This is a genomic window from Sulfitobacter pontiacus, from assembly GCF_040790665.1.
Lineage (GTDB): Bacteria > Pseudomonadota > Alphaproteobacteria > Rhodobacterales > Rhodobacteraceae > Sulfitobacter > Sulfitobacter pontiacus.
Genome location: NZ_CP160849.1, coordinates 1,327,501 through 1,384,223 on the forward strand (window position 1 = coordinate 1,327,501; position 56,723 = coordinate 1,384,223).

Sequence of the window (56,723 nt, forward strand, 5' to 3'; positions counted from 1 at the left end):
GAGAGAGTGGGCGGGTAAAAGTATGCTTTTGATCTGGAATAAGGGAAGACAGTTTCTTACCAGCTTCTGTCTCCCGCGTTGGACTGACGTCCTGCACTCTACCGGCCGTTTGAGGGTCTAAATTGTCCTCAAGTAGCCGAATAGGCGGTAGGACATTAAATCAGTCTTTCTTTTTCTGGATCAAATCAAGCGCGAAAAGGGCGTTTGGTGAATGCCTTGGCAGTAAGAGGCGATGAAAGACGTGATACTCTGCGATAAGCCATGGGGAGCTGAGAATAAGCTTTGATCCATGGATTTCTGAATGGGGCAACCCACCTGATTGTTTATTGTTGTCCTACCGCTTTGCTACTTGAGGACGTAAGTTCGCAAGGTGCAGACGGTGGGTTCATCAGTAAGCAGAACCAGGTATTTATAGACTGAATACATAGGTTTATAAAAGCAAACCCGGGGAACTGAAACATCTAAGTACCCGGAGGAAAGGAAATCAATTGATACTCCCCTAGTAGCGGCGAGCGAACGGGGACCAGCCGAGCCATGAGTGTGGTTAGAATGCGTTGGAATGCGCAACCAAAGTGGGTGATAGTCCCGTATAAGAAGCATGATTGGACGTATTAAGTAGGGCGGAACACGTGAAATTCTGTCTGAAGATCGGAGGACCACCTTCGAAGGCTAAGTACTCCTTACTGACCGATAGTGAACCAGTACCGTGAGGGAAAGGTGAAAAGCACCCCGACGAGGGGAGTGAAACAGTACCTGAAACCGAACGCCTACAATCAGTTGGAGGGTCTTTACGGCCTGACAGCGTACCTTTTGTATAATGGGTCATCGACTTGGTCTCACAAGCAAGCTTAAGCCGTTAGGTGTAGGCGTAGCGAAAGCGAGTCTTAATAGGGCGTTGAGTTTGTGGGATCAGACCCGAAACCGAGTGATCTAGGCATGGCCAGGTTGAAGATAAGGTAACACTTATTGGAGGACCGAACCCACATCCGTTGAAAAGGATCGGGATGAGCTGTGCCTAGGGGTGAAAGGCCAATCAAACTCGGAGATAGCTGGTTCTCTGCGAAATCTATTTAGGTAGAGCGTCATCCGAATACCCTCGGGGGTAGAGCACTGGATGGGTAATGGGGCCCCACAGGCTTACTGATCCTAACCAAACTCCGAATACCGAGGAGTACTAGATGGCAGACACACAGCGGATGCTAACGTCCGTTGTGAAGAGGGAAACAACCCTGACCTACAGCTAAGGCCCCTAATTCATGGCTAAGTGGGAAAGCAGGTGAGACGACCAAAACAACCAGGAGGTTGGCTTAGAAGCAGCCATCCTTTAAAGATAGCGTAACAGCTCACTGGTCTAAATAAGTTGTCTTGCGGCGAAGATGTAACGGGGCTCAAGCCATGAGCCGAAGCTTAGGATGCATTAATTGCATGGTAGCAGAGCGTAGTGTGACATAAGACTTATCTTTATTATCGCTTAACGTCTGTTTGGTACGTGTAAACGTGCTCAAGTAGCCGTAGGCGGTAGCACAAGATAAAGTCTTTTCTGTGAAGCCGGCGCGTGAGCGATCCGGTGGAGAGATCACTAGTGAGAATGATGACATGAGTAGCGACAAAGAGTGTGAGAGACACTCTCGCCGAAAATCCAAGGGTTCCTGCTTAAAGCTAATCTGAGCAGGGTAAGCCGACCCCTAAGGCGAGGCCGAAAGGCGTAGTCGATGGGAACCAGGTTAATATTCCTGGGCCAGATGGAAGTGACGGATCTCGAGGGTAGTTCATCCTTATCGGATTGAATGGGCTGCTTAGAGGTCCCTGGAAATAGCTCCATCGCTAGATCGTACCCTAAACCGACACAGGTGGATAGGTAGAGAATACCAAGGCGCTTGAGAGAACTATGTTGAAGGAACTCGGCAAAATACCTCCGTAAGTTCGCGAGAAGGAGGCCCGGTTCCTAGGCAACTAGGGGCTGGGGGCACAAACCAGGGGGTGGCGACTGTTTATTAAAAACACAGGGCTCTGCGAAGTCGTAAGACGACGTATAGGGTCTGACGCCTGCCCGGTGCCTGAAGGTTAAAAGGAGGAGTGAGAGCTCTGAATTGAAGCCCAGGTAAACGGCGGCCGTAACTATAACGGTCCTAAGGTAGCGAAATTCCTTGTCGGGTAAGTTCCGACCTGCACGAATGGCGTAACGACTTCCCCGCTGTCTCCAACATAGACTCAGCGAAATTGAATTACCGGTCAAGATGCCGGTTACCCGCGGTTAGACGGAAAGACCCCGTGCACCTTTACTACAACTTCACACTGGCATTAGGCCGAACATGTGCAGGATAGGTGGTGGGCTTTGAAGCGTGGACGCCAGTCTGCGTGGAGCCTCCCTTGAGATACCACCCTTGTTCTGCTTGATGTCTAACCGCGGTCCGTTATCCGGATCCGGGACCCTGTGTGGTGGGTAGTTTGACTGGGGCGGTCGCCTCCTAAATCGTAACGGAGGCGCGCGAAGGTTGGCTCAGAGCGGTCGGAAATCGCTCGTTGAGTGCAATGGCAGAAGCCAGCCTGACTGCGAGACTGACAAGTCGAGCAGAGTCGAAAGACGGCCATAGTGATCCGGTGGTCCCAAGTGGGAGGGCCATCGCTCAACGGATAAAAGGTACGCCGGGGATAACAGGCTGATACTGCCCAAGAGTCCATATCGACGGCAGTGTTTGGCACCTCGATGTCGGCTCATCTCATCCTGGGGCTGGAGCAGGTCCCAAGGGTACGGCTGTTCGCCGTTTAAAGAGGTACGTGAGCTGGGTTTAGAACGTCGTGAGACAGTTCGGTCCCTATCTTCCGTGGGTGTAGGATACTTGAGAGGAGTTGCCCCTAGTACGAGAGGACCGGGGTGAACGATCCACTGGTGGACCAGTTGTTATGCCAATAGCAGTGCTGGGTAGCTATGATCGGACAGGATAACCGCTGAAGGCATCTAAGCGGGAAGCCCCCCTCAAAACAAGGTATCCCTGAGAGCCGAGATAGACCATCTCGTCGATAGGCCAGAGATGTAAGCGTAGTAATACGTTCAGTTGACTGGTACTAATTGCTCGATAGGCTTGATTTGATCCAGTAGAAGAAAGACTTCTTACTAGGACAAAAGCATACACATACAATCAGTTGTACTGACTTGGACAAATCCTCACCCAAAAAGGTGGGGGGCGGGAACGCGCATCCTTCGGATACGCTCTCTCCCGCTTGTTGCTCTTTTGCCAATGGCAAAAGGAACAACATAGAGGTTTTACTCGGTTTGGTGGTCATAGCGTAAGCAAAACACCCGATCCCATCCCGAACTCGGCAGTTAAGTGCTACTGCGCCAATGGTACTGCGTCTTAAGACGTGGGAGAGTAGGTCACCGCCAAACCTAGCAAAACCTCTACGTATCTCTCAAACGATGACAATTAATAAGCCAATACAAAAACATTGGCACCCGGCGCGGGATGGAGCAGCCCGGTAGCTCGTCAGGCTCATAACCTGAAGGTCGTAGGTTCAAATCCTACTCCCGCAACCAACTTTAAAGAACTTTAACTAGCACCAACCGCTCGCATCGCCTGCGGGCCTTGTGGCGTTTTGAGCCAACGTGATGGCGCGAGGGGTGACCTGATAGGAACGCAGGTCCCGCTACCTATAGCTGAATTTACGGAAGTGGGATGCTTCGTAAACACAAAGATTCGCACATAGACACCTCAGCGAGAGCGCAAACTGTTAGCCCTCCACTCAAACAACCTGAACGCGCCCTAGAGCCGCAGCAGGCGTGCCTCATGGCGTTTCAGCGTGTTACGCGCGGCGTTTATTGCTTTATGCCGCATTGCTCTGAAAGCGCGGGGAACAGCGCCAGGATCTCGTCGCGTTGCGCTTGGCCGATGCTTTGGAGTGTCTCTACTCCCGGCTGAAAGCTTTCTGTCCATGCCCCGTCCGACAGCACAAGCTGATGGCTTTCGAACATCAGGTGCACGTATTGAACAGAAGGAGGCGTGAACGTCCGGATCGTGTCACCATTCACCAAGTGCTTCGCGGCGACGAGGACCTCGTCCTGACCAAAATGTAGCATCGATCGCGCATCGGAAAGAAATATTCGGTGGTTGGGCGAAACGATAAGGTCGCGTTCTGGCGTTCCAGCGCCGAGAGCACCCGCCGTGATCAAAACGGGGCGCAGGTGTGGATAGACGACCAACTCCGCCGCTGTCAGCTGACGTGCGCCGACCCAAGAGACCTTCTGCATTCCGTGGTCGCGTGTGATGACAGCGTCACCGGCTTTCAAGTGCTCTACAGGGGTTTCGCCTTTTGCAGTGGCGATCAGGCTGCCCGCGGTGAAACATGGTACGGTGTTCCCGACATAGAACTTGCCGTTGCCATCCTCCAACGTACCGGATGCGATGGAGCCGTCGCCGTCAAAATCCTGATCCGTATTGCGGTCAATCTTGAGTGTGCCGATATTGTCGCCCGCATTGGTACCTGGTGCCACCAGTAGATTCCCAAATGTGGGTGCGCTTGGGTCGTTGGCACCGCTTTCAGTGCGGGGCACCAGAACGTTGGCGTTGAACCGCACGTAGGTGTCGCCAAGTGCGCTGACATCGCTTTGGTTATTCGCCGATTGGCCGGGGTTCATCGGAACCTAATTATATTGGACGATGCCGGCGTTATAGTCGGCAGCACTTGCATAGACCTTGATCCCGATGAAGGACGAGCCCCCGTCAAGTTCACCGTCTGCCGTTTCATTCTGTGTGATGAATTCGATGATGGCATCGTCAGCGAAGGGCTGGCTGCCACCGGAAAGTGTCATCTGACCAGCGCCGTCTTGGCCTGCGCTGGAGTTTGTGGACACGGCGGGATTGTTGATAACATCGATACAAACGCAAAAAAGCTCGCCATGTCTTTATCCTCTGGTGGCCTGTGGGTCGGTCAAATGATCCGGACCGGCCTAGTTTATAGTAATTTCTGCAATTTCATTAGCGATAAGTGGCGACAAATCGACTTAACTTTTGACATATCACATGGATGTGAAGCGGGCCTGACGCCAGTGGGGCGTCTTTGATGGCGCTGTCGATGGTGGCTGGTATGCCGCAGATGCGATGCTGATTTAAAAGGGCAGTTCGACGGGCAGGGACAACGATCGCTAAGGCAGCACTAAGTAACAGTGAAATGAAAAAGCGACTTATCGGGGATAAGTGGTGCCCAGGAGAGGACTCGAACCTCCACACCGTTGCCAGTACTAGCACCTGAAGCTAGCGCGTCTACCATTCCGCCACCTGGGCACAGGGGGGTTGTGAGGGAGCGTTTATTGTTGTGGGGCGGGGGTGTCAATTGGATTCTCGCAACAAAATGAAACGGCGTGAAAATAAATCCGGAAAACCGAGGTTTGGTGCGGTGGGACGGGCTTTCGAGGCGATCTCTGCCGGAATTGCTGCTTGTTCCCGAGGGGGGCTGGATGTATCTGTAGCGCTAGATTTTCTGGTCAGGGGTATCATCATGGCAAAGCTGGTCACGGTTTACGGCGGCTCCGGGTTTGTGGGGCGGTATATCGTTCGTCGCATGGCGTTGGCGGGATGGCGGGTGCGCGTCGCGGTGCGTCGCCCGAACGAGGCGCTGTTTGTGCGCACCTACGGCACTGTCGGCCAGGTCGAACCGGTCTTTTGCAACATCCGTGATGACGCGTCGGTGCGCGATGCGCTGCAGGGCGCTGATGTGGTGGTGAACTGCGTCGGTATTCTGGCCGAGGCGGGGAAAAACACCTTTGACGCCATTCAGGCCGACGGCGCAGAACGCATTGCGCGCTTGGCCGCCGCCGAAGGGATCGCGCGTTTGGTGCAAATCTCTGCCATCGGGGCGGATGCCGAAGCGGATAGCGAATATGCCCAGACCAAGGCGATGGGGGAGGCCGGTGTGCTCAAGCATATGCCGCAGGCTGTTATCCTGCGCCCCTCGATCGTGTTCGGCCCCGAGGATGACTTCTTTAACCGTTTCGCCGGTATGACGCGGATCAGCCCCGCGATCCCTGCTGTGGGGGCGGATACGCTGTTCCAGCCCGTCTACGTAGATGACGTGGCCCACGCGGCGGAGCTTGCGGTGACAGGCAAGGCCCCATCCGGTATTTATGAATTGGGTGGCCCCGAGGTCGAAAGCTTTCGCGGCCTGATGCAACGTATGCTTGATGTGGTGAACCGTCGCCGCATGGTTGTCGCCTTGCCGACTTTCGTGGCAAAGGTGATCGCCTTTGGCCTTGATGTGTTGCAGTCGGTGACGCTCGGCCTGGTCAAGAACAACACGCTGACCCGTGATCAGGTCAAGAACCTGGCGCATGATAATGTTGTGGGCGAGGGGGCGCAGGGCTTTGATGCTTTGGGGATCAGCCCCGTGTCCATGGGCTCCGTCCTGCCCGAGTACCTGTGGCGGTTCCGCCCCTCGGGCCAGTATGACGAGATCAAGCAATCCGCGAAGAACCTGCGGACCTAACGATTTCGATGTCGAATTTGGAAAGGCCCTGCCGGCGACGGCGGGGCCTTTTGCGTTAGCTGTAGGCGTATACCAAAAGCGCTGCTCCCAGCAGGATGCGATAGATGACGTAGGGGGTGAAATTCACGCTGCGCAGCAGGCGCATCATCAGGAACAGTGCCAACAGTGCGGCGACGAAGGCGAAGCCCGCCGCGATCGACGCGTCGCGCGCGAGCTGCGCGTCGGCTTGCCCGATCACATCCAGTGACAAAAGCGCGCCAGAGGCGAGGATCGTGGGAATCGACATCAGCATAGACAGTGTGGCAGCGCTGGCGCGGTCATAGCCCAGTTTGCGGGCTGCGGTGATGGTGATGCCCGACCGCGATGTGCCGGGGATCAGCGCAAGCGCCTGCGCCAGACCCATCCAGACGGCACCTTTGACATCCCAGTCGCCAGTATCCCGATCGCTGCGCCCCGTGCGATCCGCCCAATAAAGCACAATACCGAACAGCAGCATGGTCCAGCCGATCACCGCGACAGAGCGGAGCATTTCGTCAATCCCCAGCAGCTTGAACGTCAGCCCGACGACCAGCACCGGAATTGTTGCAAGGATCAGCAGGGCGGCGAGCCTTGCGCCGGGGGTGTCCATCTTGCCGCGCAGCAGGCGACCAAGCCCGATTGTGGCTTCTGCGACCTCGGACCGGAAGTAGAGCACGACCGCAAGGAGGGTGCCCACATGCACCGCGACATCAATCGCAAGCCCCTGATCCGGCCCGCCGGTCAGCGTGGGCAGCAGGATCAAATGACCCGAGGAAGAGACAGGCAGAAACTCTGTCAGACCCTGAATGATTGCGACAAGCAGCAGTTGGAACAGGGTCATAAGGGGGGTGGCCTTTGGGTCATTGGCGATGGCATAGGCATATAACTTTGGCGGGCTGGAAGGGAAGTCCGTTGTTGGGTCCGAATCGGACATAAATATATGGTAAATTTGCGAGAATATCGGGGTTGATATGAAATAAACCGCATATAGGTCAGCAAAGCTGCCTTTATAATCGTTTGGCCCCTGTGTATGAGGGGGCAGCAACGTGTTTCAGGCGGAGAGATCCAAGATGGCAAAGCAGCCAATGCTCAAGTTTACAACGGTATCCCGGGATATGCCCGAAAAACGGATGCCGAATCTGCGTCGTGAAGACTTTAAAGAGATTTATGCGGAATACGCGGATGAGAAAGCGCAGGAGCAGTCCAGCCGCTGTAGCCAATGTGGCGTTCCCTATTGCCAGACCCATTGCCCGCTGCACAACAATATTCCCGACTGGCTGCGCCTGACCGCCGAAGGGCGTCTGCAAGAGGCCTATGAGGTCAGCCAGGCCACCAACACCTTCCCCGAAATCTGCGGTCGCATCTGCCCGCAGGACCGTCTGTGCGAAGGCAACTGTGTGATCGAACAATCCGGCCACGGCACTGTGACCATCGGCTCGGTCGAGAAATACATCACTGATACCGCGTGGGAAAATGGCTGGGTGCAGCCGATCAAGCCCAAGACCGAACGCGCCGAATCCGTTGGCATCATCGGCGCGGGCCCCGGTGGTCTGGCCGCAGCCGACGTGCTGCGCCGCGCGGGTGTGCAGGTCACCATCTATGACCGCTATGACCGCGCGGGTGGTTTGCTGACCTACGGCATCCCCGGTTTCAAGCTGGAAAAAGATGTGGTCATGCGCCGCAACGACCAGCTGGCCGAAGGTGGCGTTAACTTTGAATTGAACTGCGATGTGGGCGTCGACATCAGCTTTGCCGATATCCGCGCCAAGCATGACGCCGTGATCATCGCGACTGGCGTCTATAAAACACGTGACATCCAGGCCCCCGGCGTGGGCGGCGTTGGTCTTGAGCGCGCGATTGATTTCCTGACCGTGAGCAACCGCAAAAGCTTTGGCGACAAGGTAGAGGAATTCGATTCCGGCCGTTTCAATGCCGAAGGGAAGCGCGTTGTCGTGATCGGCGGTGGGGATACCGCGATGGACTGTGTACGGACCTCGATCCGTCAGGGGGCCACCTCGGTCAAATGTCTGTACCGCCGTGACCGCGCCAACATGCCCGGCTCGCAACGCGAAGTGCAAAACGCCGAGGAAGAAGGCGTGGTCTTCGAATGGTTGTCCGCACCCAAAGGGTTCGTCGGTGATCCGGTGACCGGCGTCGTCGTGCAAAAGATGCGCCTTGGCGCGCCGGATGTCTCGGGTCGTCAGGCCCCCGAGGTGATCGAGGGTGCCGATTATGTCGAAGAGGCGGATCTTGTGATCATGGCGCTTGGCTTTGAACCCGAAGACCTGCCCACGCTGTGGAACACGCCCGAGCTGCCGGTCAACCGTTGGGGCACGGTCAAGGCCGACTATATCACCGGCGCGACCGAGCTGGATGGCGTCTATGCCGTGGGCGATATCGTGCGCGGTGCGTCGCTGGTGGTCTGGGCCATCAAGGACGGGCGCGACTGTGCGCAAGCGATCCTTGAAAAGATGGGGGCCAGCGTGGCCATCGCGGCCGAATAAGCGCCCCTTTCAACTGATATTTCGCGCCTCGGGCGCGCCCGATTTAGGAGATTCCAAATGACCAAGTATGATGACGCCTGGGTAGCACGCGAAGAAGCAAAACGCGCCTTCATGGCAGAAAACGGTCTGTATTCCGAAGAAGAAGAGCATTCATCCTGCGGGGTGGGTCTTGTTGTGAACATCGACGGCTCCAGCAGCCGCGCGGTTGTCGAAAACGGGATCAAGGCGCTCAAGGCGATCTGGCACCGTGGTGCGGTGGATGCCGATGGCAAGACCGGCGACGGCGCGGGCATCCACGTGCAGATCCCCGTCAACTTTTTCTACGATCAGGTGCGTCGCACCGGTCACAGCCCCCGCGAAGGCGAATTGATCGCCATCGGTCAGGTCTTTCTGCCGCGCACCAACTTTGCCGCGCAGGAAACCTGCCGGACCATCGTTGAAACCGAAGTGCTGCGCATGGGCTACTATATCTACGGCTGGCGCCACGTGCCCGTGGACACCTCTGTTCTGGGGGAAAAGGCCAATGCGACCCGTCCCGAGATCGAACAGATCCTGATTTCCAACGCCAAGGGCGTGGACGAGGAAACATTCGAGCGCGAGCTTTACGTCATCCGTCGCCGCATCGAGAAAGCCGCGCTGGCCGCTCAGGTGCCGACGCTTTACATCGCGTCGATGTCCTGCCGGTCGATCATCTACAAGGGCATGATGCTGGCGCAGGATGTTGCCAACTTCTACCCCGACCTGATGGATGAACGCTTTGAGTCCGCGTTTGCGATCTATCACCAGCGCTATTCCACCAACACCTTCCCGCAGTGGTGGCTGGCGCAGCCCTTCCGCATGCTGGCCCATAACGGCGAGATCAACACGCTCAAGGGTAACGTCAACTGGATGAAAAGCCACGAGATTCGCATGGCCTCGGGCACCTTTGGCGACATGGCCGAAGATATCAAACCGATCGTCGCCGCGGGGTCTTCCGATTCTGCCGCGCTGGATTCGGTGTTCGAAGTCCTGGTGCGCGCGGGTCGTTCGGCCCCGATGGCGAAAACCATGCTGGTGCCTGAAAGCTGGTCCAAGCAGGCGGTCGAACTGCCCCAGGCATGGCGCGACATGTATTCCTACTGCAACTCGGTGATGGAGCCTTGGGATGGTCCCGCAGCGCTGGCCATGACCGATGGCCGCTGGGTCTGCGCCGGTCTTGACCGGAACGGCCTGCGCCCCATGCGTTTCGTCGTCACCGGTGACGGCATGCTGATCGCGGGTTCCGAGGCGGGGATGGTCCCGCAGGACGAGGCGAATGTCGTGCGCAAAGGCGCGCTTGGCCCCGGTCAGCTGCTGGCGGTCGACATCGAAGAAGGCAAGATGTTCGGCGACACCGAGATCAAGGACAAGCTCGCCGCGTCGCGCCCCTTTGGTGAATGGGTCGGCAAGATCAACGAGCTGGACAAAGCGCTTGGCGATGTCGAGGAAAAGGCCCTGTTCTCGGGCGATGAGCTGCGCCGCCGTCAGGTGGCAGCGGGCTATACCATCGAAGACCTCGAGCAGATCCTCGCACCGATGGCCGAAGACGCGAAAGAGCCCTTGGCGTCCATGGGCGATGACACCCCGTCGGCGGTTCTGTCGAACCAGTACCGCCCGCTCAGCCATTTCTTCCGCCAGAACTTCAGCCAGGTCACCAACCCACCCATCGACAGCCTGCGCGAATTCCGCGTCATGAGCCTGAAAACGCGGTTCGGGAACCTCAAGAACGTGTTGGATGAATCCAGCGCCCAGACCGAGATCCTCGTGCTCGACAGCCCGTTCCTCGCGAACGCGCAGTTCGATCAGTTGATGACCGAATTCAACGCGAATTCCGTCACCATCGACTGTACGTTTGAGCCGGGGGGCAACAACCTGAGCGAAAACCTGCGCCGCATCCGGGACGAGGCAGAAGACGCCGTGCGCTCGGGCGCTGGTCACATCGTGCTGACCGACCAGTTCAGCGATGCGACCCGCGTGGCGATGCCGATGATCCTTGCGACATCTGCCGTGCACAGCCAGCTGACCCGCAAGGGCCTGCGGACCTTTACGTCGCTCAATGTGCGCTCGGCCGAATGTGTGGACCCGCATTACTTTGCCGTGCTGATCGGCTGTGGTGCCACCGTGGTGAACGCCTACCTAGCCGAGGATTCGCTGGCGGATCGTATCGGGCGTGGTCTGCTGGACATGACCCTGACCACCGCAATGGCCCGCTACCGCGAGGCGATTGATCAGGGCCTGCTGAAAATCATGGCGAAGATGGGCATCAGCGTCATGTCCTCCTACCGCGGCGGCCTGAACTTCGAAGCCGTAGGGCTGAGCCGTGCGATGTGCGCGGAATACTTCCCCGGCATGACCAGCCGTATCAGCGGGATCGGTGTGACCGGTATCCAACGCAAGGCCGAAGCGGTCCACGACCGTGGTTGGCAGGGTGATGGCGTCGTCATGCCCATCGGCGGCTTCTACAAGGCGCGCAAATCCGGCGAGACCCACGCGTGGGAAGCATCGTCGATGCACATGCTGCAAATGGCCTGCAACAAAGCATCCTACCAGATGTGGAAGCAATATAGCGCCAAGATGCAAAGCAACCCGCCGATCCATCTGCGCGACCTGCTGGACATCAAGCCGCTGGGGGCCCCAGTGCCCATCGAAGAGGTCGAATCCATCACCTCTATCCGCAAGCGGTTCGTGACGCCGGGCATGTCCCTTGGCGCGCTGTCGCCCGAGGCACATAAGACCCTGAACGTCGCGATGAACCGCATCGGGGCCAAGTCAGACTCTGGCGAGGGTGGCGAAGATCCGGCGCACTTCGTGCCCGAGGCCAACGGTGATAACCCGTCGGCCAAGATCAAGCAGGTGGCGTCGGGCCGTTTCGGTGTGACAGCCGAATACCTGAACCAGTGTGAAGAGCTTGAAATCAAGGTCGCTCAAGGGGCCAAGCCCGGCGAGGGTGGTCAGCTTCCGGGCATGAAGGTCACCGACCTGATCGCCCGTCTGCGCCATTCGACCAAGGGCGTGACCCTGATCTCGCCCCCGCCGCACCACGATATCTATTCCATCGAAGACCTTGCGCAGCTGATCTATGACCTCAAGCAGATCAACCCGCGCTGTAAGGTGACCGTGAAGCTGGTGGCGTCCTCGGGCGTTGGCACGATTGCGGCCGGTGTGGCAAAGGCCAAAGCGGATATCATTCTGATCTCGGGCCACAATGGCGGCACGGGCGCATCGCCTGCGACCTCGATCAAATATGCGGGTCTGCCGTGGGAGATGGGCCTGACCGAAGCGCATCAGGTTCTGGCGATGAACAACCTGCGCGACCGCGTCACCCTGCGGACCGATGGTGGTTTGCGCACAGGCCGCGACATCGTGATGGCCGCGATGATGGGAGCCGAGGAATACGGCATCGGCACCGCCGCGCTGATCGCGATGGGCTGTATCATGGTGCGTCAGTGCCAGTCGAACACCTGCCCCGTCGGCGTCTGTACCCAAGACGAAGCGCTGCGTGGGAAGTTCACCGGCAACGCGGATAAGGTCGTGAACCTGATCACCTTCTACGCCACCGAAGTGCGCGAATTGCTCGCCTCTATCGGGGCGCGTAGCCTGGATGACGTGATTGGCCGTGCTGATTTGCTGGCACAGGTCAGCCGTGGGTCTGCGCATCTTGACGATCTGGATCTCAACCCGCTGCTGATCACCGTCGATGGCGCGGCAGAGATCGTTTATGACCGCAACAAGCCACGCAACGCTGTGCTGGACACGCTGGACTCTGAAATCGTGCGCGACGCCGCGCGTTTCCTTGAAGATGGCGAGAAGATGCAGCTGAGCTATGCGGTGCAGAACACGCACCGTACCGTGGGCACCCGCGTCTCAAGCCACATCATCCGCAACTTCGGCATGAACAACCAGCTGCAGCCCGATCACCTGACGGTCAAGCTGACCGGTTCGGCAGGGCAGTCGCTGGGGGCCTTCGCGGCACCGGGGCTCAAGCTTGAAGTGTCCGGCGATGCGAATGACTATGTCGGCAAGGGCCTGTCGGGCGGCACCATCGTCGTGCGTCCGTCCATGGCCAGCACCATCGTCGCCGCTGACAACACCATCATCGGCAACACCGTGCTTTATGGTGCGACCAAGGGCTTTTTGTTCGCAGCGGGCCGTGCCGGTGAACGTTTCGGCGTTCGGAACTCGGGCGCGCATGTGGTGATCGAAGGCTGCGGCAGCAACGGGTGCGAATACATGACCGGCGGTGTGGCCGTGATCCTGGGCGAGATCGGCGCGAACTTTGGCGCGGGTATGACGGGCGGTATGGCCTATCTCTACAACCCCGATGGCAAGGCCGACAAAATGCTGAACCGCGAAACGCTGGTGACCTGCCCTGTCACGGTCGAGCATTGGGAAAACCAGCTGAAGGGCCTGATTGAACGGCACCTGCAGGAAACCAACAGCCGCAAGGCCGAAGACATCCTGCAGCACTGGGACATTGAAAAGGATAACTTCCTGCAGATCTGCCCCAAAGAGATGCTGGTCCATCTGCCCGCCCCGCTGAGCGTCGAAGAACACGCGATCCCGGCGGAGTAAGCAAAACGGATAGATCGGGCGCGGGGGAAACCTCGCGCCCGATTTCTTTTGTGCGTCGCCCACGCTTTACCGGGGCCGCAACCGGCCTATAGTTACGGGATGATCAAAACACTTACCTCTCGCGTCCGGCTGATGGCGCTTTTGCTGGTGGGGCTCGCGCTTGCGGCCTGTACCGATGCTGCGCCCAAGGGCGGCGGCGATATTCTGGTGATTGGCGATTCCGTCATGGCGTGGAACGGATCAAGCGATCAGGCGATCCCCGATGCGATGGCAGCCAGCCTTGGCCGCAATGTGGTCAGCAAGGCCGTCCCCGGGGCGCAGTTCAGCAATGACAGCACGCTCTTGTCCGCTGTCGGTTTCGACATTCAGGATCAGTACCCCGGCGGGCGGTGGAACTGGATCGTGGTGAACGGCGGGGCCAATGATCTGGGGTTCAACGACTGCAAATGCGCGGCCTGCACGCCTGTGGTCGACACGCTGATCGCTGCGGATGCCGCTACTGGGGAAATCCCCGCCTTCCTGTCGCGATTGCGCAGCACGGGCGCGCAGGTGATGTGGATGGGCTATTACGCCGGCAATGGCAAAGGGTCATTCGAGGGCTGTCGCGATGATCTGGTGCTGCTGGAACGCCGTATCGCGCGGTTTGCGGCACAAACCCCGGGGGTGACATTCCTTGATTCCGAAACCGTCATCGACCGTCAGGATCCCAGCCTGTTTGCCAGCGATAACACCCACCCGTCGCCCAAGGCCTCTGCGCTGATCGGGGCCTATCTTGCAAAAGGGATTTCCGCCCGCAGTGCCCGTTCACAATAAGCCATTGCCACGATATAGCTGATGGCTATGGCAAAACGCGCATCCTCCAAATCCAAGGGCAAAGCCAAGTCCAAGACCCCGTCCCCTGCGGCGCAGCTGCGGTCGCTCAAGCGGCGTGTGGTTCGGGGCGCGTTCAAGCTGGTGCTCGCCGTGCTTGGCCTGTTGATCGCCCTGGTGTTGCTGTTTGCGGTGATCAACCCGCCGACGACCCCCTATATGTTCAGCGAAGGCCGCAGGCTGGGGGGCGTGGACCAGCAATGGGTCGCGCTGGAAGACGTGGCCCCCGTCATGGCGCGGTCTGTCGTGGCGGCGGAAGATGCGAATTTCTGCCAGCACTGGGGCTTTGATCTGGCCGCGATCAAACGCGCCATCGCCGAAGGATCGAACCGCGGGGCATCCACCCTGTCGCAGCAGACGGTCAAGAACGTCTATCTCTGGCATGGCCGCACATGGTTGCGCAAAGCGCTCGAGGCCGGGATCACGCCGCTGGTTGAAACCGTCTGGACCAAGCGGCGCATCATCGAAGTCTATCTGAACGTGGCCGAGTTCGACGAAGGCATCTTTGGTGTCGACGCCGCGGCGCAACATTACTTTGGGGTGATTCCCGCCAAGCTGACCGCAACCCAAGCGGCGCGGCTGGCCGCGATCCTGCCGTCGCCGAAAACCCGTTCGGCCGCGCGCCCCTCTGCCGCGGTGCGCAAGCGCAGCGCCCAGATCCGCGATGGTGCGGCGACAATCAGCAAGGACGGACGGGCAGCCTGTTTCGAGAGTTGAAAAACCCAACCAAGACGGGCATGAGGATGAAACCCCTGTTTGTTAGTACCGGAACCCCTTATGGCTCGCCTGTTTCACGTCCCGCTTTCGCCGTTCTGCCGCAAAGTCCGGCTGAGCCTCGCTGAAAAGAAGATCGAGGTTGAACGCGTCGAAGAGCGGTATTGGGAGCAAGACCCAGATTTTATGCGTCGCAATCCGGCGGGCAAGGTGCCTGTATTGCAGCTTGATGGCATCATCATGTCCGAAAGTGCCGCGATCTGCGAGTATATCGAAGAGACCCGCCCCGAACCGTCGCTGATGCCCTCTGATCCGGTCCAGCGGCTTGAAGTGCGTCGTCTGGTCAGCTGGTTCGACGACAAGTTCCACGACGAGGTCACCTCGAAGCTGCTCTACGAACGGGTCAACAAAAAGGTGATGAAGCAGGGGTTTCCCGACAGCCGCAATGTCAAGGACGGGGCCAAGGCGATCAAGTATCACATCGACTATATGGCATGGCTGCTGGACCACCGGCGCTGGCTGGCGGGCGATGTGATGACGCTGGCCGATTTCGCGGCGGCGGCGCATCTGTCCTCGCTTGATTATATCTCGGATGTGGACTGGAACCGGTCCGACGTGGTCAAGGACTGGTACGCCAAGATCAAGTCCCGCCCTGCGTTCCGGTCGTTGCTGGCCGATCAGGTGCCGGGCTTCCCGCCGCCGAAGCATTACAATGACCTTGATTTCTGATCCACGCTGCGCCCGATGTCTGTGACATCGGCTGCCGATACGGACGCCCTGCGGGGCCGGTTGGTGGCGCAGGCGCTGGACGAAGGCTTTGTCTCTTGCCGGATTTGCCGCCCCGACGCGGTGCCTGATGTGCCCGAACGGCTGCAGGCGTTTGTTGATGCAGGCTATCACGGGCAGATGGCGTGGATGGCGGACCGTATGGCGTGGCGCGGCAACCCTGCCGCCCTTTGGCCCGAGGCGCGGTCGGTGATCATGCTGGCCGAAAGCTACACCCCCGAATACGACCCGACCGAGGTGCTGAACCACCCCGAAAAGGCGGGCGTGTCGGTCTATGCGCAGGGGCGAGATTACCACGACATCGTCAAGAAACGGCTCAAGCGGGTGGCGCGATGGCTGGTGGCGCAGGAACCCTGCGAGGTGAAAGTCTTTGTCGACACGGCCCCCGTGCCGGAAAAGGCGCTTGGGCAGGCGGCGGGGCTGGGCTGGCAGGGCAAGCACACCAATCTGCTAAGCCGCGACTGGGGGAACTGGGCCTTTCTGGGCGCGATTTTCACCACGTTGGATTTCACCCCCGACACGGCAGAGGTGGATCACTGCGGGTCGTGCCGGTCCTGCCTCAGGGCGTGCCCGACCAATGCCTTCCCCGCGCCCTATCAGCTGGATGCGCGGCGCTGCATTTCCTATCTGACGATTGAACACAACGGGCCGGTCGATCTTGAGCTGCGCAGCAAGATGGGCAACCGCATCTACGGCTGTGACGATTGCCTTGCCGCCTGCCCGTGGAACAAATTCGCCGTCGCGGCGAGCGATTTGCGCTATCACGGCGGTGTCGGAGCCCCCGATCTGGCAGAGCTGGCGACGCTGGATGATGCGGCCTTTCGTCTGCGGTTCAGCGGCTCGCCGATCAAGCGGATCGGGCGCAACCGGTTCATTCGCAATGTGCTTTATGCCATCGGTAACTCCGGTCAGGCGCGTCTGACCCCCGTGGCGCAGGGCCTGTTGGACGATCCGGACGCGACTGTCGCCGACGCGGCGCAATGGGCCGTGGCCCGTCTGTGCGAAAACCAAGACTGACAGGGCTGGACCGCTGCGCCGGAACAGGTAAACCCTAGGAAAACGGTGCAAGGATAGTTGAATGGCGCTTTTGCTTGGGGTCGATACGGGCGGCACCTATACGGATGCGGTGCTGATCCGCGATGAAACCACGGTGATCGCATCGGCCAAGGCGCTGACCACCCGCGCCGATCTGGCCATTGGTGTGGGGCAGGCCGTGCGCCGCGTGCTGGCGGCGGCCGATGTTTCAGCGGGTCAGGTTGCGATGGCGTCGCTGTCGACCACGCTGGCAACCAATGCGCTGGTCGAAGGGCAGGGCGGGCGCGTCGCGTTGATCTATGTCGGCTTCAAGGAACGGGATCTTGAGGCGCACGGGCTGGCAGGGGCGCTGAACGGTGACCCTTATCTGATCCTTGGCGGTGGTCATGACCACGCAGGCGCAGAGCGTGCCCCGCTGGACGAAGCCGCGCTGATCTCCTTTTTGACCGAGCAGCGTGAACAGGTCAGCGGTTTTGCCGTCGCCAGCCAGTTCGCCACGCGCAACCCCGCCCATGAACAACGCGTCGCCGACTTGGTGACGCAGGTGACGGTGCGGCCCGTGTCGGCCTCGCATCAGCTGTCGGCCAAGCTCAACGGGCCGAAACGGGCGCTGACGGCGGTGCTGAACGCGCGGCTGATCGGGATGATCGACCGGTTGATCGGGCGGGCCGAGGATGTGTTGACCGACCTTGGCATCACGGCCCCGCTGATGGTGGTGCGGGGGGACGGGGCGCTGATCTCTGCCGCGCAGGCACGGGAACGGCCGATTGAAACGATCCTCAGCGGGCCTGCGGCCTCGATCGTGGGGGCGCGGTGGATGACCGGTGCGGCGCGTGCGTTGGTCAGCGATATCGGCGGCACCACCACCGATGTAGCTCTGTTGCGCGATGGCCGGCCCGCGATCGACCCCGCAGGGGCCCGCGTCGGCAGCTACCGCACGATGGTAGAGGCCGTTGCCATGCGCACCACCGGTCTGGGGGGCGACAGCGAGGTGCATTTCCTGACCGAAGGCTTGCAGGGGGGGGTGACGCTGGGGCCCAAGCGGGTCTTGCCCATTGCCCTCATCGCGGCAGAGGCACCCGAGGTTGTCCATGCTGCGCTTGATGCGCAACTGCGCAGCACCACCCCCGGCGAATATGACGGGCGCTTTGTGCGTGCCGTGGCAGGTCAACCGCGCGAGGGGATCTCGGCGCGTGAACAAATGCTGCTGGACCGTATTGGTGACGGGCTGCACCCGATGGCCGACATCCTGCGCGCCCGCATAGAGACAGGCGCGCTGAAACGTCTGGTAGAGCGTGGCTTGGTCCAGCTGGCCGGCGTTACCCCATCGGACGCAAGCCATGTGCTGGGACGGGTCGCGGCCTGGGATGCCGAGGCCGCAGGCAAGGCGCTGCGGTTGTTTGGGCGGCGACGCACAGGCGCGGGGCAGATGCTGGCCCCTGATCCCGCCGCTATGGCGCAGATCATCGTGGATCAACTGACCGAACAGACCGCGCTGGCCATGCTGGAAGCGGCGCTGGCGGAAGAAGAGCCCGCCTTTGATACAGAACCCGAAACGCTGGCCCGCCACGAGCTGTTGCAGCGCGGGTTGCGCGGGCACGCGGGGCTTGTGCGGATCGAGGCGGCGTTGAACCTGCCGGTGATCGGGCTGGGAGCCTCTGCCGCGGCCTATTATCCGGCGGTGGGGGAACGGCTGGGCACGCAGATGATCCTGCCCGAACACGCCGCAGTGGCCAATGCCATTGGCGCTGTCGTCGGGCGGGTGACCATGCGGGAAAGCGGCACGGTGACCTCGCCCGCAGAGGGGCGGTTCAGGGTGTATCTGGCCGGCGGGCCGCAGGATTTCACGGATCAGACACAGGCGCTGAGCACGCTTGAGGCAACCCTGCGCGACAAGGCAGAGGCGGCGGCACGGGCGGCGGGGGTGGTCGATGTGCAGATCGACGTGCAACGCGACATCCGCCATGCAGAGGTCGAAAGCCGCAAGGTCTTTATCGAAGCGCTGCTGACGGTCGAGGCGACAGGCAGGCCAAGGGTCGCATCGGCCTGACGCTGCACAAAAGAAAACGGCGCAAACCCGAGGGGCTGCGCCGTTTTGCGTTTATTCTGCTGCCGCGCGTTTGGGCAGGACCCAATCGGGGCGCGGGAAGTGGCAGGTATAGCCGTTTGGAATACGCTCCAGATAATCCTGATGCTCGGGCTCTGCTTCCCAGAAATCGCTCACGGGTTCTACCTCTGTCACGACTTTGCCCGGCCAGATGCCCGATGCTTCGACATCGGCAATGGTGTCCAGCGCCGTGGCTTTCTGGTCCTCGTCGACATAGTAGATCGCCGAACGATAGCTCAGCCCGCGGTCATTGCCCTGACGGTTCAGCGTTGTCGGGTCGTGGATCTGGAAAAACAGTTCCAGCAGATCACGATAGCTGATCACGTCGTCGTCAAACATCACCTCGATCGCCTCGGCATGGGTGCCGTGGTCGCGGTAGGTGGCATTGGGCACATCGCCGCCCGAATAGCCCACGCGGGTCGATAGAACCCCCTCGCGTTTGCGGATCAGGTCCTGCATGCCCCAAAAGCATCCTCCGGCCAGTACTGCGCGTTGTTCGCTCATGCTACATCCTCCACTTGGTTGATATAATCGCCATAGCCTGCGTCTTGCATGTCGTCACGATGAATAAAGCGCAACGAGGCGGAATTGATGCAATAGCGCAGCCCGCCACGATCCGCGGGACCGTCGGGGAAAACGTGGCCCAGATGGCTGTCCCCATGGGCGCTGCGCACCTCGGTGCGGATCATCCCCAGCGACGCGTCACGCAGTTCGGCGACATGGGCCGGTTCGATGGGTTTGGTAAAGCTCGGCCAGCCGCAGCCGGAGTCGTATTTGTCCGAGGACGCGAACAGCGGCTCGCCAGAGACGATGTCTACGTAGATGCCCGGCTCTTTGTTATCGAGCAGCTTGCCCGTGCCCGGCCGTTCGGTGCCGTTCTGCTGGGTGACACGGAATTCTTCGGGGGACAGAGCGTTAATGGCGGCGTCGGTCTTTTCATAGGTCGGCATGCGAGGCTCCTTTGCGGTTTGATACATTAAATGGGGCCTGCGCGGGTTTTTCAAAGGGGTAATGCACCGACGCACCGATCTGTGACCGCCCGCCTATCGCCCAACCCCTTGGCTTGCAGGTCAGGCCCGGCGCTGCCGCGAGACCTGAACCGCGAGAATACCCAGGGCAATCACGGCGACGCCGATGATATCCTGAACCCCCAGCGGTTCGCCCAGCAAAAGCCAGGCAATCGCCACTCCGAAAAACGGATTGAGGAAATGGAAGGTCGCGGCGCGGGTGGCTCCGATACGGTTGACCAGCCAGAACCAGACCACCGTCGCCAGCAGCCCCGGCACCAGACAGGTATACAGGAACGCCAGCGCCAGCGGCCAGCTTGGGCTGATGTGCGGCGTCTCGAACAGCAAGGTCGCAATCGACAGCGCCACACAGCCGACAAGCATCTGCAAGCCCACCACCATCAGGAAGTTCCCGCCAGAGGTCGCACCGCGCACCAGCAGGGTCGCCGCTGATAGCGCGACCACACCGACGCCGCATAGCAGCAGCCCTGTCAGATCGACGCCGCCGCTGATCCGTGCCCCCATAATGATGGCCACGCCGATCACACCGGCGATCAGCCCTGCAATGCCCAACGGCTTGAGCTTTTCCCCCAGAAACAGCCATGTCGCCAGACCGACCAGCAACGGCATGGTCGAGGCGATGATCGCCGCCAGTGACGCCTGTACGGTCTGCATCGCGACAAAGTTCATCCCCAGATAGACCGCGTTTTGCAGCACGCCGAAAATGATCGTTGCCCGCCATTGCGCGCGCGTCAGCCGCCACGTCTGACCAAGCGCCAGCGCGATCCCCACGCCGATCAGGCCAGAGATCAGATACCGCGCCGACAAAGCCATCAAGGGGGACGCGTCCGCGACGATAATCCGCGCCGACGTAAAGGCAGAGGACCACATGACGGCGAAGGCCAGCCCCATGAGAATTGCACGTATATCCATGAGGGGACCTTTCAGGTTTTCCAGTGGGCGGAGACTTCCGCAGTTGTCCGACAGGGGCAAGCGCATTCAGCGCAACGCAGACCTGCGCCAAACGCAAAGGGCCGCCCGTGGGCGACCCTTTGTCAGAACAGACTGTGATCAGTCTTATTCGTTAACGCTGTCTTTCAGCGCTTTCGCGATGGTCATCTTAACAACCTTGTCCGCGTCTTTCTTGAACTGTTCGCCGGTGGCAGGGTTGCGCACCATACGCTCGGGGCGTTCGCGGCAGTAGATTTTGCCAATGCCGGGAAGTGTCACAGCGCCACCGCCGGAGACTTCTTTGGTGATCAACGCGCAAACCGCGTCCAGTGCCGCGCTTGCTGTTTTCTTGTCTTCGCCCATTTCCTCAGCCAAAGCCGCGACGAGCTGGGTTTTTGTCATTGGTTTAGTTGCCATCTTGTTTTTCTCCTTCGTCCGCCCGGATTAGGGCCTCACGCGCAGAATGTAACGGTATGTTGTGGCTGAACACAACGAATAGGTCGCAAGAAACCGCGAAAACATGCTATTTTCAGCCGATTTCGGCCTTCAGAGAAAGGCAGTTTCGTCAAACGAGCGCAATTTTCGGCTATGCAACCGCTCTAGCGGCATATCGCGCAGCTGTTCCATCGCGCGAATACCTATCATCAAGTGTCGTGCGACCTGCGTTTTGTAGAAATCAGACGCCATACCGGGCAGCTTCAATTCACCATGCAGGGGTTTGTCCGAGACGCATAGAAGCGTGCCGTAGGGCACCCGGAAGCGGTAGCCGTTGGCCGCAATCGTTGCGCTTTCCATATCCAGCGCCACGGCGCGCGACTGGCTGAGCCGTTGCACCGGACCGGATTGATCGCGCAATTCCCAGTTGCGGTTGTCGATGGTGGCAACGGTGCCCGTGCGCATGATCCGCTTCAACTCGTAGCCCTCAAGCTGGGTGACCTGTTCAACGGCGTCCTCCAGCGCGATCTGGATCTCGGCCAGCGCGGGGATCGGAACCCAGACCGGCAGGTCGTCGTCCAGCACGTGATCCTCGCGCAGATAGCCATGCGCCAGCACGAAATCCCCAAGCGCCTGTGTGTTGCGCAAACCGGCACAGTGCCCGACCATCAGCCACGCATGGGGCCGCAGCACGGCGATGTGGTCGGTCGCGGTTTTCGCGTTGGATGGGCCGACGCCGATGTTGACCAGCGTGATCCCGGACCCGTTCGCGCGCTTGAGGTGGTAGGTCGGCATCTGCGGAGTCTTGACCGACGCAGGCAGCGGCGCGTCGCCGTCCGAAATCTCGACATTGCCGGTAGAGACGAAGGACGTGTAGCCGCTATCGGGGTCGCGCAACATAGCGCGGGCGTATTCCTCGAACTCGGTGACGTAGAACTGGTAGTTGGTGAACAGCACGTGACTTTGGAAATGTTCGGGATCGGTTGCGGTGTAATGCGTCAGCCGTGCCAGCGAATAATCGACGCGCTGCGCGGTGAAGGGGGCCAGCGGGCGCACGTTGTCCAGCGGCAGATAGGTGCCGTTGACGATGTCGTCATTGGTTGTGCTCAGGTCCGGCACGTCAAACACATCGCGCAGGGTGAAATCCGCGGCACCTTCCTGCGGGATGGTCACGCTGTCGTCGTTGCTGACCGCGAAATGCACGGGGATTGGCGTGTCGGATACCGCGATGGTCACGGGCTGGCCGTGGTTTTCGATCAGCAGACGGATTTGTTGTGTCAGGTAATGTTTGAACAATTCTGGCCGCGTGATCGTGGCCGAGAAGGTGCCGGGGGACGACACATGGCCGAACGACAGCCGTGAATCCACCTGCGCATAGCTGGAGGTGGTAAACCGGATCTCGGGGTAGAAGGCCCTGATCCGCGTTTCCGGTGCGGCGCTGTCCATCGCCTTCTGGAAATGCGCGCTCAGGAAGCCTGTCGCTTGGCTGTATAGCTCGATCAGCCGTGCAACGGCGGCAGCAGCATCGGTGAACTGTTCGGCGGGGCGGGCGTCTGGGGTCAGGATTCTGGTCATGAAACAGGCTCTAACAAAGGAATAAATTCAAAACTGCGCACATCGACCAAGCCGAGGTCAGAGATGCGCAATTCGGGAATGACAACAAGCGCCAAAAGCGAATGCTGCATATAGGCGTTGTTCAGCGTGCAGCCACAGTCGCGCATTGCCTGCATCATCGCCTCGGTCTTGGCGGCGACGTCGGAGGCGGGGTTGTCGGACATCAGGCCGGCGATCGGCAGCTCGACCATGGCCAGCTCTGCCCCGTCCTTGAAGATGGTGATCCCGCCGCCAACCTCGGGCAGACGGTTCGCGGCCATCGCCATATGCTCGGTATCGGTGCCCACCACGATCATGTGGTGACTGTCATGCGCCACGGTGGACGCCATCGCCATCGGCCCCTGATAGCCAAAGCCCGAGACCAGCGCGTTGACGACAGTGCCGGTGCCGCGGTGCCGTTCGACCAGCGCGATCTGGCACACTTCTCCCGTGGACTGCACGCGGTCTTCGGTCACCGGCAGCTCGAATTTCAGCGCGCGGGTGGGGGCCTGATTCTCGACCACGCCGATCACATTCGCGGTGACGGCATTGGCCCCCGCAGGTGCGGTGATCTGGAAATCATCCGCGCCAAGGGCTTTGCCCATGTTGACGGTCTGCCGCGCGTGGGGCGGCCAGTCGTAATGCGGGCAGTCTACCAGACACGCGCCATCCTCGGCCACGATCTGTCCCCGCGCGATCACCGTCTCGATGGGGAGTGTCTTGAGGTCAGAGGTCAGGATCACATCTGCACGTCGTCCGGGCGTCAGCGATCCGATCTCGCGTTCCAGCCCAAAGTGGGTCGCGGTGTTGATCGTCGCCATTTGCAGCGCGACCAAAGGATCGCAGCCGCAGTCGATGGCATGGCGCACCACGCGGTTCATATGACCGTCATTCACCAAGGTGCCGGAATGGCAGTCATCGGTGCACAGGATCATGTTGCGCGAATCCAGGCCTTTTTCGGTGATCGCGGTGATCTGTGTTTCAACGTCATACCACGCGGACCCCAGCCGGATCATCGACCGCATCCCCTGACGCATCCGCGCAATGGCATCCGCCTCGCAGGTGCCCTCGTGATCATCCGCAGGGCCGCCCGCCACATAGGCCGCAAAGGCGGGCCCCAGATCGGGGGAGGCATAGTGCCCGCCCACAGTCTTGCCCGCGCGTTGCGTCGCGGCGATCTCGGCCAACATCTTGGGGTCGCCCGCGGTCACTCCGGGGAAGTTCATCATCTCGCCCAGACCGATGATACCGGGCCAGTGCATGGCCTCGGCGACATCCTCTGCCGTGATTTCAAAGCCGGTGGTTTCCAGACCGGGGGCAGAGGGCGCACAGGACGGCATCTGGGTGAAGATGTTCACCGGCTGCATCAGGGCTTCGTCATGCATCATGCGCACGCCTTCCAGCCCCAGCACATTGGCGATCTCATGCGGGTCGGTGAACATCGACGTGGTGCCATGGGGGATCACAGCGCGGGCGAATTCCGCCGGCGTCAGCATACCGCTTTCGATGTGCATATGCCCGTCACACAGGCCGGGGATCATATAGCGGCCCTTTGCCTCGATCACCTTGGTCGTGTCGCCTTTGCAGTGGCTGGCGTCCGGCCCGACAAAGGCAATGCGCCCCGCCTTGATCGCGATATCATGGTCCGGCAGGGTTTCGCGCGTGTGCACGTTGACCCAGCTACCGCCGGTGATAATCGTATCCGCAGCGCTGCGTCCTGCCGCAACAGCGACCAGTTGATCGGCCACATCGGGCCACGAGGGGAATGTGTGTTCTTTCATACCTGACGTTGACACGAAGATCGCCCGAGGTTCAAGCCAGAGCCGTCCAGCGCCGTGGCGTTTGCACTGTCCGTGCCGACTGGGCTAACTGTCTGCAACCGACAGGACATAAGGCGACCCCATGAAGATCATGTTTGTGCACCAGAATATGCCCGGCCAATACCGCGAGCTGGTGCAATGGCTGGCCGATCAACGCACACACCAGATCTATTTCCTGACCCAACGCAAAAATCCGCCCCGTTTTGATGGCGTCGAGACACGGGTCTACAAGGCGCATCACAGACCGGCAGAGAATGCCTATGGGCTGTCGAAGAACTGGGAGGAATCTACCGGCAACGGCTTGGGGGCCGCCCGCGCGGCCAAACAGATCGAGACCCGCGAAGGGTTCAAGCCCGATATCGTGGTGGGGCATGTGGGCTGGGGGGAGCTGACGTTTTTCAAGCAGATCTGGCCCGATGTCCCGATCATCGGCTTCTTCGAGTATTACTACAGCGACACCGGCGGCCCTGTTGGGTTCGACCCCGAAGACCCCGTGACCGAGAATACCCCCTTTCTGTTGCACGCGCGCAATGCCGTGCCGCTGGCCAATATCGAAACCGTCGATGTCGGGCTCAGCCCGACCTACTGGCAGCGCGACCGTTTTCCGCAAAGCTTTCATCGCAAGCTTTATGTTTGTCACGACGGGATACGCACAGACCAGCTGCGCCCCGATCCGGCGGTGACGCTCAAGCTGGGGCGGATGGATCGCGCCCTGACCAAGGATGACGAGGTGCTGACCTTTGTGTCGCGCAACCTTGAACGCACGCGGGGTTTTCATGTGTTCATGCGCGCATTGCCACGTATTCTGAAACAACGCCCCGATGCGCGGGTGTTGGTGGTGGGGGGCAACGACACCTCTTATGGCGGCAAAAGCAAACACCCCGGGGGCCTGCGCGCCGAGATGGAGGCAGAGGTGGGCAAGCACGTCGATTGGTCGCGGGTGCATTTTCTGGGCAAGCTGTCCTACGAGGACTACCAGAAGGTGATACAGATCAGCCGCTGCCATCTTTATCTGACCATGCCATTTGTGCTGTCGTGGTCCCTGCTCGAGGCGATGGCGATGGGCGCGACGATTGTCGGCTCTGACGTGGCCCCCGTGCGCGAGGCGATTACCCACGGCGAAACCGGTCTGCTGTGCGATTTCTTCGATCCCGATGCGCTGGGCGATCAGGTGGCGGATGTGCTGGGCAATCCGGCGGCCTATGCGCATCTGGGGCCTGCGGCGCGGGCGCATGTGGTCCAGACGTACGACTTCCTGACCAAATGTCTGCCGGAACATATCGCGCAGATGAATGCATTGGTCCCCGAAGGGCAGCGGATTGCCTTGCCCCGGACCGCCACCACATAGAAAGGACGCCTCATGGAGAAAACGCTGCTGTCGATCGGGCATGGCTTTAGCGCGCGCGCCCTTGCCGCACGGCTGGTGCCGCAGGGCTGGCGCATCGTCGGCACCACGCGCAGTCCCGACAAGGCAGATGCCATCGCGGACACAGGCGTTGAACCCGTCGTCTGGCCGGGGGCCGATCTGGGGGCGTTGATCGCGCAGTTTCCCAATGTGCTCGTCTCGGCGGGACCGGACAGCGCAGGCGATCCGGTCTTGAATGCGGTCGAGGATGCGGTCACCCGCGCCGCGTCCGATCTGCGGTGGGTCGGCTACCTGTCGACAACAGGCGTTTACGGTGACCACGACGGCGATTGGGTGGACGAGGACACGCCGCTGACACCATCGACCAAGCGCGGACGCGCCCGTGTCACGGCAGAGGCACGGTGGCAGGCGATCCCCGATCTGCCGCTGCATATCTTTCGCCTCGCAGGGATCTATGGCCCCGGACGCGGTCCCTTTGCCAAGGTGCGGGCCGGAACGGCGCGGCGGATCATCAAGCAGGGGCAGGTCTTCTCTCGCATCCATGTCGAGGATATTGCCCAAGCGCTTGAGCTGTCCTTGCAGCGGCCCGACCCGGGCGCGGTCTATAATCTGTGCGACGATGACCCCGCGCCACCGCAAGACGTGATCGCCCACGCGGCAGAGCTGCTTGGCCTGCCCGTGCCCCCCGCGATCCCCTTTGATCAGGCCGATATGACCCCGATGGCCCGCAGCTTTTACGCGGAAAGCAAGAAGGTTCGGAACGACCGTATCAAGCAGGCGTTAGGCTGGGCACCGCAGTTCCCCACCTATCGGGCCGGGCTGGCGGCATTACTTGCACAAGACAGCTGACCTTTGGGGGGTATATGCACAATATCGAGGAGCGTAGCCTCACCCATCTGCTGGACGGGATGGAACAAGCGGCCAGCCGCGAGATGGTCACGATCAACGATGTGCTGAACGAATTCGGAGAGCGGTCCCTGCTCCCGTTCATTCTGCTGGCCGCGTTGCTGTTGGTGTCGCCGCTGTCTGGTGTCTTTGGTGTGTCCAGTTTCATGGCGATGGTGATCATCGTGCTGTCGGCGCAGGCGGTCTATGGGCGCAAACGTCTGTGGTTGCCGCAGTTCCTGCTGCGCCGCGAGGTCAAGTCATCCCGGTTGCTGTTCTGCGTGCGGTGGCTGCGCAAGCCCGCGGCGTTTTTTGATCGCCACTCGGGCAAAAGGCTCCAGTTTCTGACGACAGGCCCGATGCGTCTGCTGACGTTGGTGACCTGCGTGATCCTGCCTGTGGGCTGGCCCTTGCTTGAATTCGTGCCCTTCGCGTCGTCCTTCGGGGGCGGAACGGTGGCGCTGTTTGCCTTTGGTCTGTTCACCCGTGACGGGCTTTATGTGCTGCTGGGGTATCTGACAATCCTGCTGACATCGCTGACCTTTTACGCCGTCATTTTCTGATTACCCCAGATAGGCGCGCAGCGCGTCGGGCGGGTTGTCCATCAACGCTGCGGCAGGCTGCGGCGGATGCGCGGTGCCACCTTCGACAAAGATCACCTGATCCGCGATACGGCGCACGTCCTCGGGGGCGTGGGTGACCATGATCAACGCGGCTTTGGTCTCTGCGGCGAGGGCGGCCACCAGATCCAGCATGTCGTTGCGCAAAGCGGGGCCAAGTGCGGCAAAGGGTTCGTCGAGCAGCACAAGCGGGCGGGCTTGTACCAGCACCCGTGCGAGGGCCACACGGCTTTGCTGCCCGCCGGAAAGCTCGGAGGGTTTGCGCCCGGCCATCCCCTGCAGCCCGACGCGATCGAGCGCCTCGTGTACACGGGTTTGTTCCGCAGTGCCGAGCCGCAGGTCGGGGCGCAGCCCCAGCCCCACATTCTGCATCACGCTGAGATGGGGAAAGAGGTTGTTATCCTGAAAAAGCATCGTCATCGGCCGCGCACCGGGGGCGGCTTGGGTGATGTCTTTGCCCCGCCACAGCAGCCTGCCGGACCTGAGCGGAATGAACCCGCAAAGCGCCCCCAGCAGGGTGGATTTCCCCGCACCCGAGGGGCCGATCACCGCATAGGTCTGCGCGGGCGCTAGGGTCAGGTCGGCGTGCAGGGTAAAGCTGCCCTGGGTGATCTGTGCGGTCTCAAGCGTCAGCATGCCAGCGCCCTCCCTTGTCGAATATCCAGAAAATCCCAAGCGACAGCGCCAGCAGGATCAGGGCGGCACCGGCCGCGGCCTCCATCCGGTAGGCCCCCATCAAGCGGTACATTTCCAGCGGCAGGGTGGCACTGTCGGGGTCGGCGAACAAGGCGATGACCCCCAGATCGCCCATCGACAGGGCACCGGTCAGCCCTGCGGCAAAGCCGATCTGCGGGCGCAAGCGTGGCAGGATCAGCCAGCGCCAAAGCGGCCATCCGGTCAGCCCCAGCATCTGCGCCTGCCGGCCATAGATCTGCACCGTGTCGCGCAGGCGGGGCACCAGAATACGCAGGGCAAAGGGCAGGGCCATCAGCGCATTGACCAGCGCCGTGACGGGCAGGGCCAGCGCAAAGGGGCTGGCGACAGGGTTGATCAGAATGAACCAGCCAGTGCCGATCATCAGCGGAGAGGCCGCAAGCCCCAAGAGGCCCACCGCCTCTACCCCGCCGCGGGCGCGGGTCGCGATCCATCCGGCAAGGGGCAGGGCCAAAGCCAGCAAGACCACCACGCTGATCAGCGCCACGATGAGTGAGGTGCCCGCTGCCTGCCACACGCTGGCGGGCATTTGCGGCAGGCCGATCGCCCCGCGCAGCACGACCGAGGTCAGGGGCAGCAGCAGAAACCCCGCCGCCAACGTGATGAACAGCGCGTCGAGCCCGCGTTGCAGCCCACCACGTGCGTCCCAGCGGTGCAGGGGGCGGTCCTGCCCGCCGCCCAGACTGATCGCGGGAATGATCCACAGCGCCAGCGCGGCGGTGCTGCCCGCAAGCCCAAGCTGCACCAGCGACAGCAGCGCTGCACGGTTCAGGTCAAAGTCGAAACGGAACGCCTGATAGATCGCAAGCTCGATCGTCGTGGCGCGGGGACCGCCGCCGAGGGTCAGCGCCACGGCAAAGCTGGTCAGGCAGATCACAAAGATCAACGCTGCGGTGCCGGGCAGGATTTGCCGCAGGAGGGGACGCTCGATGCTGCGAAATACCGCGCGCGGGGTCAGGCCAAGCTGTGCGGCCAGCCGGAACCGTTCCGCGGGCACGGTCTGCCATGCCTGCAACAACAGCCGCGTGGCCAGCGGGAGGTTAAAGAAGACATGCGCCAGCACCACGCCGTGCAGCCCGTAGATCGTGATGCCGGGCAATCCGACCGCCGCCAGCGCCGCATTGAGCCAGCCCGCGCGGCCAAAGACCGCAAGCACCCCCAGCACGGCGACAATCACCGGCAGGATGAACGGTGCCCCCAGCAGCGTGACCAGTAGCCCGCGCCCGACAAAGCGCCGTCGCGCCAAGGCGCGGGCGACAGGGATTGCCAGCACGGTAGACAGCAGGGCGGAAAGCGCGGCCTGTAACACGGTAAACCGGATCGCGGACCAATCGGCCGGGCCAAGCCCGCTGCCGAACTCGGCCCGCCACAGCACCGCCCCCACCGCAGCAAGGATCAGCGCCGCAACCAGAATGGCGGCGCTGATGCCGGTCTTCGTGCTTATTGCGACAGCGCGGAGAGCCATTCGGCCAATGCTTCCTCGCGCAGGGCGGGCACGTCATCGTTCGGGATCAGCAGCGCCTTGCCCGGTTCGATCAACTGTTCAAAGCCTTCGGGCAGCCCGCCTTGGGGCGTGACGGCAGGGTACATCCAGTTGGTCGTGGGCAGCACCGATTGCGCCGCGTCCGATACCATGAACTGCATGAACTGATCGGCCAGCTCGGGCTGGTCGCTGCCCGCCAGTTTGCCGACCACTTCGATCTGCATGTAATGGCCTTCGTCAAAAGCGGCGGCGGCTTTGGTCGTGTCCTCTTCGGCGATCAGGTGGTAGGCGGGGGATGTGGTATAGCTCAGCACCATGTCGGCCTCGCCTTCAAGAAACAGGCCGTAGGCTTCGGACCAGCCCTTGGTCACGGTCACGACGTTATCCGCCAGGCCTTCCCAGATCGCAGGGGCCTCGTCGCCATAAGCGTCCTTGACCCACATCAGCAGGCCCAGCCCGGGGGTAGAGGACCGCGGGTCCTGGATCACGATCTTGAGGTCACTGTCGGCCAGAGCGCGAAAATTCGCGGGCGGGGTCAGATCGGCGTTATGGACGAAGGCGAAATAACCCCAGTCGTAGGGAGCAAAGCTGTCGTCCTCCCATGTGACCGGCAGGTCATAATCCGCGTTCACTGTGGCGGGCGCGAACAACCCTGTTTCCTTGGCCGCCGCGATCAGGCTGGTATCAAGCCCCAGCACCAGATCGGCGTCAGACCGCGCGCCTTCCAGCTTGAGCCGCGCCAGCAGCGCCGCGCCATCGCCCATGCCGACGAATTTCAGATCGCAGGCGCATTCGGCCTCGAAGGCCGCTTCGATCACGGGGCCGGGGCCCCATTCGGCGACAAAGCTGTCGTAGGTATAGACCACCAGTTCGGGCGTCTCGGCCCATGCTTGCGTGGCGAAAAGCGTGGTGGCAGCAAGTGTAAGATACTTCATGGCATCCTCCAAAATGCGGCGTCAGAAAGCGTTGGAGGTGTATCCAGACCTTCCCTCCGCCGGTGTTAACCGGTTCAGGTTCAACGGGTCCGTGCGCGCACATCTCAGCCTGTCAGGCCCCCCGAGGTATCTTATCGGTAGAACGCCTGTCGCCCGCGCGCAAGGTGAAACCCCTTGAGGCATGGTGCAGCCCCCGTTAAGGATCACCGCCAAAGGAGCACCGCCCATGTCGATCAACAGCTTTGGCCATCTTTTCCGCGTGACCACCTGGGGCGAAAGCCACGGGCCTGCTTTGGGGGCCACGGTGGACGGCTGCCCTCCCGGTGTGACGATCACCGAAGAGATGATCCAGCACTGGATGGACAAGCGCAAACCCGGCCAGAACAAATACACCACACAGCGCCGCGAGGCGGATGAGGTGCGTATTTTGTCGGGCGTGTTCGAAGGCGTCACCACCGGCACGCCGATTCAGCTGATGATCGAGAACACCGACCAGCGGTCCAAGGACTACGGCGACATCAAGGACAAGTTCCGCCCCGGTCACGCCGACATCACCTATTTCCAGAAATACGGCATCCGCGATTATCGCGGGGGCGGGCGGTCCTCGGCACGTGAAACCGCGTCGCGTGTGGCGGCGGGTGGCCTTGCGCGCGAAGCGATCAAGGCGATTGCACCGAATGTGCAGATCACCGGCTACATGGTGCAGATGGGCCCGCACAAGATCGACCGCGACGCGTTTGACTGGGACCAGATCGAACAGAACCCGTTCTGGGTGCCCGACGCCAAAGCGGCAGAAGAGTGGGCGGCGTATCTGGACGGTCTGCGCAAATCCGGATCCTCCGTCGGTGCGATCATCGAGGTGACAGCGCGCGGCGTGCCCGCGGGCCTTGGCGCGCCGGTCTATGGCAAGCTCGACACCGATCTTGCCGCCGCGATGATGAGCATCAACGCCGTCAAAGGCGTGGAGATTGGCGAAGGCATGTCCGCCGCCATGCTGACCGGAGAGCTGAACGCGGACGAGATCAGCATGGGCCCCGATGGCCCTGTCTATTCGTCGAACCACGCGGGCGGTATTCTGGGCGGCATCAGCACCGGTCAGGACATCGTGCTGCGTTTCGCGGTCAAGCCAACGTCAAGCATCCTGACCACACGCAAGACAATCACCAAGACCGGCGAAGATACGCAGATCATTACCAAAGGCCGCCATGACCCCTGCGTCGGCATCCGCGCCGTGCCGGTGGGCGAAGCGATGATGGCCTGCGTGCTGCTTGACCATATGCTGTTGCACCGCGGTCAGGTCGGCGAAAACCGCGGCATCATCGGCTAAGTCGCGCGGAACGCTTGGATTTTCCGCATGTTGGCGGGAATACGACGCGCAAGTTGACGCGGGGTCTTGCAACTTGAAACCTGCAGGCGCAAGCATGCGCCATGCAAAGCACCACGACAGAGCACCGCCCCGGCCGGGCCATCGCCCTTAAACTGGGGGCGGTCTTTCTGTTCTCGGTCATGGCGGCCCTCATCAAGATCGCGACGGCCACCGTGCCCGCCGCCCAAGCGGTGTTCTACCGGTCGTTCTTTGCCTTCCCGATGATCATCCTGTGGCTATGGCAAAGCGGCGACCTGCGCGACGGGCTGAAGCCAAGCAATCTGATGGGCCACGTCTGGCGCGGCGTTTTCGGGACCACGGCGATGGCGCTGACCTTTGCCGGGCTTAGCCTGCTGCCCCTGCCAGAGGTCACCGCGATCGGCTATGCCACGCCGCTTTTCACGGTCATCTTCGCCGCGATATTCCTGGGCGAACAGGTGCGTGTGTTCCGACTGTCTGCGGTGGCCGTGGGGCTGATCGGCGTGCTGATCGTTCTGTATCCCCGCTTTACCGTAGGCGGGGATAGCGTGTCGCAGCTTGCCATGCTGGGGGCGATGATGGTGGTTGCCGCGTCGATCATGCGCGCGCTTGTCCAGATCCACGTGCGCCGATTGGTGCAAACCGACAGCACGGCGGCCATCGTGTTCTATTTCTCGCTCACCGCGACCTGCCTGTCGTTCCTCACGCTGCCCGCAGGCATGGTGATCAACTGGGAGCCGCTTTGGTGGGTGAACCCCGGTTGGCAAGTCTCGGCGCTGTTGATCCTGTCGGGCATGATCGGCGGGGTGTCGCAGATCATGATCACGGCCTCTTACCGCTTTGGCCCGGTGTCGATGCTCGCCCCGTTCGACTATGCCTCTATGCTGTTCGCGGTGATGATCGGCTGGGTGCTTTTCAGCGAAATCCCGACGCCTGCAATCCTAATCGGTGCCGGTCTGGTCATCGCCGGCGGTGCCGCGATCATCTGGCGGGAACGGCAGTTGGGACTGGATCGATCCAAATCCAAGGCCAGCAGCACGCCGCAGGGAACGCCCAGCTGACCGGTTGAAATTACGTGCCCTGATTGAATTTCATGTTAGCCTAACCCTCTAGGGTGTGGAGCAGCGGATATCCCGTCGGTGCTGCACCCTGTTTTCTGGGAGGGAAGAAAGATGAAATTTACCAAGATTATCGCAACTGCCTTGTCCATCGGTGTCGGGGCATCTGCCGCATGGGCGCAAGACTGTGACCATTCGCATTGGGGCCCTGACGACCAGCTGGGGTCGGCGAACCTGATCTCGACCGAGCGCACGTTGGAGGCCGCCAAGCTGATCAAGCAGGGGAAATCGATGCCGCTCGGGATCGTGATCGGGCCGGATACACCTGCCTTCCCGCCCCGTTCGCTGAGCCTTCAGGTGGTCCAGCCGAACCAGCACGGCGGCCAAAAGCTGTCGTCCTTTGGCTACGAGGGCAATTATAACGACGATCTGCTGCAAACCTGGATCGGTATCGGGTCGCAGTTGGACGGGCTTGGGCATCTGGGCGAAGACGGGATGTATTATAACTGCCTAGACGAAAAGGAAATCTCGGCGATCAGCGGCCTGACCAAATTGGGGACGCATGCCGTGCCGCCCTTGGTCGGGCGCGCTGTGATCATCGATATGGCCAAGCACATGGGCAAAGATGTGTTGGCCGCCGGTGAGCATTTTGGCGAGGCAGAGATCACCGCCGCGATGGAGGCGCAGCAGATCACGGTAAACGAAGGGGATATCGTGCTGTTTCACACGGGCTGGACCGACGGCATGATGGAAAGCGACCCAACGGCCTGGGGGTCCACCGAGCCGGGGCTGAATAACGAAGGCGCGGTGTTTATGGCGTCGATGAACCCGATGGCCGTGGGTGCAGACACATGGGGCCTAGAAGCCATTCCACCCAAAGAGGGGGACAAGGTGTTCTATGGCCATGTCACGCTGCTCAAGGACAACGGCATCTATATTCTGGAGACGATGAACACAGGACCGCTGGTCGCGGAAGGCGTGCAAGAGTTCATGTTTGTGCTCGGGCAGCCGCTGATCAAAGGCACGGTACAGGCGATGATCAATCCGGTCGCGCTTTACTAATACGACGTGCTGCACCGCAGGCGCGGACATGAAAACGGCGCGGGGGGAGAGCCCCTCGCGCCGTTTGTTTTGATGGGGCAGGTCAGGACCGGACGAGCTTTTCGTAGTCTTCCGAAATCTCGCGGGTGAGCGCGCCGACCTCGAAGGTGTAGTCGCCGATCTGTCCGACGGGTGTGACCTCGGCCGCGGTGCCGGTCAGCCAGCATTGCTCGAAGCCTTCCAGCTCTTCCGGCATGATGTGGCGTTCGTGCACGGTCAGGCCCTTTTCCTTGAGCATCCCGATGACGGTCTGACGGGTCAGCCCGTTGAGGAAGCAATCGGCCAGCGGCGTGTGCACTTCGCCGTCCTTGACGAAAAAGATGTTCGCGCCGGTCGCTTCGGCCACATAGCCACGGTAGTCCATGAACAGCGCGTCGGAACAGCCCTTGGCCTCTGCCGCGTGTTTGGAGGTGGTGCAGATCATATACAGGCCCGCCGCTTTGGCGTGTACGGGGATCGTTTCGGGCGACGGGCGCTTCCACTTCGAGATGTCGAGCTTGGCGCCCTTCATCTTGGCGTCGCCGTAATAGTTGCCCCATTCCCAGCCCGCGATGGCCAGACGCACAGGGTTGCGCGCCGCCGAGACACCCATGTCGGGGCCGGCACCACGCCACGCGACCGCACGGACATAGGCATCGGTCCAGCCGTTCGCCTTGAGCATCTCGTATTTCGCGGCTTCGATCTCGTCCACGGAATAGGGGATTTCGAAGTCGAGGTATTGCGCCGATTTGCGCAGCCGTTCCGAATGCTCGCGGCCTTTGAAAATCTTGCCATTGTAGCAGCGTTCGCCCTCGAACACCGATGACGCATAGTGCATGGCGTGGGTCAGGATGTGGACATTGGCGTCGCGCCAATCGACCATTTTACCGTCCAACCAGATTTTGCCGTCGCGATCGTCGTATGCGCCGTCCATGATGTATCCTTCCTCAAAGCACCTCGGGATTTATGAAAATTGCGTGAAACCCGCTGCGTGCAGACATATAATTACGCAAAACATGGGATTCGATAGCCTTTGACTCTTGGAAAGTCAATAACGCTGACGTAAGCTCTTGGCGCAGCAAGGGGAGAGTATAATGGCAGACGGACGCGGCCCATCATCACACACGGGCGAGAACCTGCTGTTCCTGACGGATGAACAGCTGCGGCAGGGGATCGAGGCGATGTTCTTTGCCTACCGCGGCTTTACAGCCGACCCTGACAAGATCCTTGTGGATATGGCCTATGGTCGTGCGCACCACCGTGCGATCCACTTTATCAACCGGGCCCCGGGCACGACGGTAAACAATCTTCTGGGGATTTTGGGTGTTACAAAACAATCCCTTAATCGTGTATTGCGCACGCTGATCGCTGATGGTCTTGTCAAAAGCCAAGTGGGAAAAGCAGACAAGCGGGAGCGGCACTTGTATCTGACTGACGCCGGGCGCGCGCTCGAACAGACATTGTCTGATGCACAGCGGATGCGGATGCGCAGTGCGTTCCGCGACGCGGGCCCCGAGGCGGTCGCCGGTTTCCGCACCGTGCTAGAGGCGATGATGGACCCCGAAATGCACCATTGTTACACCCGTCTGAAGGAAAACGGCGCGTGAACGAGGCCGACGCACATCTGCTGATCGTCGACGACGACGAACGTATTCGCACGCTGCTGCAGAAGTTCCTGATGCGGCACGGGTTCCTTGTGACCTCGGCCCGCGATGCCGCCCATGCGCGGCGTATTCTGGCGGGGCTGGATTTCGACCTGATCGTGCTGGATGTGATGATGCCGGGCGAGGATGGTCTAAGCCTGACCCGCAGCCTGCGCGAAGACATGCAAACGCCGATCCTGCTGCTGACCGCCAAGGGCGAGACGGGCAACCGGATCGAAGGGCTGGAAGCGGGGGCGGATGATTACCTTGCCAAACCGTTCGAACCCAAAGAGCTGCTGTTGCGGATCAACGCGATCCTGCGGCGTATGCCCGACACTCGTGTGGCTGATACCGCGCCCAAGGTGCTGTCGATGGGGCCGATCCGCTATGACATCGAACGCGGAGAGCTGTGGCAGGGCGACGATCTGGTGCGGCTGACCGCCACCGAAATCCAGCTGATGCGCATTTTCGCGGCCCAACCGGGTGCCGCGCTGAGCCGGTCAAAACTGGTGGAGGAACTGGGCCGTGACCGCGGGCAGGCGCAGGAACGTGCTGTCGATGTGCAGATCACCCGTTTGCGCCGCAAGATCGAAGACAATCCCAAACAGCCCCGCTATCTGCAAACCGTGCGCGGCGCGGGCTATATGCTGGCCCCCGACTGATCACGCGCTGCCTTGGCGGTAAATGTGGTATCGTGGCGTAAGAGAATTTGCGCCCAAGAAATCGGCACGGTCACTGGAAGCTATGGCGCGGGCGGGCTATGGTCAGGCCAAGTTTGATTGATGGGATTCACGGCAATGACGGATACTCCGGTAGAAGAGATGAGCTTTGAGGCAGCGATGGCCGAACTGGAAAAGGTTCTGGGCCAGCTGGAACGCGGCGATGTGGCGCTGGATGAAAGCATTTCGCTTTACGAACGCGGGGCCAAGCTCAAGAAGCGCTGCGAGACCAAGCTGAAGGAAGCCGAGGAAAAAGTCGCGCAGATCACGTTGGACGGCGACGGCAACCCTGTCGGAGTGGCACCTGTTGGCGGGGTTTGACATCTCGCTTGAGACAGAGCTGACGCGCAAACCGTTTCATGCGGCCTTGCCCCATGCTGCGGATCTGGCGATTGGCCAGATTCTGCACGGGCTTGGCGGGCTGGACGGCACCGTGGCCGAGGCGATGCGCTATGCCGTGACAGGCGGCAAGGGCCTGCGAGCCTTTCTGGTGATCGAAAGCGCGCGGCTGCACGGGGTGATGGACGCGCAGGCCGCCCCCGCCGCCGGCGCGATCGAGGCGCTGCACGCCTATTCGCTGGTGCATGATGACATGCCTTGCATGGATGATGACGCCCTGCGTCGGGGGCAACCCACGGTACATGTGAAATGGGACGAGGCGACGGCGGTTCTGGCGGGCGATGCGCTGCAGACATTGGCGTTTGAACTGGTCGCGGCAACGGGCTGCGGCGACGCTGAACGGGTTGCGCTGGTCACGGGGCTGGCGCGGGCTGCCGGTGTGCGCGGCATGGTGGGCGGGCAGGCGATGGACATCGCCGCCGAAACCGCACGCCAACCGCTGACCCTTGACCAGATCACGACGCTTCAGGCCGGCAAGACCGGTGCGCTGATCGAATGGGCCGCGACCTCGGGGCCGGTGATGGCGGGCGATGATCCCGCTGCGCTACGCAGCTATGCGCGCAACCTCGGGCTGGCGTTCCAGATTGCGGATGACATTCTTGACGTCGAAGGCGATGCCGCCACGGTGGGCAAGGCCGTCGGCAAGGATGCCGATGCGGGCAAGGCGACCTTTGTGTCGCTGCTGGGGCTGGACCCCGCCCGCACCCGTGCCCGTGATCTTGTCGATGCTGCCTGTGATGCCCTGTCCCCCTACGGCAGTGACGCCGAAACCTTGCGAGACGCGGCCCGCTTCGTTATTTCCCGCAAAAGCTGATCCGGTGGAGAGCCAGATGACCGATAGACCAGATACGCCCCTTTTGGACCGGGTGAACCGCCCTGCCGATCTGAAGAATTTCTCGGATGCAGAGCTGGTGAAACTGTCCCATGAACTGCGGGCAGAGACGATTTCTGCCGTATCAGAGACGGGCGGCCATCTGGGCGCGGGTCTGGGCGTGGTTGAACTGACGGTCGCGATCCATTCGGTGTTCGATACGCCGAAGGACAAACTGATCTGGGACGTGAGCCACCAGTGCTACCCGCATAAGATCCTGACCGAACGCCGCGACCGTATCCGCACCTTGCGTATGAAAGACGGGTTGAGCGGATTTACCAAACGCAGTGAATCCCCCTACGACCCCTTTGGCGCGGCGCATTCGTCGACCTCTATCAGCGCGGCTTTGGGCTTTTCGGTCGCACGGGATCTGGGCGGCAATGTCCCCGAAGGTCTGGGCGATGCGATTGCGGTGATCGGCGATGGGTCGATGTCGGCGGGCATGGCCTATGAGGCGATGAACAACGCGGGCCATTTGAAAAAGCGGATGTTCGTCATCCTGAACGACAACGAGATGTCGATCGCGCCGCCGGTGGGGGCGATGTCGACCTACCTCAGCCGTCTTTATGCCGAAGAGCCGTTTCAGGATTTCAAAGCCGCGGCCAAGGGCGCTGTCAGCATGTTGCCCGGCCCGTTCCGCGAAGGGGCCAAGCGCGCCAAGGATATGCTCAAAGGCATGGCCGTGGGCGGTACGTTGTTCGAACAGCTTGGGTTTTCCTATCTCGGACCGATTGACGGGCATGACCTGAACCAGTTGCTGCCGGTGTTGCGCACGGTCAAGGCGCGGGCGACGGGGCCGGTGCTGATCCATGTGATCACCAAAAAGGGCAAGGGGTATGGCCCCGCCGAAGCCGCCCGTGACAAGGGCCACGCGACCGCCAAGTTCAATGTGCTGACGGGCGAGCAGAAGAAAGCGCCGTCAAACGCGCCCAGCTATACCCGCGTCTTTGCGGACAGCCTGATCGCCGAGGCCGCAAAAGACGACAAGATCTGCGCCGTGACGGCCGCGATGCCGGATGGGACAGGGCTGAACCTTTTCGCCGAACGCTACCCCAGCCGGTGCTTTGACGTGGGCATCGCGGAACAGCACGGTGTGACATTCTCTGCCGGATTGGCGGCGGGCGGGATGAAGCCGTTCTGCACGATGTATTCGACCTTCCTGCAGCGCGGTTATGATCAGGTGGTGCATGACGTGGCGATCCAGCGCTTGCCGGTGCGCTTTGCGATTGATCGCGCGGGGTTGGTCGGGGCGGATGGGGCCACTCATGCCGGTGCCTTTGACGTGGCGTTTTTGGCGAACCTGCCCGATTTCGTCGTGATGGCTGCCGCGGATGAGGCAGAGCTGGTGCATATGGTGGCCACGGCGGCGGCCTATGACGACGGGCCGATTGCCTTCCGCTTCCCACGAGGTGAAGGCGCGGGCGTGACCATGCCCGAACGCGGCGAACCGCTGGAGATCGGCAAGGGGCGCATCATCGCCGAGGGCAAGCGCGTGGCGCTGCTGTCCTTTGGCACGCGCCTGTCAGAGGTGGAAAAAGCCGCCGAGGCGCTGCGGGCCAAGGGCATCACGCCGACCATTGCCGACGCCCGCTTTGCCAAGCCGCTTGACCGCGAGATGATCCTGTCGCTGGCCGCCGATCACGAGGCGCTGATCACCATCGAAGAGGGTGCAGTCGGCGGTTTTGGCAGCCATGTGGCACAGCTTCTGGCGGATGAGGGCGTGTTCGACGCAGGGCTGAAATACCGGTCTATGGTGCTGCCCGATATCTTTATCGATCAGGCGAGCCCCGCGGATATGTATGCAGTCGCGGGGATGAACGCCGAACATATCGAGGCCAAAGTGCTGGATGTGCTGGGCATCGCCAGCATCGGGGCGCAGCGGGCCTGACGCACAGGCCCGCGCGGTAAACCCGTCCTAGGCGTCAAGCAGTTGACGCGCCGCGACGATGCCAAGCGCTGCCGAAGCGGCCTCGCGGCCCTTTTCGACGAAATGCGCGCGGTAGATCGCATTGTGGTGGTCGGTTTCCTGATAATGGTGCGGCGTCAGCGACACCGAGAGGACGGGCACGCCCGTATCAAGGCCTACGCGCATCAACCCGTCAACCACGGCTGTCGCCACGAAATCATGCCGGTAGATGCCGCCATCGACCACGAAGGCCGCGCAGATCACCGCATCGTATTTGCCGGATTTGGCGAGGGTCTGCGCCATCAGCGGCATCTCGAACGCGCCGGGGACATCGACAACATCAATCTGGCTTGCGGGGATGGTTTCGGAAAACCCGTCATAGGCACGATCTACAATATCGGCGTGCCAGCGTGCTTTTACAAAGGCGTAGCGGGTGTGTGTCATAGTGATCTCCTTTTTTACGTCAGCGACACAAGTCACCCAAGGCGATCACGATTGCGGACGGCCCCAAGGGGCCGCAACAAACGCATTCTCTTTCATCCGGACTATGACCGTCGGCTCTGGCATCTCACCAGATCTGCTGACCCGGCGCATCCCGAAGGGATGTCGCCAGCGCTCGCGGGCTCGTGGCACTGGGGCCACATACCGCCGGTGGGGAATTGCGCCCCGCCCTGAGAATAGGGATACGTTGCCAAGGCAGGGGCGCGTCTGCAATACCAAAAGCGCGTTTGCAGTTTGGACCCTACGTTATGCACCCGAATCCCGTTTACCACGACGCCGACACCGCCAAGAACATCGCCTTTGCCCGCGACCGCAGCTTTGGCGTGCTCGCAGCCAATGGCAGCGACGCCCCGTTGATCAGCCATGTGCCGTTTTTGCTGAACGAAGCAGGGGATCAGGCGGATCTGCATCTGGTCCGGTCTAACCCGATTGCGCGGGCGCTCAAACCCGCGCTGCCGGTCAAGCTCGCCATCAGCGGGGGCGATAGCTATGTCTCGCCCGACTGGTACGACGTCGACGATCAGGTGCCGACGTGGAACTATGTGGCGGTGCATCTGACCGGCACGCTAGAGCTGCGCCCGCAGGAAGAGCTGCTGGACCTGCTGGATCGCCAGTCTGCCTGGTTCGAGGATCGTCTGCTGCCCAAGCCGCCGTGGACCACCGCCAAGATGAACCCCCTGACCATGCAGAAAATGATGCGCATGATCGTGCCCTGCCGGATCCGGATCACCGGCGTCGACGGGACGTGGAAGCTGAGCCAGAATAAACCCGATGCGGTGCGACTGGCCGCAGCCGACGGGGTAGAGGCGCACGGCTTTGGCGCGGGAACAGGCAGTTTGGCCGACCAGATGCGCGCGGCAAAAGGCACCTGATCAACAAGCGATTGCACCGCGCGCGGATGACGGTGATAGTTCGCCCAAACCCCGAGGAGGAGACACCCGTGAAACTATCCTATTCCCCGACATCGCCCTATGTCCGCAAGGTCATGGTATTGCTGCATGAAACCGGCCAGATCGAAGATGTGACGCTTGAAAATATCTCGACCACGCCGCTGGCGCCTGATGCCGCGCTGCTGCCGAACAACCCGCTGGCCAAGGTCCCGGCACTGGTGCGCGACGAGGGGCCCGCGCTGTATGATAGCCGTGTGATTTGCGCCTATCTGGATGATCGCGCGGGCGGCAAGCTGTACCCGACCGGCAGCCGCCGCTGGGACACGCTGACGCTTGAGGCAACGGCGGATGGTATGCTCGATGCGGCGCTATCGATGGTCTACGAGGGCCGGATGCGCCCCGAAGGCAAGCAGATGCCAGAATGGGGCGAGGGTCAGTGGTCCAAGATCGAACGGGCCTGCGCGGCGCTGAACACACGCTGGATCAGTCAGCTTTCCGGTCCGCTGGATATGGGGCAGATCGCCGTCGGCTGCGCCTTGGGATACCTTGATTTCCGGCATGACGCGCGCAATTGGCGCAAGGGAAACGACGCCTTGGCCGATTGGGCGCGCCGCTTTGATTCGCGTGCATCCATGCAGGCCACTGCCCCTCCGGCAGGATAAAAGCGCAAAAAATCCGGCCTTCACCCTTGAAGGAATGCAACACTGCGACGGTTTGCGCGACAAAGGTATCTGGACGTGCGCGACGCAGCCCGCTAGTAACCAAAAGAATTGTGGGAGGTGCGTCAGCGCCGCCCCTTGATTTAATGGCCGTCAGGCCCTCGATTTGGAGTTAACCCGTGTCCCAAGCAGAAGATCACGCAGGCACCCGGAGGGATTTCCTCTATTACGCCACAGCTGGTACAGGTGCGGTCGCCGTCGGCGCGGCAGTCTGGCCATTGGTCAATCAGTTGAACCCATCCGCAGATGTGAAGGCGCTGTCGTCCATCCGCGTCGATGTGTCCGCTGTTGAGCCAGGTACACAGCTCACGGTCAAATGGTTGGGTAAGCCGGTGTTCATCCGCCGCCGTACCGAAGAAGAAATCGCCAAGGCACGTGACGTTGAAATGTCCGAGCTGCCCGATCCGGGCGCCGAGAACGCCAACATCGCAGCCGGTGCCCCCGCGACGGATGAAAACCGCGCCATGGCCGGTAAAGAAGACTGGCTGGTGATGATGGGCGTCTGTACCCACCTGGGCTGCGTGCCTTTGGGCGACGCAGGTGACTTTGGCGGCTGGTTTTGCCCCTGCCACGGGTCGCACTATGACACTGCGGGCCGTATCCGCAAAGGGCCAGCACCGCGCAACCTGCCGGTGCCAATCGCAGAATTCGTGGATGAAACCACGATCAAACTAGGTTAAGGGAGAACGGGAATGGCTGGAATTCCTCACGACCATTACGAGCCGAAATCTAACGGAGAGAAGTGGCTGCACACCCGTCTTCCCGTTGTTGGGCTGCTGTATGACACATTGATGATCCCGACACCGAAGAACCTGAACTGGATGTGGATCTGGGGCATTGTTCTGACGTTCTGTCTGGCACTGCAAATCGTGACCGGCATCGTGCTGGCGATGCACTACACCCCCCATGTCGATGTCGCGTTCTCGAGCGTTGAACACATCATGCGGAACGTGAACGGCGGCTACATGCTGCGCTATCTGCACATGAATGGCGCGTCGCTGTTCTTTGTTGCGGTCTACGCGCACATCTTCCGCGGCCTGTACTACGGGTCGTATAAAGCGCCACGTGAAATCACGTGGATCGTCGGCATGCTGATCTACCTTCTGATGATGGCAACCGGCTTTATGGGCTATGTTCTGCCTTGGGGTCAGATGTCGTTCTGGGGCGCTACGGTTATCACCGGTCTGTTCGGTGCGATCCCGTTCATCGGGGAAAGCCTGCAAACGCTTCTGCTGGGCGGGCCTGCGGTCGATAACGCCACGCTGAACCGTTTCTTCAGCTTGCACTACCTGCTGCCCTTCGTGATTGCCGGTCTGGTGATCGTGCACATCTGGGCGTTCCACACCACCGGGAACAACAACCCCACTGGGGTCGAGGTTCGTCGCACAAGCAAGGAAGACGCAGAGAAAGACACGCTGCCCTTCTGGCCCTACTTCGTGATGAAAGACCTGTTCGCGCTGGCCGTGATCCTGGTTGTTTTCTTTGCGATCGTGGGTTTCATGCCGAACTATCTGGGCCACCCCGATAACTATATCGAGGCGAACCCGCTTTCGACGCCTGCGCACATTGTGCCTGAATGGTACTTCCTGCCGTTCTACGCGATCCTGCGTGCCTTTACTGCCGAAGTCTGGGTTGTTCAGATTGCGTCCTTCGTGACCGGTGGCATCATCGACGCCAAGTTCTTTGGTGTTCTGGCGATGTTCGGTGCGATCGCGGTGATGGCACTGGTGCCTTGGCTGGACACATCCTCGGTGCGTTCGGGCCGCTATCGTCCCATGTTCAAGTGGTGGTTCGCGCTGCTGGTGATCGACTTCTTCGCGCTGATGTGGCTGGGTGCCATGCCTGCGGAAGAGCCATATGCCAGCTTCTCGCTGATCGCTTCGGCCTATTGGTTCGCATACTTCCTGGTGATCCTGCCGCTTCTGGGTGTGATCGAGAAACCAGCGCCGCAGCCTGAAACCATCGAAGCCGACTTTGACGCGCATTACGCGCCAAAAACCGGCGGCACCAAGACGCTGGTCAAGCCAGCAGAGTAAGGACCATGACAATGATCAAGAAAACCTTCCTTTCGGCTGTTGTCGCCTTGGGCTTTGCAGGTTCCGCTGCTTTCGCCGCCGGTGGTGAAGCGCATGTCGAAGACTTTGACTTCTCTTTCGAAGGGCCTTTCGGGTCCTTCGATGCCAACCAGCTGCAACGCGGTCTGCAAATCTATACCGAGGTCTGCTCTGCCTGCCACGGCATGAAGTTTGTGCCGATCCGTACACTTGCGGATGAAGGTGGCCCCCACCTTCCCGAAGATCAGGTCCGTGCCTATGCCGCGAACTTTGATATCTTCGACCCCGAGCTGGACGACACACGCCCCGGCACGCCGGTTGACCATTTCCCTGAGTCCGCGTTGGATACCGCGCCCGATCTCAGCTTGATGGCCAAGAAGCGCGCCGGTTTCCACGGGCCCTATGGTCTGGGGATCAACCAGTTCTTCAAAGGCATCGGCGGACCCGAATATATCGCGTCGCTTTTGACTGGCTACGAAGAAGCCCCAGCCTGTGCCCCCGAGGATTTCCCCGGTCACTACAACACGGCGTTCCCAAGCGGCGGTATCCCCGAATCTTGTAAGGACGAGAATGGCCACGCCACAATCGAAGGCAGCTGGATCGCGATGGCACCCCCGCTGTACGGTGATGACGTGACCTATAACGACGGCCACGATTCTGACCTGCACCACGAAGCCGAAGATGTTGCGGCCTTCCTGATGTGGACCGCCGAGCCCAAGATGATGGCACGCAAGCAAGCCGGTTTTGCTGGCGTTCTGTTCCTGACGCTGTTGTCGGTATTGCTGTATCTGACCAACAAACGTCTGTGGGCGCCTGTGAAACACAAGGAAGACTGATCTTCCTTCACACGGCCAATGCCTGAATATAGCCCCCCGATCCATCGCGGTTCGGGGGGCTTTCTTTTTTTGGGGACGCGTTCGGCTGGGTACTAGCGCTGCTGGCTTGCGACAGTGACAGGCGACGCCAGTGGATTAACGGTGAAACCCTGCCACGCGGTCAAGCCGCACACCGCCATAGCCCGCAAGCACCGACATCACCGCGGCGGTGGCAGGGCCGTAGACGGTTAAACGCACCGGCATAAACAGCTCTGTAAACCGGTCAGCAAAGCGGCCACCGAACTGCGCAAAATGCGCCATCACGGCTGCGTTGTCCGCATAACGTTCCAGCACAGTGCAGGTGCGTCGGTCGTCGGACATGTAGAATTCGCTATGCAGTGTGCGCGGTTCGTCTGCCTCTGCAGCCTGTACCATTTCTTCAAGCAACGGTTGGACATTGTCGCCCTGACCGTCCCGCACGTCCATCTCAAGGACCCATTCGATAATTTCGCTCATGTTAACCCTTTCTCGCTAGGGAATCACCCTAGAGGAGAAAGGTTTACAATCTGCAACGTCTCACACAGCCAGCAGATGCCCTGCGTTCTGGCCGGTGATCGTGGCCGAAATGATCGCGCCCTCGGTCTGGGGGGTGGCAAAATGGGTTTCGGTGAATTGTTCGGTACGGCCCATGGTGGGGCTTTCCATCAACACCTGATGGGCGCGACCTTGTTGGGCCGCCAAATGGCGCGCGACCTGCGCGTCACCCGCAGCACGCAGCTGCGCCGCGCGTTCCTTGATGAGCGTGCCGTTCACTGCTGGCATCCTTGCAGCGGGCGTGCCTTCGCGCGCCGAATAGGGGAAGACATGCAGCCATGTCAGATCGCAGTCCGTCACCAGTTTGAGCGAGTTTTCGAACATCGCGTCGGTTTCGGTGGGGAAGCCGGCGATGATATCGGCCCCAAAGGTCATGTCGGGACGCAGTTTGCGGGCCTCTTGGGCAAAACGGATCGCATCGTCGCGCAGGTGGCGGCGCTTCATCCGTTTCAGGATCATGTCGTCGCCGTGTTGCAAGGACAGATGCAGGTGCGGCATCAAGCGGGGCTCGGTGGCGATGGCCTGCATCAGGTTCTCGTCCACCTCGATCGAATCGATGGAGCTGATGCGCAGGCGTGGCAGGTCGGGCACCAGCCGCAGGATGCGCATCACCAGATCCCCGAGCTTGGGCGTCGCGGGAAGGTCCGCACCCCAACTGGTTAGATCGACGCCGGTCAGAACGACTTCGTTAAAGCCCTTGTCGACCAGCCGCTTGATCTGATCCACCACGACCCCCGCAGGAACCGAGCGGGAATTGCCGCGGCCATAAGGGATGATGCAGAAGGTACAACGGTGATCGCAGCCGTTTTGGACCTGCACATAGGCCCGGCTGCGCGTGCCGAAACCGTCAATGAGATGCCCCGCCGTTTCGGTCACCGACATGATGTCATCGACCTGAAGCGCCTCTGTCTCGCCGATGAAATCAGCGGCCAATCCCTGCCACGTCGCGCCCACCATCTTTTCGGTGTTGCCGATCACCGCGTCGACCTCTGCCATCTTGGTAAAGGTTTCTGGTTCGGTCTGGGCGGCGCAGCCGGTGACGATCAAACGCGCGTCGGGGTTGGCCTTACGCAGCTTGCGAATGTCCTGACGCGCCTTGCGCACGGCCTCGGCGGTGACGGCGCAGGTGTTGACGATAACCGCGTCTTTCAGGCCAGCCTGTTCGGCAAGTTCCTTCATCGCTTCGGTCTCATAGGCGTTCAGGCGGCAGCCGTGATTCGAGAAGATCGGGGCGCTCATGTCAGGCTTTCCAGAAACGAAGGGGTCAGCACGCCGCTGAAGACATGGGCCGAGGGGCCAGTCATCCAGACGCCATCCTCGCGCCAGTCGATGTGCAGCGTGCCACCGTCCAGATCAATGCGCACGGCGCGGCCTGTCAGCCCTCTGCGTGCCGCTGCCACGGCCGTCGCACAGCTCGAGGAGCCGGAGGCCAGCGTGATGCCCACACCCCGTTCCCACACGCGCATACGGATGTGGTCGGGGCCAACGATCTGGGCGATCTGCACATTGGTGCGTTCGGGGTAGAGCGCGTGATGCTCGATACCGGGGCCAAAGGCGGGCAGATCAATCGCGTCAACATCATCGACAAAGAAGGTGCAATGGGGGTTACCCATGCCGGTGGCTGTCGGCGCGCCGTCAATCGGCAGCTCAAGCGTATCCATCTGGTGTGCCAGCGGAATTTCGTCCCAGTCAAGCTGCGGATGACCCATGTTGACCGATGTCAGCCCATTGCCGGCATCCCGCGCCGCCAGATCGCCGCGGTCGGTGGTCAGGTGCAGCTGGGTCTTGCCTGTTTCCTCCATCAGGAACCGTGCGATGCAGCGCGTGGCATTGCCGCAAGCGGCAGAGGTAGAGCCGTCGGCGTTGAAGAACGTCAGATGCGCATCAGCCGCGCCATTCGTGATTACGGCCAGTTGGTCAAAGCCCACGCCGAACTGGCGATGCCCGATGGCCTGCGCAAGGGCAGGGGTCACCTTCGGGAGCGCCGGGGTGCCGTCGGTACGCACAGCACCCTCACGCGCATCCAGCACATCTTTCTCGCGCGCATCCAGCACGACCTTCTCGCGCGCATCCAGCACGACAAAATCATTGCCCAGCCCATGCATCTTCATGAAGGGCAAACCGTTGGTCAGATCACTATACATTCGGCGCATATAACGCGGCATTTGAAACTAATCCAGCGAGAGTGAAATTTTTCGTAAGTTTCCGCTTGACCCCAAGGCCGCACCTTTCTAGATACCCGCCTAGTGGGCCGTTAGCTCAGTTGGTAGAGCAACTGACTTTTAATCAGTAGGTCGATGGTTCGAACCCATCACGGCTCACCACTACTTTCCAGTCTGACTGGAACGGATAAAAACAGCGCCCCTCGGGGCGCTGTTTTTCGTTTCAGGGGTTGGGTTTAGGGCTTAGCCCGTATGGCCTTCAAAACATTTCAGCGCGATCCCGGCTTCTTGCAGCGAGGATTTAACCGCACGGGCAATGTCGACGGCTTCGGGGGTGTCGCCGTGCAGACAGATGGTATCGATCGCGGCGGGAATTGTTTGTCCGCCCTCGGTCAGAATCGCACCGGCTTTGACCATTTTCACCATCCGGTCGCCCGCCAGTGCCGCATCGTGAATCACCGCACCGGGTTTAGAGCGGTCGACCAGCGTCGCGTCGTCGTTATAGGCGCGGTCGGCAAAGATCTCTCCGGCCCACTTACAGCCAAGCGACTGCACCGCGTCCTGTTGCGCCGTGGCGGCCAGCACCATGACGATCAGATCAGGCGCGACGCTGAGCGCGGCCTCATAAAGGTCGCGGGCCAGTATCTCGTCCTCTGACGCCATATTGGCGAGCGCGCCGTGCAGTTTCAGGTGGCGGACCGATGTGCCAAGGCTGCGCGCCATGCCGACACTGGCGGCGACCTGATAGCGGACCTGATTTTGCAGCGTGGCCCGTGGCACCGACATGCGATTGCGGCCAAAGCCGGCCAGATCCATGAAACCGGGGTGCGCGCCGATGCCGACGTCATTGTCACGCGCCAGCGCCATTGTGGCAGACATCACATCGGCGTCGCCCGCATGGCCGCCACAGGCGATGTTGGCAGAGCTTATGATTTGCAACAAAGCGGCATCATCGCCCATTTTCCACGGGCCAAAGCTTTCGCCCATATCGGCATTCAGATCGACGGTCGGCATTTAATGCTCCTCTTTAAAGGGGTTGTCGGTGGCAGAGATCGCGCCCCCCACCAGCTGATAGGCCAGCAGGTTGCGGATTTTGGCAGGGTCGCGGACCAGCGGTGTGACCTTCCCGCCAAGCGCCTTGATATCTTGGCGGTGCTGTGTCTCGAGCGTGATGGCCTGTTCCAGCGTTATGAATTCGAACCGGATCGCGGTGCCCGATGCGGCTTGCGCCACGCGGGGCAGGTCGCGGGGAATCACGGTCCCGATGCGGGGATAGCCGCCGGTGGTCTGGCATTCGCCCATCAGCACGAAGGGAGCGCCGTCGCCGGTGATCTGGATGTCGCCAGGCACGATGACCTCGGACAGGATGGACAGACCGCCCTCGGCGCTGAAGCCGTCGCCGTCGTGGTCCATGCGCACGCCCATGCGGTTGGCACGCGGGTCGCGGGTAAAGGCGGTGTTCTCGAAGCGTTTGCGTTCATCAGCGGTAAAGTGGTCGGTCTGCATGCTGGCCACGACGCGCACGGTGCCGCCATCAAAACGACTGTCGCGGGGCAGTTGCAGCCCCGTTTCGCGCGACTTGTCCGCCCCAAGGGGCAGCGCGTCGCCCGCAGCAAGCGGCTGGCCCAGACCTGCGCTTAGGTGGCTGGCCCGTGCCCCCAACAGTGTGTCAGAGGCGATGCCCCCGCCCACATGCAGATAGCCATAGGTGCCACCCGTGGTGCCGCCAATGGTCAGCTTTGCCCCAGCGGGCAGCATGTGGCTGGCGTTCCAGACGATGGCATCCCCGTCGATGCTGGCGGCCATGGTGGCCCCTGTCAGGGCGATACGGATGTCGGCGTCGCCCGTGAAGGTCCCGCCGGTGCCTGTCATCTCTATCACCGCAAGCTCGGGCGATTGGCCAAGCAGGGCGGCCCCTTCGTAAAGCGCCACGGGATCGGCGGCACCGCCCTTGGTCAGCCCTTGGGCACGCCAACCGGGGCGGCCCATATCCTGTATCGTCAAAGCGGGGCCGGCTTGGGCAATGGTGAGGGTCGCAGTCATGCCAGCACCTCTGTCTCTGCACCGCCCTGACCGGTTTCATCCGCCGCGGTGATCTTGTCATACTCGGCGCGCGATATGGAGGGGAAGCACAGCTCGTCCCCCGGTGAGAGGGCAAAGGGCGTGTCGCTGCGCGGGCGGAAGGTCTTGAACGCGGTCTGCCCGATGTGGCGCCAGCCGGTTGGGGAGGCATTGGTGAAGATAATCAGCTGCCGGATCGCCACGATCAACGCGCCGGCGGGGACGGATTTTGTCAGCCCCTGCTGGCGTGGAATATCCCAGTTCTGCGGCAGTTCGCCCATGTAGGGCTGGCCGGGGGCAAAGCCGATGGTCAGCACCCGCACGCGCGCCTGCGACAGCTGTGCAATCGCCGCATCGGGGTCCAGCCCCGCAAGCTCTGCCGCTTCTTCAAGCTGTGGCGCAAGGTCGGTGCCATAGACCGTTGGCACATGCCACAGCGTCCGCCCCGTCGGCAGGTCAGAGGTGTACCAGTCGCGCGTTGCCAGCAGGTCGTGCAGACGGTCCAGCAGGGTGTCCACCGAAGCCGCCACCAGATCGATCTGCAGGAAGGTGGACACCAGCGAGGTGCTCGTCTCTGTCACCTCGGGCCAGTCGGCGGCATCCACGGCGGCGCGAAACGACAGGGCGGCGCGGTTCGCGGGCTCTGACATCGTGTCGGCAAAACGCACCAGCACGCCGGACAGGCCAACGGTCTGGATCAGGGGGAAGTCGGTCATTGGGGCACCTGCCTTAGATTTTCGGGCAGCCAGGTCGCGATGTCGGGGAAGAAGATCAGGACAAAGACCATCACCACCATGATCAGGAACATCGGCAAGGCGGCTTTGGTGATATATCCCATCTCGTGATCCGTCATGCCTTGCAGCACGAACAGGTTGAACCCGATCGGCGGCGTGATCTGCGCCATCTCGACCACGACCACAACAAAGATACCGAACCAGATCAAGTCGATCCCCGCACCGCGCACCATCGGCTCAACCACAGCCATCGTCAGCACGACCGACGAAATACCATCAAGGAACATGCCCAGCACGATATAGAACACCAGCAGCGCCATCAGCAGTTGAAAGCGCGTCAGTTCAAGCGCAGCAATCCCGTCCGCCAGCGCGCGCGGCAGGCCGGTAAAGCCCATCGACAGTTTAAGAAAGGCCGCGCCCGCAAGGATCAATGCGATCATGGCAGAGGTGCGCATCGCCCCCATCAGGCTTTCCTGAAAGCTGGTCCAGTTCAGCGACCCCTGCATTAACGCCAGCGCCAGCGACCCCAGCACGCCGATGGCCGCCGCTTCTGTCGCGGTGGCGTAGCCCAGATACATCGACCCGATCACCACCGTGATCAGCCCGAAGACCGGCAGCAGAAAGCGCGAGTTGCGCAGCTTGGCGGCAAAGCTCATCCCTGTCTCGACGCTGGGGTTCCAGTCCTTCGAGGTCAGCGCGATAAAGGCGACATAGGCCATGAACATCAGCGCCAGAATAAGCCCTGGCAGGACGCCGGCAAAGAACAGTTCGGTGATGCTTTCGTTCACGGTGACGCCGTAAACGATCAGCGCGAGCGAGGGCGGGATCATCAGCCCCAGCGTGGCGGCACCGGCCAGCGTGCCGATGATCATTTTTTCAGGATAGTTGCGCGCCCGCAGTTCGGGGATCGACATTTTACCCACGGTCGACAGCGTCGCGGCAGACGACCCTGACACGGCGGCAAAGACGGTGCAGCCGACGATATTGGTATGCACCAGCCCGCCGGGCAATTTCGCCAGCCACGGCGACAGCCCTTTGAACATATCCTCGGATAGGCGTGTCCTGAACAGGATCTCCCCCATCCAGATGAACAGCGGCAGCGCGGTCAGCGTCCACGAGCTGGACGAGGCCCAGATCGTCGTGACCATAGCATCGCCAACGGGGCGGGTGGTAAACAGCTCCATCCCGAACCAGGCGACGCCCATCAGCGCCAGACCAACCCAGACGCCGGTGCCCAGCAGGAACAGCAGCACAGTGATAAACAGAATGATCGCGTAAAGTTCCGTCACAGCGTCACTCCCCAAAACTTTGATCGACAAGATCGCGGGTGAGACGGTGTTCGCCTTTTACGATCAGATAGAGCAGGTTATCGGTCAGCGCGATGGCAAGGATGCCACCGCCCACAACCATCACCGACTGCGGAATCCACAAGGATGTGGCGTCTTGCGACTGGCTGACTTCGTTGAATTTCCACGACCAGTAGACGAACCAATAGGCGTAGTAGGTGAAATACCACGCAATCGCCGCGGCAAGGCCGAAGCACCATATTTCAAGCAGCCGTTTCGGGCCTGCGGGCAGGGCGTTCAGCAGCACCGACACGCGGATATGCGCGCCACGGTTCAGCGCGTTGGCGAAAGCGAGGAAGCTGGCGGCGGCCATCGCATAGCCGGCATAGCTTGCCGCACCGGGAAAAACCTCGCCGGTCCAGCGGGCAACCATCTGCACCACGATCAGCAGCAGGATCGCGACAAGACTGACGGCAGCCAGGGCGCCGGATGCGAAATAGATGAAATCTAGCAGGCGTCGCAGGATGTTCATGGGAAAGGTCTCCGGATTGGCGGATCGAACGTCAAACGGCGGCACCTGTGTGGGGCGCCGCCGTTCGTTGATTTACTGCATGGATTTGTAGCTATCGACGATCGCCTGACCGTCCTCGCCCGCATTCTCCAGCCATTCGGAGGTCATGGTGCCGCCGATGTCACGCAGGCCGGACATCAGCTCTTCGCTCGCGGGTTCCACGGTCATGCCGCCTTCGCGCAGCCCGTCATAGGTGAACTGCGTATAGTCCTTGGAGGCTTGCAGCCCGCGCGTTTCCGCATCGCTGGCACAGGTGGTGATGATCGCCTTGTTCTCTTCCGAGACATCGTTCCACACGTCATTGTTGATCATGATGTAGTTGCGCGGCAGCCAGGCGTCGACCTCGTAGAAATGGGTCAGGCTTTCCCAGACTTTCTGGTCATAGCCGGTCGCACCGGACGAGATCATCGATTCCGCAACGCCGGTGGCAAAAGCCTGGCTCAGTTCGGCGGCTTCGATGGTGACGGGCAGCATGCCTGTCAGCTCTGCCAGACGGCTGGTGGCGTTGTTGTAGGACCGGAACTTGACGCCCTTCATGTCCTCGATCGTGTTGACCTCTTTCTTGAAGTACAGGCCCTGTGGCGGCCATGGCACGTTATAAAGCAGCGTCAGGTTCTGCTCTGCCAACAGCTCTTCGATCTTGGGTTTCGCGGCTTTCCACAGCTTGTCGGACGCCTCGAAGGACGGCGCGAGGAAGGGGATGGAATCAAAGCCGAAGATCGCGTTTTCATTCTGGTGACCCGACAGGATGCGTTCGCCCAGCTGGACCTGACCGGTCTGGATCGCGCGTTTGATGTCGGCACCCGCGATCAGCGACCCGCCGGGGTGCACGGTGATCTCGATCTCGCCCGCGGTGCCTTCGGTCACGCAGTTGGCAAATTCAACGCCGTTCTCGGAATGGAAGTTCGACGCCGAATAGGCCATCGGCATGTCCCATTTTTCAGCCGCGAAAGCGGGTAGGGCGGTGGTGACCGTCAGGGCGGCGATCGCGACGCCTGTCATCAATGTGGTGGTCCGTTTCATGTGGTTCTCTCCTTGTTGGTATGTCTTTGGTTTGCGGGGTTAGCCCCTGCTAAACCGTTGTGGTGCATAGGGCTGCAGGTCGGTGTTGACGGGTTGCCCCATAACCAATCCTGCGACGAGGCGGCCTGTTTTGGGCCCGCCTGTCAACCCGATGTGGTGATGCCCGAAGGCGGTAAAGACCCGGCTTGTGCCAACCTGTCCGATCAGGGGCAGGCTGTCGCTGGGGGCAGGTCGGTGCCCCAGCCATTCGATTTCGCGCGTGGCCCGAAGCTGTGGAAAGGCCGCCTTGGCCTGTCGCCGCAGCAGCGCCAGCGGTGCCTTGGACGGGGCGGCGTCAAGCCCGCCGAATTCCAGAATACCCGCGCAGCGTAGGCCCTGCGCCATGGGGGTGGCAACGAATTTCCCGCTGGCGATCATCACGGGGCGCGCGGGCCCGCCCGTCGCGCCCTCGAATATCACATGATAGCCGCGTTCGCTTTCCAGCGGGACGTTCAGCCCCAGCTTGGCCATCAGCGGTTTCGACCAGACGCCGGTGGCCAGCACGATATCGTCACAGGCCACGCGGCCTTGGGTCGTCTCGACCCCGGAAATCGCGCCGCCGGACAGGTCGAAATCCTTGACCTCGGCCTGCAGGATCGTGCCGCCGCCCTGTTCGAACGCCCGCGCCAGCGCGCCGACATAGCCGCCGGGGTCGCGGATAAAGCCGTGGTTCTTCATGGTGGCAGCTAGGTGAATGTCCGGCCCGAGCGTCGGTTCATACTCGTGTATCTGCGGCCCCTCGATCAGCTCTGGCGCGAACCCCGCCTCCGCCCGCAGCGCCCAGGTGTAGGCTTCGGCGTCAAACGCGGCGCGGTTTCGGTAGGCGAAAACATAATCGCTGTCCCTCACCCAGTCGGACAGGCCCAGATCAGCGGTCAGGCTTTTGTGTTGGTCCACACTGTCGCTGACAATAGGCGCGAGCCCCTGCGCAATCCGGCGGGTGTCGCGGTCGTTCGCGACCCGCAGATACTTTGCCAGCCACGGCAGCAGACGCGGCAGATAGGGCAGGCGCAGGTAAAGCGGCACATCTGGGTTCAGCAGCATCGCAGGGGCTTTGGCGATCAGGCCGGGGGCGGTGACAGGTGCCACGGCGCAGGCTGCCAGCACGCCCGCGTTCCCATGCGACGTGCCTGCCCCCGGTGCCGCGCGGTCAATGATCGTGACCTGCGCGCCTGCGCGTTGCAGCCAGATCGCCGAAGACACACCGACAATACCCGCCCCCACGACGACCACATGGCGCGTCATGGGCGACCCTTGGGATGAAAACAAAGACGGTTCGACATGGTTCTTGATTCCTTTCCGCTCACTTTGGCAGGGAAAAGCAATACGTCAACAAAATGTTTACAAATTGTCATCGTTGTTGCCTGCGCAGGCATGTACCGCCAATTCGTTCATCGAAACGGGGTGGGTTAGCGAAGCCAGCCGTCTTCGAAAGCGATCTGACTGACGCCTGCCAGACGGATGATGCGGGCCAGCTCTGCCTCGAAGGCGGCTTGTTTGCCTTTGCCCCAACGGCTGCCCGGTTCTGGCCAAAGGGCGCGTACCACCAGCGTATCGCGGTCACGGTGTGCTTTCATATCCACCCGCGCGACAATGCTGTCGCCCTGCAGGATCGGAAAAACATAATAGCCATAGACCCGTTTGGGCGCGGGCACGAACATCTCTATCCGGTAGCGGAAGCCGAACAGACGTTCGGCGCGTTTGCGATCGCGCAAGGCCGGGTCAAAGGGGCTGAGCACGCGTAGCCGTGCGGTCGGAGCCATGTCTATCGCGGGGTCGCTTGCCAGACCGGGACGGGCAAAGCTGCGATGGACTGTGCCGTCGGCGCCCGCGATCTGCACCGGCTCGACACGTCCAGCGGCCTGTTCACGCTGGACCCATGCCTTCGCCTCTGCCGGAGAGATATGCGCCCAGAATGCCGCCAGTTCCCCCGGCGTGGCAAAGCCCAGACGATCCAGCGCGCCGTTGCAGCACCAATCGATGGTCTGCGCCTCATCCGGTGCCTGCGACGGGTCGCATAGCGCCGCGTCAATCACCCGCTCTGTCAGGTCATAGCGTTTCTGGAAACCGTCCCGCCCCACGACGCAAAGCGCACCGGCGCGCCACAGATATTCCAGCGCGGTTTTGGAGGGATGCCAATCCCACCACCCGCCGTTCGAGCGCGGTTCATCCTGCCCGACATCAGACGACGACACCGGCCCCTGTGCGCGGATCTGGTCCAGCACGCTCTGGAACCGCCCCTCGAAATCATGTTGGTGCCAGTTCTTGTACCGCTGGCGCAGCATCTGCGCGTCCCGCTGGCGGCGCAATTCCCAATGGGGATAGTATCCCATCGGGATCACCGCGGCGTCATGGGTCCAGTGCTCGAACAGCGCCCCATCGCGTTCATACAGCGTCTTTAACGCTTGCGGGCGATAGCGTTGGCGGCGCGAGAACAGGATCAGGTCATGCGCCCGCGCCACGGTATTGATGCTGTCCAACTGCACAAAGCCCAGGCCCTGGATCAGCTGCAACAGGTCGTTCCCGCTGGCGGGCCCCTGGGGTGCATCGCTTAGTAGATGGCGATGCAGAAAGATGCGACGGGCGTCGCGGTTGCCGATCAGCGGCAGGGTCATACCTTGCGGTTGCGGCGCAGCGTGTCCCCCAGCGACAGGGTCGGTGTCAGGGTAATCTGCGTTTGTAGGTCGGGGTCCGGTTCATCCAATGTATCGTTCAGAATGATACGCGCCGCCGCCTGTCCGATCTCGAGCCGACAGGCGTCCATCGTGGCAAGCTGACGGGGCAAACCCTGTAGCAGCTCGACGTTGTTGAAACCGGCAAGTCCGATCTGGCCCGGAATATCGATGCCCTGATCGATCAGATATAGCAATCCGCCCGCGCCGATCATGTCGTTTGAATAATACAGGAAATCCAGCTCGGGCGACCGTTCCAGCATATCCTGCGTCATCTCGCGCCCCTTGGCCAGCGCAGAGCCGCCAGAGTAGAACGCGCGGTCCTCGATCTCTATCCCGGCTTTGGCAAGCCCTTCGGTAAACCCTTCGAACCGTTTGCGGGCGCGGTGGTCAAGCGGCATCTTGGTGCCCATGAAACCGATGTGTTCATAGCCTTCCTTTAGGATCGCCTTGGCCATTTCTTGCCCCGCACGGCGGTGCGAAATCCCGACCATCGCATCAATCGGGCGTCCGTCAACATCCATGATCTCGACCACGGGGATGCCCGCATTCTTGAGCATGGCACGCGTCGCATCGCTATGTTCCAGCCCCGCGATGATCACGCCCGAGGGCCGCCACGACAGCATTTCATAGAGAACACGTTCTTCTTTTTCGGGCATATAGTCGGTGAC

Annotated in this window: 50 protein-coding genes, 3 tRNA genes, 2 rRNA genes and 2 riboswitches (1 of these 57 running past the window's edge); of the genes, 28 read left to right on the plus strand and 27 right to left on the minus strand. The window is 61.1% G+C overall.

Features of this window, described 5'->3' with window-relative positions; all coding sequences use genetic code 11:
* Positions 1-183 precede the first annotated feature (183 nt).
* From AB1495_RS06485 to AB1495_RS06495, 3 genes are all read left to right on the plus strand, one after another.
* A 23S ribosomal RNA gene (locus AB1495_RS06485) occupies positions 184-3,091 on the plus strand.
* 182 nt (positions 3,092-3,273) lie between these two features.
* Positions 3,274-3,388: ribosomal RNA gene (gene rrf / locus AB1495_RS06490) — 5S ribosomal RNA — on the plus strand.
* A 70-nt stretch (positions 3,389-3,458) separates the two neighbouring features.
* A tRNA-Met gene (locus AB1495_RS06495) sits at positions 3,459-3,535 on the plus strand.
* Between the two features lie 279 nt (positions 3,536-3,814).
* Here AB1495_RS06495 and AB1495_RS06500 read toward each other — a convergent pair.
* The 3 genes from AB1495_RS06500 to AB1495_RS06510 all read right to left on the minus strand — a co-directional run bounded on the left by AB1495_RS06500 (position 3,815) and on the right by AB1495_RS06510 (position 5,279).
* Positions 3,815-4,633 carry a Hint domain-containing protein gene (locus tag AB1495_RS06500; RefSeq protein WP_244268938.1) on the minus strand — a complete coding sequence of 273 codons (819 nt, stop codon included), beginning with the start codon at positions 4,631-4,633 and terminating at the stop codon, positions 3,815-3,817.
* A gap of 6 nt (positions 4,634-4,639) precedes the next feature.
* The gene (locus AB1495_RS06505) at positions 4,640-4,807 is read right to left on the minus strand and encodes a hypothetical protein (protein WP_244268936.1); all 168 of its coding nucleotides are present in this window, start codon (positions 4,805-4,807) and stop codon (positions 4,640-4,642) included.
* A gap of 386 nt (positions 4,808-5,193) precedes the next feature.
* A tRNA-Leu gene (locus tag AB1495_RS06510) sits at positions 5,194-5,279 on the minus strand.
* 214 nt (positions 5,280-5,493) lie between these two features.
* Here AB1495_RS06510 and AB1495_RS06515 point away from each other — a divergent pair.
* Positions 5,494-6,477 carry a complex I NDUFA9 subunit family protein gene (locus AB1495_RS06515; protein ID WP_074636264.1) on the plus strand — a complete coding sequence of 328 codons (984 nt, stop codon included), beginning with the start codon at positions 5,494-5,496 and terminating at the stop codon, positions 6,475-6,477.
* A 55-nt stretch (positions 6,478-6,532) separates the two neighbouring features.
* Here AB1495_RS06515 and AB1495_RS06520 read toward each other — a convergent pair whose 3' ends face one another.
* Positions 6,533-7,336 (minus strand): undecaprenyl-diphosphate phosphatase, encoded by an 804-nt coding sequence (locus AB1495_RS06520; RefSeq protein ID WP_074636263.1) that lies wholly within the window; start codon positions 7,334-7,336, stop codon positions 6,533-6,535.
* Between the two features lie 229 nt (positions 7,337-7,565).
* Here AB1495_RS06520 and AB1495_RS06525 point away from each other — a divergent pair, with 229 nt between their 5' ends.
* The 7 genes from AB1495_RS06525 (at position 7,566) to AB1495_RS06555 (ending at position 19,044) form a co-directional block, all read left to right on the plus strand.
* Positions 7,566-8,999, plus strand: a complete 1,434-nt coding sequence (locus AB1495_RS06525; protein WP_037954057.1) for an NAD(P)-dependent oxidoreductase — start codon at positions 7,566-7,568, stop codon at positions 8,997-8,999.
* Between the two features lie 57 nt (positions 9,000-9,056).
* Entirely contained in the window at positions 9,057-13,589 is a 4,533-nt protein-coding gene (gene gltB, locus AB1495_RS06530; protein ID WP_074636261.1) for a glutamate synthase large subunit, read from the plus strand.
* A 99-nt stretch (positions 13,590-13,688) separates the two neighbouring features.
* A complete protein-coding gene (locus AB1495_RS06535) occupies positions 13,689-14,402 on the plus strand; it encodes an SGNH/GDSL hydrolase family protein (RefSeq protein WP_074636259.1) in 714 nt (237 codons plus the stop codon).
* Between the two features lie 27 nt (positions 14,403-14,429).
* Entirely contained in the window at positions 14,430-15,176 is a 747-nt protein-coding gene (mtgA, locus tag AB1495_RS06540; protein WP_037942915.1) for a monofunctional biosynthetic peptidoglycan transglycosylase, read from the plus strand.
* A gap of 60 nt (positions 15,177-15,236) precedes the next feature.
* Entirely contained in the window at positions 15,237-15,902 is a 666-nt protein-coding gene (locus AB1495_RS06545; protein ID WP_005850934.1) for a glutathione S-transferase family protein, read from the plus strand.
* Positions 15,903-15,917: 15 nt separating this feature from the next.
* Entirely contained in the window at positions 15,918-16,976 is a 1,059-nt protein-coding gene (gene queG / locus AB1495_RS06550; RefSeq protein WP_074636257.1) for a tRNA epoxyqueuosine(34) reductase QueG, read from the plus strand.
* Between the two features lie 61 nt (positions 16,977-17,037).
* Positions 17,038-19,044, plus strand: coding sequence for a hydantoinase/oxoprolinase N-terminal domain-containing protein (locus AB1495_RS06555; protein ID WP_074636255.1), 2,007 nt, complete (start codon positions 17,038-17,040; stop codon positions 19,042-19,044).
* Between the two features lie 51 nt (positions 19,045-19,095).
* Here AB1495_RS06555 and msrA read toward each other — a convergent pair whose 3' ends face one another.
* The 6 genes from msrA to ade all read right to left on the minus strand — a co-directional run bounded on the left by msrA (position 19,096) and on the right by ade (position 24,868).
* Positions 19,096-19,605 (minus strand): peptide-methionine (S)-S-oxide reductase MsrA, encoded by a 510-nt coding sequence (msrA, locus tag AB1495_RS06560; RefSeq protein ID WP_037942922.1) that lies wholly within the window; start codon positions 19,603-19,605, stop codon positions 19,096-19,098.
* On the minus strand, positions 19,602-20,051 hold the full coding sequence (gene msrB / locus AB1495_RS06565; protein WP_037954063.1) for a peptide-methionine (R)-S-oxide reductase MsrB: 450 nt from the start codon (positions 20,049-20,051) through the stop codon (positions 19,602-19,604). The genes msrA and msrB overlap by 4 nt, the downstream gene beginning before the upstream one ends.
* A gap of 120 nt (positions 20,052-20,171) precedes the next feature.
* Entirely contained in the window at positions 20,172-21,041 is an 870-nt protein-coding gene (locus tag AB1495_RS06570) for a DMT family transporter (protein WP_074636253.1), read from the minus strand.
* Positions 21,042-21,185: 144 nt separating this feature from the next.
* The gene (locus AB1495_RS06575; RefSeq protein ID WP_235183739.1) at positions 21,186-21,476 is read right to left on the minus strand and encodes an HU family DNA-binding protein; all 291 of its coding nucleotides are present in this window, start codon (positions 21,474-21,476) and stop codon (positions 21,186-21,188) included.
* Positions 21,477-21,605: 129 nt separating this feature from the next.
* On the minus strand, positions 21,606-23,069 hold the full coding sequence (locus AB1495_RS06580) for an AMP nucleosidase (protein ID WP_005850943.1): 1,464 nt from the start codon (positions 23,067-23,069) through the stop codon (positions 21,606-21,608).
* Positions 23,066-24,868 (minus strand): adenine deaminase, encoded by a 1,803-nt coding sequence (ade, locus tag AB1495_RS06585; RefSeq protein ID WP_074636251.1) that lies wholly within the window; start codon positions 24,866-24,868, stop codon positions 23,066-23,068. The genes AB1495_RS06580 and ade overlap by 4 nt, the downstream gene beginning before the upstream one ends.
* Positions 24,869-24,989: 121 nt before the next feature.
* On the opposite strand from ade, the gene AB1495_RS06590 reads away from it, so the two are divergent.
* From AB1495_RS06590 to AB1495_RS06600, 3 genes are read left to right on the plus strand one after another with little or no spacing between them, the layout of a single operon-like run.
* Entirely contained in the window at positions 24,990-26,255 is a 1,266-nt protein-coding gene (locus AB1495_RS06590) for a glycosyltransferase family 4 protein (protein WP_074636249.1), read from the plus strand.
* Between the two features lie 12 nt (positions 26,256-26,267).
* On the plus strand, positions 26,268-27,122 hold the full coding sequence (locus AB1495_RS06595) for an SDR family oxidoreductase (protein WP_074636246.1): 855 nt from the start codon (positions 26,268-26,270) through the stop codon (positions 27,120-27,122).
* A 14-nt stretch (positions 27,123-27,136) separates the two neighbouring features.
* Positions 27,137-27,721: an exopolysaccharide biosynthesis protein gene (locus AB1495_RS06600; protein WP_009825800.1), complete on the plus strand. Its 585-nt coding sequence runs from the start codon at positions 27,137-27,139 to the stop codon at positions 27,719-27,721.
* On the opposite strand, the gene AB1495_RS06605 is transcribed toward AB1495_RS06600, so the two are convergent.
* From AB1495_RS06605 to thiB, 3 genes are read right to left on the minus strand one after another with little or no spacing between them, the layout of a single operon-like run.
* The gene (locus tag AB1495_RS06605; protein WP_074636293.1) at positions 27,722-28,414 is read right to left on the minus strand and encodes an ATP-binding cassette domain-containing protein; all 693 of its coding nucleotides are present in this window, start codon (positions 28,412-28,414) and stop codon (positions 27,722-27,724) included. It abuts the gene before it with no gap.
* Positions 28,401-29,957: a thiamine/thiamine pyrophosphate ABC transporter permease ThiP gene (locus AB1495_RS06610; protein ID WP_074636244.1), complete on the minus strand. Its 1,557-nt coding sequence runs from the start codon at positions 29,955-29,957 to the stop codon at positions 28,401-28,403. The genes AB1495_RS06605 and AB1495_RS06610 overlap by 14 nt, the downstream gene beginning before the upstream one ends.
* Positions 29,933-30,910: a thiamine ABC transporter substrate binding subunit gene (gene thiB, locus AB1495_RS06615; protein WP_074636243.1), complete on the minus strand. Its 978-nt coding sequence runs from the start codon at positions 30,908-30,910 to the stop codon at positions 29,933-29,935. The genes AB1495_RS06610 and thiB overlap by 25 nt, the downstream gene beginning before the upstream one ends.
* A gap of 34 nt (positions 30,911-30,944) precedes the next feature.
* A riboswitch (TPP riboswitch) is annotated at positions 30,945-31,044 on the minus strand.
* A gap of 92 nt (positions 31,045-31,136) precedes the next feature.
* Between thiB and aroC the strand changes: the two genes are divergently transcribed.
* The 3 genes from aroC (at position 31,137) to AB1495_RS06630 (ending at position 34,375) form a co-directional block, all read left to right on the plus strand.
* Complete coding sequence (aroC, locus tag AB1495_RS06620; RefSeq protein WP_009825804.1) at positions 31,137-32,237, plus strand: chorismate synthase; 1,101 nt, start codon at positions 31,137-31,139, stop codon at positions 32,235-32,237.
* Positions 32,238-32,338: 101 nt separating this feature from the next.
* Positions 32,339-33,316: a DMT family transporter gene (locus tag AB1495_RS06625; RefSeq protein ID WP_005850952.1), complete on the plus strand. Its 978-nt coding sequence runs from the start codon at positions 32,339-32,341 to the stop codon at positions 33,314-33,316.
* Between the two features lie 111 nt (positions 33,317-33,427).
* A complete protein-coding gene (locus AB1495_RS06630) occupies positions 33,428-34,375 on the plus strand; it encodes a cyclase family protein (RefSeq protein ID WP_005850953.1) in 948 nt (315 codons plus the stop codon).
* 82 nt (positions 34,376-34,457) lie between these two features.
* Here AB1495_RS06630 and AB1495_RS06635 read toward each other — a convergent pair whose 3' ends face one another.
* Entirely contained in the window at positions 34,458-35,327 is an 870-nt protein-coding gene (locus AB1495_RS06635) for a branched-chain amino acid aminotransferase (protein ID WP_005850954.1), read from the minus strand.
* A 160-nt stretch (positions 35,328-35,487) separates the two neighbouring features.
* On the opposite strand from AB1495_RS06635, the gene AB1495_RS06640 reads away from it, so the two are divergent.
* From AB1495_RS06640 to dxs, 5 genes are all read left to right on the plus strand, one after another.
* Positions 35,488-36,000, plus strand: coding sequence for a MarR family winged helix-turn-helix transcriptional regulator (locus tag AB1495_RS06640; RefSeq protein ID WP_005850955.1), 513 nt, complete (start codon positions 35,488-35,490; stop codon positions 35,998-36,000).
* Positions 35,997-36,698 carry a response regulator gene (locus AB1495_RS06645; RefSeq protein ID WP_005850956.1) on the plus strand — a complete coding sequence of 234 codons (702 nt, stop codon included), beginning with the start codon at positions 35,997-35,999 and terminating at the stop codon, positions 36,696-36,698. Before AB1495_RS06640 ends, AB1495_RS06645 begins: the two co-directional genes overlap by 4 nt.
* A 135-nt stretch (positions 36,699-36,833) precedes the next feature.
* A complete protein-coding gene (locus AB1495_RS06650; protein WP_005850957.1) occupies positions 36,834-37,076 on the plus strand; it encodes an exodeoxyribonuclease VII small subunit in 243 nt (80 codons plus the stop codon).
* Positions 37,063-37,968: a polyprenyl synthetase family protein gene (locus tag AB1495_RS06655; protein ID WP_139283817.1), complete on the plus strand. Its 906-nt coding sequence runs from the start codon at positions 37,063-37,065 to the stop codon at positions 37,966-37,968. The genes AB1495_RS06650 and AB1495_RS06655 overlap by 14 nt, the downstream gene beginning before the upstream one ends.
* 16 nt (positions 37,969-37,984) lie before the next feature.
* Entirely contained in the window at positions 37,985-39,913 is a 1,929-nt protein-coding gene (dxs, locus tag AB1495_RS06660; protein WP_009825808.1) for a 1-deoxy-D-xylulose-5-phosphate synthase, read from the plus strand.
* Between the two features lie 27 nt (positions 39,914-39,940).
* Here dxs and AB1495_RS06665 read toward each other — a convergent pair whose 3' ends face one another.
* Complete coding sequence (locus AB1495_RS06665; RefSeq protein ID WP_005850960.1) at positions 39,941-40,375, minus strand: 6,7-dimethyl-8-ribityllumazine synthase; 435 nt, start codon at positions 40,373-40,375, stop codon at positions 39,941-39,943.
* An 80-nt stretch (positions 40,376-40,455) separates the two neighbouring features.
* A riboswitch (FMN riboswitch) is annotated at positions 40,456-40,614 on the minus strand.
* A 66-nt stretch (positions 40,615-40,680) separates the two neighbouring features.
* Between AB1495_RS06665 and AB1495_RS06670 the strand changes: the two genes are divergently transcribed.
* From AB1495_RS06670 to AB1495_RS06690, 5 genes are all read left to right on the plus strand, one after another.
* The gene (locus AB1495_RS06670) at positions 40,681-41,304 is read left to right on the plus strand and encodes an FMN-binding negative transcriptional regulator (protein WP_074636241.1); all 624 of its coding nucleotides are present in this window, start codon (positions 40,681-40,683) and stop codon (positions 41,302-41,304) included.
* A gap of 68 nt (positions 41,305-41,372) precedes the next feature.
* Positions 41,373-41,984, plus strand: coding sequence for a glutathione S-transferase (locus AB1495_RS06675; RefSeq protein ID WP_244268934.1), 612 nt, complete (start codon positions 41,373-41,375; stop codon positions 41,982-41,984).
* Between the two features lie 176 nt (positions 41,985-42,160).
* Positions 42,161-42,721 (plus strand): ubiquinol-cytochrome c reductase iron-sulfur subunit, encoded by a 561-nt coding sequence (gene petA, locus AB1495_RS06680; RefSeq protein ID WP_037942947.1) that lies wholly within the window; start codon positions 42,161-42,163, stop codon positions 42,719-42,721.
* A gap of 12 nt (positions 42,722-42,733) precedes the next feature.
* Positions 42,734-44,077 carry a cytochrome b gene (gene petB / locus AB1495_RS06685; protein ID WP_005850964.1) on the plus strand — a complete coding sequence of 448 codons (1,344 nt, stop codon included), beginning with the start codon at positions 42,734-42,736 and terminating at the stop codon, positions 44,075-44,077.
* A 5-nt stretch (positions 44,078-44,082) separates the two neighbouring features.
* Positions 44,083-44,931 (plus strand): cytochrome c1, encoded by an 849-nt coding sequence (locus AB1495_RS06690; RefSeq protein ID WP_074636237.1) that lies wholly within the window; start codon positions 44,083-44,085, stop codon positions 44,929-44,931.
* Between the two features lie 135 nt (positions 44,932-45,066).
* Here AB1495_RS06690 and AB1495_RS06695 read toward each other — a convergent pair whose 3' ends face one another.
* Genes AB1495_RS06695 through dapF form a run of 3 tightly spaced genes read right to left on the minus strand, consistent with a single transcriptional unit; the run spans position 45,067 to position 47,648 of the window.
* Complete coding sequence (locus AB1495_RS06695; protein ID WP_074636235.1) at positions 45,067-45,426, minus strand: putative quinol monooxygenase; 360 nt, start codon at positions 45,424-45,426, stop codon at positions 45,067-45,069.
* A 60-nt stretch (positions 45,427-45,486) separates the two neighbouring features.
* The gene (gene mtaB, locus AB1495_RS06700) at positions 45,487-46,743 is read right to left on the minus strand and encodes a tRNA (N(6)-L-threonylcarbamoyladenosine(37)-C(2))-methylthiotransferase MtaB (protein ID WP_074636232.1); all 1,257 of its coding nucleotides are present in this window, start codon (positions 46,741-46,743) and stop codon (positions 45,487-45,489) included.
* Positions 46,740-47,648 (minus strand): diaminopimelate epimerase, encoded by a 909-nt coding sequence (gene dapF / locus AB1495_RS06705; protein WP_074636230.1) that lies wholly within the window; start codon positions 47,646-47,648, stop codon positions 46,740-46,742. Before dapF ends, mtaB begins: the two co-directional genes overlap by 4 nt.
* Before the next feature lie 104 nt (positions 47,649-47,752).
* Here dapF and AB1495_RS06710 point away from each other — a divergent pair.
* A tRNA-Lys gene (locus tag AB1495_RS06710) sits at positions 47,753-47,828 on the plus strand.
* An 81-nt stretch (positions 47,829-47,909) separates the two neighbouring features.
* On the opposite strand, the gene AB1495_RS06715 is transcribed toward AB1495_RS06710, so the two are convergent.
* The 9 genes from AB1495_RS06715 to AB1495_RS06755 form a co-directional block, all read right to left on the minus strand.
* Positions 47,910-48,680 carry a LamB/YcsF family protein gene (locus AB1495_RS06715; protein ID WP_074636229.1) on the minus strand — a complete coding sequence of 257 codons (771 nt, stop codon included), beginning with the start codon at positions 48,678-48,680 and terminating at the stop codon, positions 47,910-47,912.
* A complete protein-coding gene (locus AB1495_RS06720) occupies positions 48,681-49,709 on the minus strand; it encodes a biotin-dependent carboxyltransferase family protein (RefSeq protein ID WP_074636227.1) in 1,029 nt (342 codons plus the stop codon).
* Positions 49,706-50,443 carry an allophanate hydrolase subunit 1 gene (locus tag AB1495_RS06725; protein WP_074636225.1) on the minus strand — a complete coding sequence of 246 codons (738 nt, stop codon included), beginning with the start codon at positions 50,441-50,443 and terminating at the stop codon, positions 49,706-49,708. Before AB1495_RS06725 ends, AB1495_RS06720 begins: the two co-directional genes overlap by 4 nt.
* Positions 50,440-51,750: a TRAP transporter large permease gene (locus AB1495_RS06730; protein ID WP_009825820.1), complete on the minus strand. Its 1,311-nt coding sequence runs from the start codon at positions 51,748-51,750 to the stop codon at positions 50,440-50,442. Before AB1495_RS06730 ends, AB1495_RS06725 begins: the two co-directional genes overlap by 4 nt.
* 4 nt (positions 51,751-51,754) lie before the next feature.
* Positions 51,755-52,279, minus strand: a complete 525-nt coding sequence (locus AB1495_RS06735) for a TRAP transporter small permease (protein ID WP_005850973.1) — start codon at positions 52,277-52,279, stop codon at positions 51,755-51,757.
* A 72-nt stretch (positions 52,280-52,351) separates the two neighbouring features.
* Complete coding sequence (locus tag AB1495_RS06740; protein ID WP_074636223.1) at positions 52,352-53,341, minus strand: TRAP transporter substrate-binding protein; 990 nt, start codon at positions 53,339-53,341, stop codon at positions 52,352-52,354.
* 39 nt (positions 53,342-53,380) lie between these two features.
* Complete coding sequence (locus tag AB1495_RS06745; protein WP_342005757.1) at positions 53,381-54,649, minus strand: FAD-binding oxidoreductase; 1,269 nt, start codon at positions 54,647-54,649, stop codon at positions 53,381-53,383.
* 140 nt (positions 54,650-54,789) lie between these two features.
* Positions 54,790-55,995, minus strand: coding sequence for a winged helix-turn-helix domain-containing protein (locus AB1495_RS06750; protein ID WP_074636219.1), 1,206 nt, complete (start codon positions 55,993-55,995; stop codon positions 54,790-54,792).
* Positions 55,992-56,723: the 3' portion of a LacI family DNA-binding transcriptional regulator gene (locus AB1495_RS06755; RefSeq protein WP_037942958.1), read on the minus strand. Its footprint extends 306 nt past the window's final position; only the last 732 of its 1,038 coding nucleotides appear in the window; the start codon falls outside the window, past its right edge; the stop codon is at positions 55,992-55,994. Before AB1495_RS06755 ends, AB1495_RS06750 begins: the two co-directional genes overlap by 4 nt.

Coding starts and splice junctions, on each gene's coding strand:
- msrB (WP_037954063.1), bottom strand. CDS start 20,051: ATGCCGACCTATGAAAAGACCGACGCCGCCATTAACGCTCTGTCCCCC.
- AB1495_RS06600 (WP_009825800.1), top strand. CDS start 27,137: ATGCACAATATCGAGGAGCGTAGCCTCACCCATCTGCTGGACGGGATG.
- AB1495_RS06640 (WP_005850955.1), top strand. CDS start 35,488: ATGGCAGACGGACGCGGCCCATCATCACACACGGGCGAGAACCTGCTG.
- AB1495_RS06625 (WP_005850952.1), top strand. CDS start 32,339: ATGCAAAGCACCACGACAGAGCACCGCCCCGGCCGGGCCATCGCCCTT.
- AB1495_RS06665 (WP_005850960.1), bottom strand. CDS start 40,375: ATGACACACACCCGCTACGCCTTTGTAAAAGCACGCTGGCACGCCGAT.
- AB1495_RS06525 (WP_037954057.1), top strand. CDS start 7,566: ATGGCAAAGCAGCCAATGCTCAAGTTTACAACGGTATCCCGGGATATG.
- AB1495_RS06500 (WP_244268938.1), bottom strand. CDS start 4,633: ATGAACCCCGGCCAATCGGCGAATAACCAAAGCGATGTCAGCGCACTT.
- AB1495_RS06715 (WP_074636229.1), bottom strand. CDS start 48,680: ATGCCGACCGTCGATCTGAATGCCGATATGGGCGAAAGCTTTGGCCCG.
- AB1495_RS06690 (WP_074636237.1), top strand. CDS start 44,083: ATGACAATGATCAAGAAAACCTTCCTTTCGGCTGTTGTCGCCTTGGGC.
- AB1495_RS06505 (WP_244268936.1), bottom strand. CDS start 4,807: ATGACACTTTCCGGTGGCAGCCAGCCCTTCGCTGACGATGCCATCATC.
- mtgA (WP_037942915.1), top strand. CDS start 14,430: ATGGCAAAACGCGCATCCTCCAAATCCAAGGGCAAAGCCAAGTCCAAG.
- AB1495_RS06630 (WP_005850953.1), top strand. CDS start 33,428: ATGAAATTTACCAAGATTATCGCAACTGCCTTGTCCATCGGTGTCGGG.
- AB1495_RS06670 (WP_074636241.1), top strand. CDS start 40,681: ATGCACCCGAATCCCGTTTACCACGACGCCGACACCGCCAAGAACATC.
- AB1495_RS06740 (WP_074636223.1), bottom strand. CDS start 53,341: ATGAAACGGACCACCACATTGATGACAGGCGTCGCGATCGCCGCCCTG.
- AB1495_RS06555 (WP_074636255.1), top strand. CDS start 17,038: ATGGCGCTTTTGCTTGGGGTCGATACGGGCGGCACCTATACGGATGCG.
- AB1495_RS06610 (WP_074636244.1), bottom strand. CDS start 29,957: ATGGCTCTCCGCGCTGTCGCAATAAGCACGAAGACCGGCATCAGCGCC.
- AB1495_RS06595 (WP_074636246.1), top strand. CDS start 26,268: ATGGAGAAAACGCTGCTGTCGATCGGGCATGGCTTTAGCGCGCGCGCC.
- ade (WP_074636251.1), bottom strand. CDS start 24,868: ATGAAAGAACACACATTCCCCTCGTGGCCCGATGTGGCCGATCAACTG.
- AB1495_RS06575 (WP_235183739.1), bottom strand. CDS start 21,476: ATGGCAACTAAACCAATGACAAAAACCCAGCTCGTCGCGGCTTTGGCT.
- AB1495_RS06520 (WP_074636263.1), bottom strand. CDS start 7,336: ATGACCCTGTTCCAACTGCTGCTTGTCGCAATCATTCAGGGTCTGACA.
- AB1495_RS06650 (WP_005850957.1), top strand. CDS start 36,834: ATGACGGATACTCCGGTAGAAGAGATGAGCTTTGAGGCAGCGATGGCC.
- AB1495_RS06725 (WP_074636225.1), bottom strand. CDS start 50,443: ATGACCGACTTCCCCCTGATCCAGACCGTTGGCCTGTCCGGCGTGCTG.
- petB (WP_005850964.1), top strand. CDS start 42,734: ATGGCTGGAATTCCTCACGACCATTACGAGCCGAAATCTAACGGAGAG.
- AB1495_RS06580 (WP_005850943.1), bottom strand. CDS start 23,069: ATGACCAGAATCCTGACCCCAGACGCCCGCCCCGCCGAACAGTTCACC.
- AB1495_RS06750 (WP_074636219.1), bottom strand. CDS start 55,995: ATGACCCTGCCGCTGATCGGCAACCGCGACGCCCGTCGCATCTTTCTG.
- AB1495_RS06695 (WP_074636235.1), bottom strand. CDS start 45,426: ATGAGCGAAATTATCGAATGGGTCCTTGAGATGGACGTGCGGGACGGT.
- AB1495_RS06515 (WP_074636264.1), top strand. CDS start 5,494: ATGGCAAAGCTGGTCACGGTTTACGGCGGCTCCGGGTTTGTGGGGCGG.
- AB1495_RS06605 (WP_074636293.1), bottom strand. CDS start 28,414: ATGCTGACGCTTGAGACCGCACAGATCACCCAGGGCAGCTTTACCCTG.
- thiB (WP_074636243.1), bottom strand. CDS start 30,910: ATGAAGTATCTTACACTTGCTGCCACCACGCTTTTCGCCACGCAAGCA.
- AB1495_RS06570 (WP_074636253.1), bottom strand. CDS start 21,041: ATGGATATACGTGCAATTCTCATGGGGCTGGCCTTCGCCGTCATGTGG.
- AB1495_RS06735 (WP_005850973.1), bottom strand. CDS start 52,279: ATGAACATCCTGCGACGCCTGCTAGATTTCATCTATTTCGCATCCGGC.
- AB1495_RS06720 (WP_074636227.1), bottom strand. CDS start 49,709: ATGACTGCGACCCTCACCATTGCCCAAGCCGGCCCCGCTTTGACGATA.
- AB1495_RS06535 (WP_074636259.1), top strand. CDS start 13,689: ATGATCAAAACACTTACCTCTCGCGTCCGGCTGATGGCGCTTTTGCTG.
- mtaB (WP_074636232.1), bottom strand. CDS start 46,743: ATGAGCGCCCCGATCTTCTCGAATCACGGCTGCCGCCTGAACGCCTAT.
- msrA (WP_037942922.1), bottom strand. CDS start 19,605: ATGAGCGAACAACGCGCAGTACTGGCCGGAGGATGCTTTTGGGGCATG.
- dxs (WP_009825808.1), top strand. CDS start 37,985: ATGACCGATAGACCAGATACGCCCCTTTTGGACCGGGTGAACCGCCCT.
- dapF (WP_074636230.1), bottom strand. CDS start 47,648: ATGTATAGTGATCTGACCAACGGTTTGCCCTTCATGAAGATGCATGGG.
- AB1495_RS06635 (WP_005850954.1), bottom strand. CDS start 35,327: ATGGACGGCGCATACGACGATCGCGACGGCAAAATCTGGTTGGACGGT.
- gltB (WP_074636261.1), top strand. CDS start 9,057: ATGACCAAGTATGATGACGCCTGGGTAGCACGCGAAGAAGCAAAACGC.
- AB1495_RS06545 (WP_005850934.1), top strand. CDS start 15,237: ATGGCTCGCCTGTTTCACGTCCCGCTTTCGCCGTTCTGCCGCAAAGTC.
- AB1495_RS06590 (WP_074636249.1), top strand. CDS start 24,990: ATGAAGATCATGTTTGTGCACCAGAATATGCCCGGCCAATACCGCGAG.
- aroC (WP_009825804.1), top strand. CDS start 31,137: ATGTCGATCAACAGCTTTGGCCATCTTTTCCGCGTGACCACCTGGGGC.
- queG (WP_074636257.1), top strand. CDS start 15,918: ATGTCTGTGACATCGGCTGCCGATACGGACGCCCTGCGGGGCCGGTTG.